Origin of the sequence: Thermoanaerobacterium butyriciformans (assembly GCF_017874545.1) — a bacterium.
Classification (GTDB): Bacteria; Bacillota; Thermoanaerobacteria; order Thermoanaerobacterales; family Thermoanaerobacteraceae; genus Thermoanaerobacterium; species Thermoanaerobacterium butyriciformans.
Genome location: NZ_JAGGLT010000020.1, coordinates 1 through 57,671 on the forward strand (window position 1 = coordinate 1; position 57,671 = coordinate 57,671).

General features: G+C 35.0%; 59 protein-coding genes, 2 pseudogenes and 2 riboswitches (1 of these 63 running past the window's edge). Of the genes and pseudogenes, 5 read left to right on the forward strand and 56 right to left on the reverse strand.

Features of this window, described 5'->3' with window-relative positions; genetic code table 11:
* Positions 1-113: 113 nt before the first annotated feature.
* The 46 genes and pseudogenes from J2Z80_RS09250 to nifH form a co-directional block, all read right to left on the reverse strand.
* Entirely contained in the window at positions 114-1,436 is a 1,323-nt protein-coding gene (locus J2Z80_RS09250; RefSeq protein WP_280953183.1) for an ammonium transporter, read from the reverse strand.
* 268 nt (positions 1,437-1,704) lie between these two features.
* Positions 1,705-2,811 (reverse strand): glycerol dehydrogenase, encoded by a 1,107-nt coding sequence (locus J2Z80_RS09255; protein WP_209454138.1) that lies wholly within the window; start codon positions 2,809-2,811, stop codon positions 1,705-1,707.
* Between the two features lie 340 nt (positions 2,812-3,151).
* Entirely contained in the window at positions 3,152-3,982 is an 831-nt protein-coding gene (locus J2Z80_RS09260) for an energy-coupling factor ABC transporter ATP-binding protein (RefSeq protein WP_209454139.1), read from the reverse strand.
* A 3-nt stretch (positions 3,983-3,985) separates the two neighbouring features.
* Positions 3,986-4,753: a cobalt ECF transporter T component CbiQ gene (gene cbiQ, locus J2Z80_RS09265; RefSeq protein ID WP_209454140.1), complete on the reverse strand. Its 768-nt coding sequence runs from the start codon at positions 4,751-4,753 to the stop codon at positions 3,986-3,988.
* Positions 4,740-5,033, reverse strand: coding sequence for an energy-coupling factor ABC transporter substrate-binding protein (locus tag J2Z80_RS09270; RefSeq protein ID WP_209454141.1), 294 nt, complete (start codon positions 5,031-5,033; stop codon positions 4,740-4,742). Before J2Z80_RS09270 ends, cbiQ begins: the two co-directional genes overlap by 14 nt.
* Positions 5,030-5,773 (reverse strand): energy-coupling factor ABC transporter permease, encoded by a 744-nt coding sequence (locus tag J2Z80_RS09275; RefSeq protein ID WP_432422714.1) that lies wholly within the window; start codon positions 5,771-5,773, stop codon positions 5,030-5,032. Before J2Z80_RS09275 ends, J2Z80_RS09270 begins: the two co-directional genes overlap by 4 nt.
* A 122-nt stretch (positions 5,774-5,895) precedes the next feature.
* A riboswitch (cobalamin riboswitch) is annotated at positions 5,896-6,107 on the reverse strand.
* A gap of 127 nt (positions 6,108-6,234) precedes the next feature.
* Positions 6,235-6,987: a precorrin-6A reductase gene (cobK, locus tag J2Z80_RS09280; protein ID WP_209454142.1), complete on the reverse strand. Its 753-nt coding sequence runs from the start codon at positions 6,985-6,987 to the stop codon at positions 6,235-6,237.
* On the reverse strand, positions 6,984-7,715 hold the full coding sequence (gene cobJ, locus J2Z80_RS09285; protein ID WP_209454143.1) for a precorrin-3B C(17)-methyltransferase: 732 nt from the start codon (positions 7,713-7,715) through the stop codon (positions 6,984-6,986). Before cobJ ends, cobK begins: the two co-directional genes overlap by 4 nt.
* The gene (gene cbiG, locus J2Z80_RS09290; RefSeq protein WP_209454144.1) at positions 7,702-8,742 is read right to left on the reverse strand and encodes a cobalt-precorrin 5A hydrolase; all 1,041 of its coding nucleotides are present in this window, start codon (positions 8,740-8,742) and stop codon (positions 7,702-7,704) included. Before cbiG ends, cobJ begins: the two co-directional genes overlap by 14 nt.
* Positions 8,739-9,494 (reverse strand): precorrin-4 C(11)-methyltransferase, encoded by a 756-nt coding sequence (cobM, locus tag J2Z80_RS09295; RefSeq protein ID WP_209454145.1) that lies wholly within the window; start codon positions 9,492-9,494, stop codon positions 8,739-8,741. The genes cbiG and cobM overlap by 4 nt, the downstream gene beginning before the upstream one ends.
* Positions 9,495-9,496: 2 nt before the next feature.
* Complete coding sequence (gene cobI / locus J2Z80_RS09300) at positions 9,497-10,171, reverse strand: precorrin-2 C(20)-methyltransferase (RefSeq protein WP_132776408.1); 675 nt, start codon at positions 10,169-10,171, stop codon at positions 9,497-9,499.
* A 1-nt stretch (position 10,172) separates the two neighbouring features.
* A complete protein-coding gene (gene cbiT / locus J2Z80_RS09305) occupies positions 10,173-10,745 on the reverse strand; it encodes a precorrin-6Y C5,15-methyltransferase (decarboxylating) subunit CbiT (RefSeq protein WP_132776426.1) in 573 nt (190 codons plus the stop codon).
* On the reverse strand, positions 10,742-11,353 hold the full coding sequence (gene cbiE / locus J2Z80_RS09310; RefSeq protein WP_132776406.1) for a precorrin-6y C5,15-methyltransferase (decarboxylating) subunit CbiE: 612 nt from the start codon (positions 11,351-11,353) through the stop codon (positions 10,742-10,744). The genes cbiT and cbiE overlap by 4 nt, the downstream gene beginning before the upstream one ends.
* The gene (gene cbiD / locus J2Z80_RS09315) at positions 11,347-12,447 is read right to left on the reverse strand and encodes a cobalt-precorrin-5B (C(1))-methyltransferase CbiD (RefSeq protein ID WP_209454146.1); all 1,101 of its coding nucleotides are present in this window, start codon (positions 12,445-12,447) and stop codon (positions 11,347-11,349) included. The genes cbiE and cbiD overlap by 7 nt, the downstream gene beginning before the upstream one ends.
* A gap of 10 nt (positions 12,448-12,457) precedes the next feature.
* Positions 12,458-13,081 carry a precorrin-8X methylmutase gene (locus tag J2Z80_RS09320; RefSeq protein WP_209454147.1) on the reverse strand — a complete coding sequence of 208 codons (624 nt, stop codon included), beginning with the start codon at positions 13,079-13,081 and terminating at the stop codon, positions 12,458-12,460.
* 21 nt (positions 13,082-13,102) lie between these two features.
* Complete coding sequence (locus tag J2Z80_RS09325; RefSeq protein ID WP_209454148.1) at positions 13,103-13,468, reverse strand: sirohydrochlorin chelatase; 366 nt, start codon at positions 13,466-13,468, stop codon at positions 13,103-13,105.
* A 71-nt stretch (positions 13,469-13,539) separates the two neighbouring features.
* The gene (locus J2Z80_RS09330) at positions 13,540-14,247 is read right to left on the reverse strand and encodes an arginase (protein WP_209454191.1); all 708 of its coding nucleotides are present in this window, start codon (positions 14,245-14,247) and stop codon (positions 13,540-13,542) included.
* Positions 14,248-14,316: 69 nt separating this feature from the next.
* The gene (locus J2Z80_RS09335; protein WP_209454149.1) at positions 14,317-14,847 is read right to left on the reverse strand and encodes a folate family ECF transporter S component; all 531 of its coding nucleotides are present in this window, start codon (positions 14,845-14,847) and stop codon (positions 14,317-14,319) included.
* 375 nt (positions 14,848-15,222) lie between these two features.
* Positions 15,223-16,452, reverse strand: a complete 1,230-nt coding sequence (locus J2Z80_RS09340; protein ID WP_209454150.1) for a Zn-dependent hydrolase — start codon at positions 16,450-16,452, stop codon at positions 15,223-15,225.
* A gap of 216 nt (positions 16,453-16,668) precedes the next feature.
* Positions 16,669-17,877: an NAD-dependent dihydropyrimidine dehydrogenase subunit PreA gene (gene preA / locus J2Z80_RS09345; protein ID WP_209454151.1), complete on the reverse strand. Its 1,209-nt coding sequence runs from the start codon at positions 17,875-17,877 to the stop codon at positions 16,669-16,671.
* Positions 17,878-18,035: 158 nt separating this feature from the next.
* A complete protein-coding gene (gene hydA / locus J2Z80_RS09350) occupies positions 18,036-19,424 on the reverse strand; it encodes a dihydropyrimidinase (protein ID WP_209454152.1) in 1,389 nt (462 codons plus the stop codon).
* 66 nt (positions 19,425-19,490) lie between these two features.
* A pseudogene (locus J2Z80_RS09355) lies at positions 19,491-20,264 on the reverse strand (cytosine permease); the annotation flags it as partial.
* Positions 20,265-20,353: 89 nt separating this feature from the next.
* Positions 20,354-21,628, reverse strand: coding sequence for a cytosine deaminase (locus J2Z80_RS09360; RefSeq protein WP_209454154.1), 1,275 nt, complete (start codon positions 21,626-21,628; stop codon positions 20,354-20,356).
* A gap of 18 nt (positions 21,629-21,646) precedes the next feature.
* On the reverse strand, positions 21,647-23,041 hold the full coding sequence (locus tag J2Z80_RS09365; protein WP_209454155.1) for a cytosine permease: 1,395 nt from the start codon (positions 23,039-23,041) through the stop codon (positions 21,647-21,649).
* Between the two features lie 247 nt (positions 23,042-23,288).
* Positions 23,289-23,462: pseudogene (locus J2Z80_RS09370) on the reverse strand (IS1380 family transposase); the annotation flags it as partial.
* Positions 23,463-23,666: 204 nt separating this feature from the next.
* Complete coding sequence (locus J2Z80_RS09375; protein ID WP_209454156.1) at positions 23,667-25,028, reverse strand: aminotransferase class III-fold pyridoxal phosphate-dependent enzyme; 1,362 nt, start codon at positions 25,026-25,028, stop codon at positions 23,667-23,669.
* A 219-nt stretch (positions 25,029-25,247) separates the two neighbouring features.
* The gene (locus J2Z80_RS09380; RefSeq protein ID WP_209454157.1) at positions 25,248-26,462 is read right to left on the reverse strand and encodes a PucR family transcriptional regulator; all 1,215 of its coding nucleotides are present in this window, start codon (positions 26,460-26,462) and stop codon (positions 25,248-25,250) included.
* A 63-nt stretch (positions 26,463-26,525) separates the two neighbouring features.
* A complete protein-coding gene (locus J2Z80_RS09385; RefSeq protein WP_209454158.1) occupies positions 26,526-27,644 on the reverse strand; it encodes an iron-containing alcohol dehydrogenase family protein in 1,119 nt (372 codons plus the stop codon).
* Positions 27,645-27,714: 70 nt separating this feature from the next.
* Complete coding sequence (locus J2Z80_RS09390) at positions 27,715-28,380, reverse strand: ATP-binding cassette domain-containing protein (protein ID WP_014759064.1); 666 nt, start codon at positions 28,378-28,380, stop codon at positions 27,715-27,717.
* Positions 28,381-28,420: 40 nt separating this feature from the next.
* Complete coding sequence (locus tag J2Z80_RS09395; protein ID WP_014759065.1) at positions 28,421-29,149, reverse strand: Rossmann-like domain-containing protein; 729 nt, start codon at positions 29,147-29,149, stop codon at positions 28,421-28,423.
* Between the two features lie 54 nt (positions 29,150-29,203).
* Positions 29,204-29,866: a molybdate ABC transporter permease subunit gene (gene modB / locus J2Z80_RS09400; RefSeq protein ID WP_245301255.1), complete on the reverse strand. Its 663-nt coding sequence runs from the start codon at positions 29,864-29,866 to the stop codon at positions 29,204-29,206.
* A gap of 45 nt (positions 29,867-29,911) precedes the next feature.
* On the reverse strand, positions 29,912-30,724 hold the full coding sequence (modA, locus tag J2Z80_RS09405) for a molybdate ABC transporter substrate-binding protein (protein ID WP_209454159.1): 813 nt from the start codon (positions 30,722-30,724) through the stop codon (positions 29,912-29,914).
* A gap of 265 nt (positions 30,725-30,989) precedes the next feature.
* The gene (locus J2Z80_RS09410; RefSeq protein ID WP_209454160.1) at positions 30,990-31,691 is read right to left on the reverse strand and encodes an ABC transporter ATP-binding protein; all 702 of its coding nucleotides are present in this window, start codon (positions 31,689-31,691) and stop codon (positions 30,990-30,992) included.
* A gap of 3 nt (positions 31,692-31,694) precedes the next feature.
* Complete coding sequence (locus J2Z80_RS09415) at positions 31,695-32,495, reverse strand: ABC transporter ATP-binding protein (protein WP_013298574.1); 801 nt, start codon at positions 32,493-32,495, stop codon at positions 31,695-31,697.
* Positions 32,476-33,432, reverse strand: coding sequence for a branched-chain amino acid ABC transporter permease (locus J2Z80_RS09420; RefSeq protein WP_013298573.1), 957 nt, complete (start codon positions 33,430-33,432; stop codon positions 32,476-32,478). The genes J2Z80_RS09415 and J2Z80_RS09420 overlap by 20 nt, the downstream gene beginning before the upstream one ends.
* Positions 33,433-33,441: 9 nt before the next feature.
* A complete protein-coding gene (locus J2Z80_RS09425; protein WP_209454161.1) occupies positions 33,442-34,326 on the reverse strand; it encodes a branched-chain amino acid ABC transporter permease in 885 nt (294 codons plus the stop codon).
* A gap of 155 nt (positions 34,327-34,481) precedes the next feature.
* Entirely contained in the window at positions 34,482-35,663 is a 1,182-nt protein-coding gene (locus J2Z80_RS09430; RefSeq protein ID WP_209454162.1) for an ABC transporter substrate-binding protein, read from the reverse strand.
* Positions 35,664-35,783: 120 nt separating this feature from the next.
* The gene (gene ald / locus J2Z80_RS09435; protein ID WP_209454163.1) at positions 35,784-36,902 is read right to left on the reverse strand and encodes an alanine dehydrogenase; all 1,119 of its coding nucleotides are present in this window, start codon (positions 36,900-36,902) and stop codon (positions 35,784-35,786) included.
* Positions 36,903-37,152: 250 nt separating this feature from the next.
* Positions 37,153-38,505, reverse strand: a complete 1,353-nt coding sequence (locus J2Z80_RS09440; RefSeq protein WP_209454164.1) for a nitrogenase component 1 — start codon at positions 38,503-38,505, stop codon at positions 37,153-37,155.
* Entirely contained in the window at positions 38,498-39,856 is a 1,359-nt protein-coding gene (gene nifE, locus J2Z80_RS09445) for a nitrogenase iron-molybdenum cofactor biosynthesis protein NifE (RefSeq protein WP_209454165.1), read from the reverse strand. The genes J2Z80_RS09440 and nifE overlap by 8 nt, the downstream gene beginning before the upstream one ends.
* Positions 39,857-39,911: 55 nt before the next feature.
* A complete protein-coding gene (locus J2Z80_RS09450) occupies positions 39,912-40,280 on the reverse strand; it encodes a P-II family nitrogen regulator (protein WP_015311971.1) in 369 nt (122 codons plus the stop codon).
* Positions 40,281-40,292: 12 nt separating this feature from the next.
* Entirely contained in the window at positions 40,293-40,610 is a 318-nt protein-coding gene (locus J2Z80_RS09455; RefSeq protein ID WP_015311972.1) for a P-II family nitrogen regulator, read from the reverse strand.
* Between the two features lie 14 nt (positions 40,611-40,624).
* A complete protein-coding gene (locus J2Z80_RS09460) occupies positions 40,625-40,963 on the reverse strand; it encodes a HesB/IscA family protein (protein WP_209454166.1) in 339 nt (112 codons plus the stop codon).
* Positions 40,964-40,982: 19 nt separating this feature from the next.
* Complete coding sequence (locus J2Z80_RS09465) at positions 40,983-42,329, reverse strand: nitrogenase component 1 (protein ID WP_245301256.1); 1,347 nt, start codon at positions 42,327-42,329, stop codon at positions 40,983-40,985.
* A 17-nt stretch (positions 42,330-42,346) separates the two neighbouring features.
* Positions 42,347-43,954: a nitrogenase molybdenum-iron protein alpha chain gene (nifD, locus tag J2Z80_RS09470; protein ID WP_209454168.1), complete on the reverse strand. Its 1,608-nt coding sequence runs from the start codon at positions 43,952-43,954 to the stop codon at positions 42,347-42,349.
* A gap of 19 nt (positions 43,955-43,973) precedes the next feature.
* On the reverse strand, positions 43,974-44,792 hold the full coding sequence (gene nifH / locus J2Z80_RS09475) for a nitrogenase iron protein (RefSeq protein WP_209454169.1): 819 nt from the start codon (positions 44,790-44,792) through the stop codon (positions 43,974-43,976).
* Positions 44,793-45,353: 561 nt separating this feature from the next.
* Between nifH and J2Z80_RS09480 the strand changes: the two genes are divergently transcribed.
* Genes J2Z80_RS09480 through J2Z80_RS09495 form a run of 4 tightly spaced genes read left to right on the forward strand, consistent with a single transcriptional unit; the run spans position 45,354 to position 48,092 of the window.
* A complete protein-coding gene (locus tag J2Z80_RS09480) occupies positions 45,354-46,175 on the forward strand; it encodes a radical SAM protein (RefSeq protein ID WP_209454170.1) in 822 nt (273 codons plus the stop codon).
* Positions 46,175-46,510 (forward strand): NifB/NifX family molybdenum-iron cluster-binding protein, encoded by a 336-nt coding sequence (locus J2Z80_RS09485; RefSeq protein WP_245301257.1) that lies wholly within the window; start codon positions 46,175-46,177, stop codon positions 46,508-46,510. Before J2Z80_RS09480 ends, J2Z80_RS09485 begins: the two co-directional genes overlap by 1 nt.
* Positions 46,510-47,298, forward strand: a complete 789-nt coding sequence (gene modA / locus J2Z80_RS09490; protein ID WP_209454172.1) for a molybdate ABC transporter substrate-binding protein — start codon at positions 46,510-46,512, stop codon at positions 47,296-47,298. The genes J2Z80_RS09485 and modA (J2Z80_RS09490) overlap by 1 nt, the downstream gene beginning before the upstream one ends.
* Positions 47,299-47,318: 20 nt before the next feature.
* Positions 47,319-48,092 carry an ABC transporter permease gene (locus J2Z80_RS09495; RefSeq protein ID WP_209454173.1) on the forward strand — a complete coding sequence of 258 codons (774 nt, stop codon included), beginning with the start codon at positions 47,319-47,321 and terminating at the stop codon, positions 48,090-48,092.
* A gap of 70 nt (positions 48,093-48,162) precedes the next feature.
* Here J2Z80_RS09495 and J2Z80_RS15005 read toward each other — a convergent pair whose 3' ends face one another.
* From J2Z80_RS15005 to J2Z80_RS09535, 8 genes are all read right to left on the reverse strand, one after another.
* The gene (locus tag J2Z80_RS15005; protein ID WP_192403231.1) at positions 48,163-48,420 is read right to left on the reverse strand and encodes a type II toxin-antitoxin system RelE/ParE family toxin; all 258 of its coding nucleotides are present in this window, start codon (positions 48,418-48,420) and stop codon (positions 48,163-48,165) included.
* Positions 48,398-48,640 carry a hypothetical protein gene (locus J2Z80_RS09505; RefSeq protein WP_209454174.1) on the reverse strand — a complete coding sequence of 81 codons (243 nt, stop codon included), beginning with the start codon at positions 48,638-48,640 and terminating at the stop codon, positions 48,398-48,400. The genes J2Z80_RS15005 and J2Z80_RS09505 overlap by 23 nt, the downstream gene beginning before the upstream one ends.
* Positions 48,641-48,754: 114 nt before the next feature.
* Entirely contained in the window at positions 48,755-49,384 is a 630-nt protein-coding gene (thiE, locus tag J2Z80_RS09510) for a thiamine phosphate synthase (RefSeq protein ID WP_209454175.1), read from the reverse strand.
* A gap of 2 nt (positions 49,385-49,386) precedes the next feature.
* Positions 49,387-50,187, reverse strand: coding sequence for a hydroxyethylthiazole kinase (gene thiM, locus J2Z80_RS09515; RefSeq protein ID WP_209454176.1), 801 nt, complete (start codon positions 50,185-50,187; stop codon positions 49,387-49,389).
* Positions 50,180-51,361: a putative hydroxymethylpyrimidine transporter CytX gene (cytX, locus tag J2Z80_RS09520; RefSeq protein WP_209454177.1), complete on the reverse strand. Its 1,182-nt coding sequence runs from the start codon at positions 51,359-51,361 to the stop codon at positions 50,180-50,182. The genes thiM and cytX overlap by 8 nt, the downstream gene beginning before the upstream one ends.
* Positions 51,351-52,160 (reverse strand): bifunctional hydroxymethylpyrimidine kinase/phosphomethylpyrimidine kinase, encoded by an 810-nt coding sequence (gene thiD, locus J2Z80_RS09525; protein ID WP_209454178.1) that lies wholly within the window; start codon positions 52,158-52,160, stop codon positions 51,351-51,353. Before thiD ends, cytX begins: the two co-directional genes overlap by 11 nt.
* A gap of 66 nt (positions 52,161-52,226) precedes the next feature.
* A riboswitch (TPP riboswitch) is annotated at positions 52,227-52,342 on the reverse strand.
* 49 nt (positions 52,343-52,391) lie between these two features.
* Entirely contained in the window at positions 52,392-54,125 is a 1,734-nt protein-coding gene (locus J2Z80_RS09530) for an ABC transporter ATP-binding protein (protein WP_209454179.1), read from the reverse strand.
* Between the two features lie 40 nt (positions 54,126-54,165).
* Entirely contained in the window at positions 54,166-54,717 is a 552-nt protein-coding gene (locus J2Z80_RS09535; protein WP_209454180.1) for a flavin reductase family protein, read from the reverse strand.
* 476 nt (positions 54,718-55,193) lie between these two features.
* Here J2Z80_RS09535 and J2Z80_RS09540 point away from each other — a divergent pair, with 476 nt between their 5' ends.
* Positions 55,194-56,090: an acetamidase/formamidase family protein gene (locus tag J2Z80_RS09540; protein ID WP_209454181.1), complete on the forward strand. Its 897-nt coding sequence runs from the start codon at positions 55,194-55,196 to the stop codon at positions 56,088-56,090.
* Positions 56,091-56,094: 4 nt separating this feature from the next.
* Here the strand turns inward: J2Z80_RS09540 and J2Z80_RS09545 are convergent, their stop codons facing one another.
* Both J2Z80_RS09545 and J2Z80_RS09550 read right to left on the reverse strand, forming a co-directional pair.
* Positions 56,095-57,006, reverse strand: coding sequence for a DMT family transporter (locus J2Z80_RS09545; RefSeq protein WP_349292593.1), 912 nt, complete (start codon positions 57,004-57,006; stop codon positions 56,095-56,097).
* Positions 57,007-57,071: 65 nt separating this feature from the next.
* Positions 57,072-57,671: the 3' end of a sensor histidine kinase gene (locus tag J2Z80_RS09550; RefSeq protein WP_209454183.1), read on the reverse strand. Its footprint extends 852 nt past the window's final position; the window shows 600 of its 1,452 coding nt (coding positions 853-1,452); its start codon lies off the right edge, out of view; the stop codon is at positions 57,072-57,074.

Consider the following 57,671-nt stretch of genomic DNA (forward strand, 5'->3'; position numbering starts at 1 on the left):
TATCGAAATCAAATTTATTCTTACAAAAACAGGTAAAATCCAAGCAGAGTTGTTATTAGTAGCTTAAAAAATGTCACTTATGACACTCAAATCAATATATTAAAGCTTTTGACTTATTGGTTAAAGTCAATCGCTTTAAACCCAAGATTATACGCTTCTTCGCCATGTTCTACTATATCAAGTCCTAATTCCTCTTCTTCTTTAGTCACTCTAAGCTCCATAAATATGCTTATTGCTTTAAGTATGATGAATGACATCACCCCTGCAAAGATATACGTTGCAGCAACGCTTAAAAATTGAATCAACAATTGATTTGGATTGCCGTAAAATAAGCCATTTGCACCTGCAGGATTTATAGCCTTAGTTGCAAATAGTCCTGTCGCCAGTGCACCCCATGTACCTCCAACACCGTGTATTCCAAATGCGTCAAGTGAATCATCATATCCAAACTTATGCTTAATGTAATTGACAGATATAAAGCATATTATACCTGATATAACACCTATTACAATTGCTGAAACGGCTGTAACATATCCTGACGCTGGTGTAATTGCAACAAGTCCTGCTACAGCACCGCTTACAGCACCTAGTAGTGTCGGCTTACCGCTTACTTTCCATTCAGTTAATACCCATCCTATGGATGCAGCAGCGGCAGCCGTATTTGTCACAACAAATGCATTAACTGCAATGCCATTTACAGATAAAGCACTTCCTGCATTAAATCCAAACCAACCAAACCACAAGAATGCTGCTCCCATCAAAACCATCGGCATGTGATGCGGTACCATCTTTGCATTCTTTCTCTTACCAAGAATTAAAGCTGCTACAAGACCTGATACGCCAGAACTTATGTGAACAACTGTACCGCCTGCAAAGTCCAATGCACCTAAATTTTTAAGCCATCCGCCATTTCCCCATACCCAATGTGCAAGTGGATCATATACTAACGTCGTCCAAAGTAGTGTAAATACTATAAATGCTGAAAACCTCATTCTTTCTGCAAATGCACCAGTTATCAAAGCAGGTGTTATTATGGCAAACATCAATTGATATACCATAAACGCTAGAAGTGGTATCGTAGATGAATAAGTGCCATCAGGTCCAAGACCGATGTTATTAAGTCCTGCCCAATGTAAATTGCCTATCAAGTGGTATGTATCACCACTGAATGATAATGAAAATCCAAATAATACCCATTGTACAGAAATAAGTGCAATAATAGTGAAACTTTGCATCATTATGCTTATCACATTTTTTCCATTAACCATGCCACCATAGAAAAATGCCAACCCTGGTGTCATAATCATGACTAAAGCTGCTGAAAATAATATAAACGCCGTATCGCCTGTATCAATCTTTCCTGTAGCAGCAAAAGCCATATTTGGTATCAACATTGATAGTACAATAATTGTTGGAATAAGTATTTTTTTTGTCATATAGTCTCCTCCTTAAAATAATAACAAAAGAAGGCGCTCTAATACATAGGTATCCCTATGAATTAGAGCGCCTTTGCTCTGTCGTTTTAAAGCAACAATATTTATTTAAATTATATTATACTATGATTTTTAGATATGTCAATATAAAATTTTTGTATTTAATCGGGCCTTAGAAAAAGCAAATTCCAAAATATATCTTAAATGAATGGCATCTTAAAAAATCATAATGTGATTAATAGCTGATCCAATTATTAGCACTTATAGATCTTTATTTAGAACTTTTATTTTTGTACATTTTTCCTATTGCATCAGCAGAAAGTATAGCAGCATAAACATCTGCAGCAACAACTTTAAATGGCATATTGTGAATAGTTTCATCAGGCCCACAGGAAGCTTCTGCAACTTTTTTAATCTTTTCATAATTTATTTCTTTAATTCCAATATCTTCTAACGTAACAGGGAGTCCAACACTCATGCAAAACTCTACTACTTCCTCAATCTCCTCTAAAGGACTATTTTCAAGCACCAACTGTACTAATGTTCCAAAAGCTACTTTTTCACCGTGATATAATTGGTGACACTCTTCAATAACAGTAAATCCATTGTGTATGGCATGAGCAGCAGCAAGTCCACCGCTTTCAAAACCTATTCCACTTAAATATGTATTAGCTTCTACTATGTTCTCAACAGCTTTTGTGACAGTTTTATTTTCAACAGCAAGTTTTGCCTTTAATCCATCTTCAAGTAAAGTATCATAGCAAAGTTTGGCTAGTGCCATTGCAGCTTTTGTAGATTTTGCTCCAGCCATCGTAGATGCGTTAGAACGCAAACATGCTCTTGCTTCAAAATAAGTAGCTAGAGCGTCACCCATTCCAGCAACAAGAAGTCTTGCAGGGGCACTAGCTATAATTTCAGTATCTACAAGCACTAAATCAGGATTTTTAGGAAGCAAAAGATACTTACTAAAGATTCCCTCACTTGTGTAAATTACAGATAATGCACTACAAGGGGCATCTGTTGAAGCTATAGTAGGAACTATAACTACCGGAATATTTTCATAATAAGCAACTGCTTTTACAGTATCAAATATTTTTCCACCGCCAATACCAACTATGACATCAGACTTTGTTTTCTTAACAAAATTTCTAAGTCTTTCGATTTCTTCTTCAGAGCATTCTCCGCCAAATGATTCAAAACAAAGCGAAATCTCTGTGTTTGAGAAGCTTTCTTCAATTATAGATTTTGTTCTGATAATACCATTACTACTAGCAATAACAAGAAAATTTTTCCCTAAAGATTTTGTATGTTCGCTAATTCTTCTAAGTTCTCCATTGCCTTGTACATATTTAGCAGGACCTATTATAGCTTTTGTCACCGTTAACAACTCCTTAAATTTAAATATGTTATATAAAATTTGTTAAATATATAACATATTATATACATAAAATTTACATGAGTCAATATAATTGGGAAATTTAGTCTAATAAATTTAGGAAAAGTTACAGTGCAAAATTTTTATTTTAGTTTTGCTTGTATTAAAAACTTTGTTATGATATGAAACTTAAATTTTACATGTCTAAAGAAGACTTTGTAACATACACAAGTTCATTTAATTCTTTACTAACATTTGTTCGAACTAATTGTAAATTTTGGGCTATTTCCTCTGTACTCAACCTTTTTGAACTTAGCAAATACTGTCAAAACTTCAGCAGCTTTTATTTTATGTATTTCTTTAATTCTTCTATATTTTTTGGTATACTATTTTCATCTATGATTCCCTTTTCTTTTAAAATTTCATATATTTCCAGAAGCATAGGCTTTCTCAAATCCCTCCAATCGAGTTCTTTTACGTTAGTAAAAATAACTTCAGGTTCGCCTTTTGCAACAACTTTTCCATTCTTCATGACATATATATAGTCAGCCCATGAATAAGCAAAATCCACATCATGAGTTGATAAAATGATCGTCTTCCCCTCTTCAATCAATTTGTCAAACACACTCATAATCTCCTGTACATGATTAGGGTCTAAATAAACCGTTGGCTCATCAAGTATTATAACTTCAGGTTCCATAACTATGATATCAGCTATTGAGACACTTTTTTTCTGCCCATAGCTTAAAAAATGGGTGGGCTTGTCTTTCACATCAATAATTTTCATTTGTTTCATGACTTTTTCCACTTTTTCTTTTACTACATTTTCTGGAATATCTAAATTCATGGGACCGAAAGAAATCTCTTGGTACACACTGGCAGAAAAAAGCTGTATATCAGGATTTTGAAAAACAATACCCACATTCTTCCTGAGTTTTGTAAGTTCAGTACGATTGTATTTTATTTCTTCCCTGTTATACAATATTTTCCCTGATTTAGGTTTTAAAATTCCATTGAAGTGCAAAAACAATGTTGTTTTACCTGCACCGTTTGGTCCCAAAACTGCTGTCTTTTTACCCTTCTCTATCAACATATTTACGCCATCTAAAGCTTTTGTACCATCGCTGTATTCAAAAGTAACTTCTAACGCTTCTAATATAAATTGATCTTTCATAGTTCACCTTCTTAAAAGTATTGATGTGCTTATTAAAACTAGTTCTATCAAAACAATAAATATTAAATTTCTATAACAAAATCTGTAATCTTTACTGATGACTTTTAATTCCCCATTATAACACCTTGCTTCTAAAGCCACATATAAATCCTGAGAATCTTTGTAAGACTTAATAAAAAGAGAAGATATTAAAAGTCCTAAAGACCTGTAGCTATTTTCTAATGTAGCATATCCTAATCTTGAATTCTGAGATGTATAAACTTCCCCAGCGGCATCAAATAAAACAAATATCAGTCTGTAGGTTAGCTGAAGTAATTCCAAAAATAATGAAGGAATTTTTAATTTCTTTAAGATATCTATAATATCAACTACAGGAGTAGTGAGTACGAGAAAATATAAACAAGATACTACTGCCAAAGTTCTAAAAAACAAAGTAACAGCAGTACTAATGCCTTTCGGAGTAATTCCTAAAGTTACCTCAAAAATATCAAGACTTATTAATGCAGCACTTTTATCACCTATAACATTGATGATAATTGTTAGTACACTTATCATCAAAAAAGAAAATGGAATTAACATAAGTTTTATGTACACTTTTCCTGGAATTTTTGCTTTTAACACAGTTATCATAAACATCAAAATAATTACTGCAATGTTTGTATATATATCAAATACAAAGCACAAAATCATTGTTAAAAAGGCAAATAAAAGTTTTTCAACAGGATGTACGTTGTACATCCTGTTTGTATAAGAATAATTATCTATTAACATTTTTTCTCCCCTTCGCAAGACCTATATAATATCCTAAAAATCCTGCGCCTATTGCCGCTTGACACGCAAACAGAAGGCTCTCAATTTCTCCACTTGGTGGCTCCCAAACTGGTTTCAACCATGGTTTGTAATTTTTGTCTACCTGAGTGATAGCCTCTGTCGCCCTGTCATCTGCCCCAGCAAACTCAGCATTTTTAATTGTAACAAGAGGAAACACTATTAGCGAAATAACCAGCAACCCTAATATCAAATTTATCATTAAAAACTTTTTATCCCTCATACTAGCTTACCTTCTTTCTCTAAAACATTAAGCTCAATTAGTTCTTCTTTACTATAGGCAATTAGCAAATTGATTACGAGTACAGTTAAAAGGCCCTCACTTATCGCCAAAGGTACCTGAGTCACTGCAAAGATCCCCATGAATTTTAAGAATGAGGCTGTAAATCCTCCTACTTCAGCCGGAAAAGCAATAGCAAGTTGGAAGGAAGTCGTCACATATGTAAGTAAATCCCCAATTGAGGCAGCTAGAAATACTGCAAGCCAATTTGGACCACCTGCCTTTTTTACTCCTTTAAATATATAATATGAGACAATTGGTCCTACTATTGCCATAGAAAATGTATTGGCACCCAAAGTTGTTATGCCACCATGAGCCAAAAGTAACGCCTGAAACAAAAGCACTATAAGTCCTAAAACGCTCATAGCAAAAGGTCCAAAGAGTATAGCTCCAAGTCCTACACCAGTTGGATGCGAACAACTTCCTGTAACAGAAGGAATTTTAAGTGCTGAAAGCACAAAAGCAAAAGCACCTGCAAAACCCAAAAGCATTTTAAGTTTTGGATTTTTCTTTACACTTTTGCTTATCGTCATAAATCCCACAACTACAAAAGGCAAAGAAGCTATATCCCATATTATGCACCATTTAAGAGGAAGAAAACCTTCCATTATGTGCATTGAATATGCAATTTGCGGTGCTATCAAAAGCAATGTAAATACTGTTAACAACATCCATTTTTTCACATTAAACACCTCTTTTTATAAAATTTAAGCAAAATAAAACCTCTTAACTTACCAATGGCGTTAAGAGGTTAAAAAACACATGAATATCCTGTTATAACACCTCCTCTATCGACCGTAGAGTAAGTTTGACACAAATACAGGCAGGTCTCCTGACTTAGGTTCATCGCTCTTTACGCCTTCCCACCCGGCACTCATCAACTTCCGCTGAGAGACTAAGCAGTGGCACAATGTAAAGAACTCACCATCACAGTGGCGGGACCGTGCAGGATTTTCACCTGCTTCCCTTTTAACCCAATTTGATTACAAATTGGGCACCTGTATTCGCCTGTTATCAAATTTTATTCTTAAATAAAGTATATCATTTTATAAATATGTTATCAATAAAAATTGAAAATGCTTTCAGTTCCAAAATTTTATGAGTTCATTCGGTTGACATTGTATGGACTGATATGCTTTTATCCTTATTGCTGACTTGTAATTTTCGTCACATCTTTCATAAGACTGTCAACATCTGTTATCACAACAGGATAATTTACATCAGGCCTTTTTATTAAAATTACAGGAATTCCTAGCATTTCAGCAGCTTCAAATTTTTCTAATATTCCTCCCACAACGCCACTTTCTTTTGTCACGATCACTTCTGCCTTTCTCTCTTTAAACATTTGATAATTTAGTTCGCTGCTGAAAGGACCTTCCATTGCTATTATGTCCTTTGGTGTTAGCCCTAAATCTTCACATTTTTTTAGGACATTGCTTAAAGGAAGTACTCTTGCCGTTACCTTTTTCCCCATTACCCAGAGGAACTTAAATTTTTCGAGATTTTTACTGCCTACAGTCAAAAAAATATTGTGATATTCTTTACATTTCTCAGCTGCCTCCTCAAAACCTTCAGCCACGATGGCATTGTCATAATAAATGCTTTTCCTTTCATACCTTATATACCTAATACCAGTTTTGTTACAGGCATTTATAGCATTTACGCTTACATCTTTTGCAAAAGGATGAGTCGCATCAATTATAATATCTATGTTATTTTTATAAATAAATTCAATGAGAGTCAATTCATCCAGTGGGCCTTTGTGGACTTTTATTCCCTCACTAAAAAGGCTTGCACCATAATCTGTCACTGTACTTGCTATAACCTCAATCCCTTTAAGCTTTAATTGCTCCGTAATCTCCCTTCCGTCTTTTGTACCTGACAAAACCAGTATCATAAAATATATCCCCTCGGCGTTATCATTTTGCCTTTTTTTACAAAAGTGCTTTCGTTACCTATTATTACAATTGTCCTCATATCAATTTCATAATTTGCCATTTCTTTTAAAGTGGTGATTATCACTTGTTGTCCCTCTCTTGAAGCATTTTTTACTATTCCAACAGGGATATCCTCTCTTTTGTATTTCATAATAATTTTCTGAGCTTTTATAAGATTTTCCGGTCTTTCTTTGCTTTTAGGGTTGTAAAGGACAATTACAAAGTCAGCCTGTGATGAAAGTTCCAGCCTTTTTTCTATCACCTGCCAAGATATCAAATGGTCTGAAAGGCTTATAACTGCAAAATCCTGCATTACAGGTGCCCCCAGTATAGCAGCCGCAGCATTTAGAGCAGTTACTCCTGGTATTACTTCTATTTTTAAATCTATGTTTTCTTTGTGGACAACCTCATACATAAGCCCTGCCATACCATATATGCCTGCATCACCACTTGACACAATGCACACATTTTTGCCTTGCAAAGCTAATTCAACAGCTTTTTTAGCCCTGTCAATTTCTTTTCTCATCCCTAATGAAATTACCTCTTTGTCCTCAATTAAAGATTTAATAAGGTTTATATAAGTAGTATATCCTATGACTACATCACATTCTTTCAAGGAAGTGTATGCTTTAAAAGTCATGTCATTTATATCCCCAGGACCTACTCCTACGACTTTAATCCATCCCATGCCAATCCTTCTTTCTAAATTTATACACAGCTAGCGTTATCCCATTCTTTTTAAGATATGCTATCTCTTCTCCAGCGTTGCTGGCCAAATAAGCAGAGGGTCTTGCAACACTTCCAACCCCTACTGTATGAAACACAAAATCTGAAATAGGAAATTTGTTTTCTATTTTTCTCAGCTCTTCTTTTGTATAAAAAACAAGAGGAATTTTCAAAAATTCTGCCAACTGAAGCATCCCTTTTTCTTCTTTTTTTATATCTATAGTAGCAATTGACTCGATGCTTTTTAATCTCAAATTTAGATTTTCAAAAGTTTCCCTTATAAAAGTAAGCAAATCCTCAAAAGCTATTCCTCTTTTGCATCCTAAGCCAATAACTACATTTTTAGGTCTTAATATGACATAAGGTTTTTCTGTCGGTTTTTTTATTTCCTTGTCAGTTATGTAAACAAAGGCATCAACTTTACTGTGAACATCGTTTTTTATGTAATCTTTTAATAACGGTATTTTTTCTACATCTTCATCAAGAATAAAACGTACATTTTCTCCATTTACAAAGGCTGCACTGACTTTTTTTAAATCTTCTATATTTTCAAGATAGTAACCATAATCTTTCGCAATCACATCTAAAGATATGACGCCCTCTACATCTGTTGCAGTTGTTATAACAGGCTGTGCTCCAATCGCAGAAGCAACCTTTAAGGCAAGTCTATTTGCACCACCTGCATGGCCTGATAAAAGGCTTATGGCAAATTTCCCTTTTTCGTCTACTACCACAACAGCAGGGTCAGTAAATTTATCCTTCATCACTCCTGCAATTGTTCTTACCACAATCCCTGTAGCCATTACGAAGACCAATCCTTGGTATTTGGTAAATATTTCATGGACAAAGTCTACAAAATTTCCTTTTATTGCGTAGTCTTCAGGGGTTGTGAATTTTTCTTTTACATACACATCTCCTTTTAACTTTTGGCCAATCTCATTTGCCAACCTCGATGCATTTTTTGTGAGAGCAATTATCGCTATTCTCATAAATCTTCCTTCTTCCTGAAGCTATGAGAAAATTCTTTATCATAAAGCTTTGAATAGGTTTTTATATCTTTTAAAAAATCTCCTACAAGTATCATAGCAGTTTTATTTATTCCCTTTGATTTGACCTTTTGTGAAATGTCGTTAAGGGTACCTTTAACAATCAGTTGATCTTCCCAAGTAGCTTTATAGACAACTGCAACAGGTGTATTCTCTTGGTAACCTTTTTTCAACTCTGAGACAACTCTGTCAATTTCCTGAACACTCAGAAATATCGCCATAGTAGCTCCATGACGCGATAAATCTTTTAGTTCCTGCTCTTTAGGCACTTCTGTCCTTCCACCTATTCGTGTTATAATCACTGTCTGGGTTATTTCAGGAATTGTCAATTCTTTTTTTAAGACTGATGCTGCTGCCAAAAAAGAACTAACACCGGGAATTATTTCATAATCTATATTTTCTTTTTCTAGCCTTACAATTTGTTCATGTATGGCACCGTAAATAGCAGGATCTCCTGTATGTATTCTTGCTACATCTTTTCCATCCTTATGAGATTTTACGATAAGCCCAATTATTTCATCAAGATTCATTGTAGCACTATCGTAAACTTCGGCCTTTGGCTTTGCGTATTTCAATATCTCTTTATTGACAAGTGACCCTGCGTATATGACAACATCACAAGCCTGTATTATTTTCATACCTTTTAATGTTATAAGTTCAGGATCTCCTGGTCCTGCACCAATAAAATAAACCACAGCTACTTCACCTTCTTTGCAATAATCAAAGACAAATAGTCTATCTTTTTTCCTATGTATTTATCAAGATCGTAAGATATTTCTTCATCTTGATGGCCGCACTTTATTACAAGATATCCTTTGAAGTTTTTTTCTTTTAGAAGATTTACTATTTCCTCGTATCTTCTCGAAATTTTCATCAATACCACGTTATCAAACATATCAAGTGCTTTTGAAATTTCTAATATATCTCCTGATGGAACAACTGCAAAAGTTTCATTTCCCTCTGCAATTGGAATATTTAATCTTGAAGCAGCTGCGCTATATGAGCTAATTCCAGGGATGGTCTCTGCCTCATAACCTTCAATTCTCTTTAGAATGTATATGTAAGTGCTATAAATCATGGGGTCTCCTATTGTTATAAAAGCTACATCTTTCCCATCATCAAGAAATGTTTTGATTTTTTTAACATTTTCCTCCCATTTTGCTTTAAGATCTTCTTTTGAGTATGTCATTGGAAATTCTATAAATACTACATCACATTTTATATAAGGCTTTACAATTTCATAAGCAATACTTCCTTCTCCTTTGCTTGAAGGAGCTACCACCACATCTACTTTTTGGAGTATTTTTACAGCTTTCAAAGTAATGAAGCTTTCTTCCCCCGGTCCCACTCCTATACCGTATAATTTCGCCATTCTATCCCTCTCTTTTCACTGTTATAATGTAGACAGGATTTTGCGATATCATCATCGTCTTATTTCCCGCTTCTTTTGACACCGAAACATTGACACATATTGTTTGGACCGTAAACAATCTTTGTTTAAAATAATGATGAGCAGAATACGCGGTATCAAGTGTAATCCCGTTTACTACAACTACCCCATCCTCCTTTAATTTAGTTGTGACAATGTCAAATATTTGATACATTTTATCCCCTGTTCCCCCAATGAATACCCTGTCAGGTGAAGGCAAATCTAAAAGGGCATCAGGAGCCAAACCGCCCACAACAACAACATTTTCTACGTTAAATTTCTTAATGTTTTCGTTTATAAGTCTTACACCTTCTTCCTCTTTTTCAATAGAATAAACAACGCCTTTTTTCGATATTAATGCAGCCTCAACGGACACAGAGCCTGTACCAGCGCCAATATCCCATACTACACTGTCTTCTTTAAGCCTCAGTTTAGATATTGACAAAACTCGTATTTCTTCCTTTGTCATTGGAACATTGCCTCTTACAAAATATTCATCAGGAATTCCAGGTGTCATATATTGCCACATGTTATCACCACTACATTTAAATCAAATTTTTTATTGCAGTTTAAAAGTTCTTCTACTGTAAAAGAGTAAATCCTCTCCGTATCATAAGACAGATTTTCACCAACGTGTATTTTCCTGTCTTGCAAATTTTCTTCTTTCAACATAGCTGCAACAAATTGCGGCGTATGCGTATCATCAGTAAAAATAGCGACTTTTTTATTCTCTTTTACTTTTTTTACCAAATCTTCAGTACGACCATGTAAGCTTACAACCGCCAAGTCATTCATTGTTATTTTAAGTTTTGCACACATATACTGTATTGAGCTTATGCCTGGAATTATTTCTAATTGCTTTTTGTCCACATATTTTAAAATCACTTCCGCTATGCCATACAAAGAAGGTTCTCCTGATGCTAAAATAACAATATTGCCTTCTTTGTTGAGTATACTATGATAATCTGTTGAAGCGTTTATCATAATCTTTTCGCAATCAATATCTTTAAATTCTTCAAGATGACGCCGGCCTCCCACCAGTACATCTGCCTCTTTTATTCTTTCAAGTGCATAAGTGGTAATGAATTTTTTGTTTCCCGGACCTATCCCTACAATTGTCACCATTCTACTTTATCACCTGCTTTTGCAATAATGCCTCTTTTCAATGAAATGAGATGTACTTCGATATTTAATTTATCGTAAACATACTGCTTACATTTCATGTAGACCCTGTCTGCTATAAACTGACTAAAGTCTTTTATATTGATTCCCGCCTTTTCAATTATATCAAGGGCTTCCTCCGTTGTATTTGAATCCAGAACTTTGTCAACAGTCTCTTTATCTGCACCAAAATGGGCTACATAGGCCGCCATTATTTCTGCCCTCGCATCTGCAACATGGCTGTGGGTATTAAATATTCCTGCTGCTACTTTTACGAGTTTCCCTATGTGCCCTGCCAATACCGCACGTGTAAAACCGTACTCTACTGCCTTTTCCAACATAAATCCCAAAAAATTACCATAAGATATGATGAGTCTTTCTCCCACACCTTCTTTTAAAGCATATTCTTTGCCATAATTTCCTGGAGCAAAAACTACCTTTTTGTATCCTTCAGCAGAAAGGATAGAAAGTTCTAACTCAAGAGAAGATTTTAAAGCTTCCTCCGACATAGGCTCTACAATCCCTGTAGTACCAAGTATTGATATACCGCCTACAATTCCAAGCCTTGGGTTGAAGGTCTTTAAAGCCACCCTTTCACCACCTGGTACACTTATGGTAATTTTTACACCTTTCCCTTCCGGCAGTACTTTTTTGACTTCATTTAAAATCATTGACATTGGAACAGGATTAATAGCGGATTTCCCAGGGCTTACGGGAAGTCCCGGTTTTGTGACTACTCCAACTCCTTCGCCTCCATAGACATCTATCCCTTCTCCTTCTTTTACCTCAGCCTTCGAATAAATTATAAGACCGTGAGTAGCATCCGGGTCATCCCCTCCGTCTTTTCTTATACCGCACTTTACCCAGCCTTCTCCTGAAGTTATATCCAAAACCTCCAGCTTAAGCCGCCATCCCTTTGGAGTATCTATCTCTACAGTATCTAGTTTCCCACCTGTAAAAAGCATGTAAGTAGAAGCCTTCGATGCAGCGGCTGCACAAGATCCTGTAGTATAGCCATACCTTAATTTTTTTCCTCTCTTTACAGCGTAGTTCTCCATAAGCACCACTCTATCTTTCTATCATGTAAAGAAGGGCATTAACTATCGCTGCTGCTACTGTGCTTCCTCCTTTTTTCCCTTCTGTTATGATGTAAGGAATATCAAGCTTTTTTACCTCTTCCTTCGCCTCTTCAGCTCCCACAAAGCCAACAGGAACACCTATTATAAGGGAAGGCTTTGCTTTTCCTTCTCGCACAAGCTCTATGAGTCTAAATAAAGCTGTGGGGGCATTTCCAATAGCAAAGATTTTATTGCTTTCGTCTTTTGCCGCTATTTCCATAGCTGCCATTGATCTTGTAATGCCACACTTCTTTGAAATTTCTTTAGCTTCAGGAAGATTAATGTAACTTTTTACTTTTGAACCTATCTTCTCTAATACCTTTTTATTTATTCCTGCTTCCGCCATCTTTGTATCACTAACAATATTAAATCCTTCCTTTAGTACCTTTAAACCGTCTTCTATCGCTCCTTTTGAGATTTTAAGTATATTGGCAAATTCAAAATCTGCTGTTGCGTGAATCACCCTTTTTACTATTAAAAGCTCCTTTTTATCGAATTTAGACTCATCTATGTTTTTGCCTATTATTTCAAAACTCTTTTTTTCAATTTCCCACGGATCTTTTATGTAATTCATAAATTATCTCTCCAATAAACTTTATTTTACTTCCTCTGTCCTTTCCAAAATTATATCCACGATTCTGTCGTCATAGCCAATTGGCCTTCCAAATTTTATAGAAAGACCGGGATACTTCTTTCTCTCCTCTTCAAAAACCACCGGTATATCCTCTTTTATATGTATTCCTTCGAATAAAAATAGTGGCACAGCAACGATATCATAAATACCTTCTTTTACAAACTCTTTAATAGAAGTAGGGATGTCAGGAGTGTCAAATTCCATAAATCCTGCCTTCACATCCTTATATTTATCTAAGCTCTTTATTCTATCTACCACCTTGATTACAACTTTTTTTGTCTCCTTAACGCGGCTCCCATGAGCTATGACTAACAACCCTTTCTCCATTTTATCTCTCCTCTTTCTACTACAAGCGTTAAAGCTCAAGCTTTTTTCTAGGTATTCACTTGGCTACTTTTTTATGCAAAATTAAGATAAAAAATTTGGTCTGAAAGTGAAAGTTTCTTAATATCCCAGTCTCTCCTATAAAGTTTAATCACCCTATAAGGCAAATTGAGATTTTTTATGAATTTCTCAAACTTGTTGTCAAGCCACGGTGGTGTCCATGCCCCCGATCTACAAATATGTACAGCTACCGTGTATATACCTTCAGGTAATACATCTATATCCCTGTAATATCGAATTGAAAAAAGTTTATTAAAATCTTTAAAGTCCTCAGGCTTTTCAAAAGTATGAGGACTATATATTATGTGAGCCTTTTTTATCTTACCTTCATTTAACAGCTTCCCCAGCCAGTTAGCACAGTTTAACTCAAAATTAACCGAGCTCATTCCTGCATAGCCCAAATCAGCGTGTGTATCAAAAGAATATACTTCTTCACATTCATTAGCTCTGGCGATGTAATATGATAGCATATGAGATTCAGACACAAATACTTTGATATTTCTTATAAAATCAAAGTGTTCTTTTATTTTGACCCAAAAATCTTCCAATATCGAAGTTGTATCTACTGACTTTTCCAGATCCTCACCTTCTAAAACACTTTTTATGTACCTCTTATACCATATCGCCTCTATGTTTTTTTGGTTTTCAACATAAGAACCTAGCCACTCTCTTTTCAAAGGTATGAAGTAATCCCAATCTATGCTTAAAAGGCTGTGAACCATATTCACCACCTATTAACCTCTAAAATACCGCCTTTATTTAAAATAATCTAAAAATTGGATTTGATTTTATTAGTGGGCTTTAAAATAAACCACATTTATTCTTTTTAGCAGTATTTGCGTAAATAAAGCATATATTGGCACATTGATAAGTTCTCCTATAACTTTTGGAGGTAAAGTAGTTACTAAAGGTATTTTAAATAACAATTGAAGAAAATAAGGCACGAGTATTACTGATGAAATGAACTGACCTACCCCAATCGCTATCATTAATTGCCATAGAGAAGGAATTGTAGCTTTTACCGGCTTCAAAATCAAAGGAGGAATAATACCTGTGAGAGCTGCTGTCATTGTAAAATGTGGCATATATGGTCCTAAAGGATTAATGTAATATCCAACTATATCACCTACAGCACCTACTATTCCTCCTGCTGTAGGTCCAAACATTATTCCTGCAAGAATTACCGGTAATGCGCCAAAGCCAATTCTTATACTTTCAATGCCGCCAATAGCTATTTTAATGCTAGCTATTCTACTTAAAACTATGTTTAGGCTAATCAACAATGCTAGAAAAACCAGTTCTCGCACATGTATTTTTTTCATTAAACAAGCCTCCCTACATATTATGATAGGCTATAATGAAACTACTACACAATTAGAAAAAGACTACTACAATAGTACCATAAAGTCTATACATCATCAATACTCCCAAATCAAGTTTTAATACTTTAATATTATAATATCAGATTAATTGCTTTTTATTTTTTTATATAGTAGAAAAAGGCACGATAGTTTTTCCCCATCATGCCTAATTTTTATCATATACATTTGTTTTGCAATATTAGTTGTTTTTTGATAATTTTTTCTAAAAACAAAAAACTGAAGGAATTATGCTGTGCAATGTGTTCTTTACTTGACATTCTTTGTTGTGGCAATATTACCGATGTACGGCGTTTGCAAAACTCGATATATTACTTTCTATTTTTTATCAATATCCAATATCGTTTGTAGTAATACATTAGCGCCCTTCCAGCAATCGTCGAGAGATGTTTTTTCTATTTCGCAATGGCTGTGTCCGCCAATACTTGGAACAAATATCATAGTCGTAGGCAGGATATCAGCAACAAACTGAGCATCATGTCCAGGACCACTATACATTCTCATGCAGGAATAGCCATATTCTTTTGCATTCTTCTCTACTAAATCGACCAACTCTTTATTGAAGGCAACAGTCTTACGTGACCACAATTTCCGGTAGCTAACCTTGCACTTTGCAAGTTCTTTAGGAATGTTTTCAATAACATCGACAACCTGCTGTACTATTTTCGGATCTTGATGTCTTGCATCCAAAGTAAACTTAACATCATCCGGTATAATTGTGTGTACATTTGGCGAGCAAATAATTCTACCCGTGGTATAAACCAACTTACTGTCAAGCTTATCAAGCTCTCTGTGCAGATACTGAATAGCCTCAGAAGCTGCATAGAGAGCATCTTTTCTCATTCTCTGCGGAACAGTTCCTGCATGACCAGCCTGGCCGATAAATTCAAACTCATAATTAACCATTCCAACAACACCTTCAACAACTCCGATATCCATTTTTGCAGCTTCAAGCACTGGACCTTGCTCAATGTGCAGTTCCACAAAAGCCATATATTCCTTAGGATTCATTCTATTTTTCTCGTCACCCTTGTATCCGCTTGCATCCAAAGCTTCACCAAATGTTATTCCATCCTTATCCTTTGAGGCCAGCATCTTGTTCTTATCAAATTTACCAGTAATAACACCTGATGACATCATAGCAGGGTCAAAACGAGCCCCTTCTTCATTGGTCCAAATCATAACCGTAATTGGATGACGGTGTGGAATCTTCTTTGTAACAATCGTTTCAGCTACTTCCATTGCACTTATTACACCTAAAATACCATCATAGTTTCCACCTTGTACTACCGAATCGCAATGTGATCCCACTGCAATACGTGGAAGATCTTCTGATCCTTTAAAGGTCGCATATATATTTGCCATATCATCTGTTACAATGTCTGCACCCAGTGCTTTCATTCTCTTGCAGAATTCTGCTCTTGCCTGCAGATCCGGTTCTGATAAAGACAATCGTGTTATTCCACCATTTCCAGTATCACCAAATTTACTAAATGTATGAATCTTATCTGCCAATCTTTCTTTGTCACAAGCTACCATGTTTTTCATTTTACACACACTCCTATATAAATTTTTCTTCTACAATAGTTCATAATAACTTATAAATGTTTAAGTATAATTATAAGCCTTTATGTTTATCAACAATCAAATAACTAGCTTTTATTTATTCAAACAACTTATTCTAAATTTAAAATATCAATGTCCTCAAGAATTCTTTCCTTAGAGTATTATTAAATTTCGATTAAAGCAAATTTTAGAATAATTTCAAAGCGTTAATGCTCTTTTAGGACAAATAATTGTACATAGTGAACATCCATCACATTTTTCGGCATCCACAACTAACTGTCCATTTTTAAATTTTAATGCATCATAACCGGCATCGCCACATACCTTTACACACTTTCCACATTGAATACACAATTTATTATTGATTTGAACCACTTTTTTAACTATACTTAACGCAGAATGATCTTTTATACGATTCAATGACTTCCCTTTAATTTCAGTAATTTTTTTAATATTTTTGTTGCGCATATATCTTTCTAATCCTTCTATAAAATTTATAATAATGTCATATCCTTCTATCATAACAGCAGTACAAACTTGAACAGCGGATGCACCTAAAAGCATATACTCAACAGCGTGTTCCCAAGAAGATATACCTCCTATACCAAATATCGGTAGATTAATGCTTTTAGCTATTTGCGATACAGCTCTTAATCCTATAGGTTTAACTGCCAGTCCTGAATATCCACCATATGTTGAATAACCGTCTACCGAAGGAAGTGGCTCCATCGTATCTAAATTTATACCTATAAGACATTGCACCGTATTTATAGCTGAAATGCCATCTGCACCACCATTTTGAGCAGCTTTTGCTATAGATATGATGTCCGTAACATTAGGAGTAAGTTTCACAATCACTGGAATATTCACAACTTGCTTAACCCATTCAGTTAATTCGGAAGTCATTTTTGCATTTTGGCCTATAGCAGCACCAACACCCATTTCTGGCATACCATGTGGGCATGAAAAATTTAATTCCAACGCATCAACACCTGAATCTGCTACCTTTTTGGCTAACTCCTGCCACTCTTTTTTGTCGGCTTCTGCCATAATACTACCAATTAGAATGCGATTTGGGTACTGTATTTTTATTTCTTCTATTTCTTTTAACCAGATAGTTAGAGGACGTTTGCTCACAAGTTCAATATTTTGAAAACCTACTATTTCACCATGATTTCCTCTAATAACGTTAAAACGTGGTTTTACGTCAACAATATTCATATTGTCGGGTTTTAATGTCTTTAATACGGCACCACCCCACCCCATATCAAATGCTCTTTTAATCATAGTACCATATGCAGTTGGTGGTCCAGATGCCAGTACAAAAGGATTGGGAAATTTTATACCACAAAATTCTGTTGAAATATCTATACATTTACTATTTTTTTCATATAATATAGGCTCCATCTGCATCACCTTTATTCCTTCCTTAAAATTTGAATTGAGTGATATTCGACACCCATTAAAAGTATAATTTATAGGTAACGATAACTGTTAATCATATCAACCAAATATTTTATAATATCGCTATTCCTCTAATCTGTAATTTCGTTAAAAACTGTATTCTATACCAAAATTGGTGCCTGTCGTTTTAAGAACTTTCCAAAACCTTTTCTCCCGATAAAGTTTCCATTCTCAACAATTATATTGCCTCTTAAAATGGTAATTACAGGATACCCTGTTACTTCAAACCCTTCATATGGCGTGTAATCCACATTTTCATGGAGTTTACTTTTAGTTATTACTTTTTTTACATTAGGATCAAATATTACAATATCCGCATCACTGCCAACAGCTATGGTCCCTTTTGAAGGATACAATCCAAAAATTTTAGCCGGATTAGTAGCCGTTACCTCAACAAAACGCTGAAGACTTAATTTTCCCATATCAGCTCCATAGCTATACATTAGCGCCATCCTTGTCTCTATACCTGGAGCACCATTTGGAATTTTACCAAAAAATTCTAAACCTAAATCCTTCTGACCCTTTAAAAAGAATGGACAGTGGTCTGTTGATACTGCTTGTATTTCTCCTTTAGCAAGTCCATCCCAAAGAGAATTTAAATTCTCTTTCGGCCTTAGAGGAGGTGACATAACATATTTTGCCCCCATAAAATTTGGCTCTTCATATTTCTCTTCAGATAGCAATAGATATTGCGGGCAAGTCTCCGCCATAACCGGCAATCTCTGTTCTCTTGCCCTCGCAAGCTCTATCAAAGACTCTTTACAGCTTAAATGCACTATATAAAGCGGAGCATTAGCAAAACTCGCTATCTTTATAGCACGACTTACAGCTTCTGCTTCTGCCACCGTCGGACGGCTCATTGCATGGTACTTAGGCTCTATTTTACCTTCCTTATAAAATTTTTTTATTAAATAGTCAATTATATAATAATTTTCAGCGTGTACACATATCAATCCACCATTCTCTTTTGCCATAATCAATGCCTTTAACAGTACATCATCATTTACCTTCAAACCATCATAGGTCATAAAAAGCTTGAAACTGGAATAACCATTTTTTATAGCTCTTGGCATTTCGTTTAATATATCTTCATTCATATCAGTTATAGCTATATGAAATCCATAATCAATAACCGCTTTGCCATCAGCCTTTTTATGCCACGTTTCTGCAGCTTGCTGTAAAGACTGCCCTTTTGCTTGTATTGCAAAATCAACTATAGTCGTAGTTCCACCACATGCAGCTGCAATTGTACCTGTTTCAAAATCATCGCTAGAGACAGTACCACCAAAAGGCATTTCCAAATGAGTATGAACATCAATTCCTCCTGGAAATACATATTTACCTTCCGCGTCGATAATATTAGCTCCATCTCCTGTTATGTCTTGTCCTAAAGCAACTATAATACCATCCTTTACCGCCACATCTGATTTAAACGCATCAGATGCTGTTACAACAGTCCCTCGCTTTATAATAAGGTCATATTTCCTCATTATTAACACCTCCAAGAATATTTAATAGCCAATTTACATCATAAATGTTATTTTTATGAGAAATTTTTATTCATTTGAATGTCTACTGATTTCTGTTTTATAAAATTGAATACTCGGATTATACATCAACAGAAAATATAAGATACCAGAAACGAATAGTCCTACGAACCATGCATAATCTGATAGAACACTTAACATCGGAACTATCTTGCCAATTAGTGCAAAAAGTACTCCAGCAATTAATGCAATAATTGCTTTTATATTAAAACCTTTGGAGTAAAAATACTCTCCTTCTTCAGTGTAAAGATCCCTAAGATTAAGCTTTGTCCTTCTACAAATCCAATAATCGCATATCATTATACCAGCAATTGGTCCAAGAACACCTGAATATGTGCCCAACCAGTTATAGATATATCCACTTGGATCTGCTAGAAGCCTCCATGGCATTATTAATATTCCAATAATACCCGTAATCAATCCTCCACTTTTAAAACTGATATATTTCGGTAATAGATTAGAAAAATCATATGCTGGAGAAACTGTATTTGCAGCAATATTAACAGATAAAGAAGCAACAATAACGCCAAAAAAACCAATTAATATAGCAAGAGGATTAGAGAATTTTGATATTATTTGTACAGGATCACATATAGCTTTGCCATATATTATTTCTGATGCTGATGTGATTATTATACCCATTCCAGAAAATACGGCCATGGTTGTAGGCAAACCTAAAATTTGTCCCTTAATTTGTTGTTTTTGCGACTTAGCAAATCTTGTAAAATCAGGTATATTCAAAGATAATGTTGCCCAAAATCCTATCATACCCGTAAGCGATGGAAAAAAGACCTTTAACCATCTCTATTAATAAAAAGTCCAGATTAAAACTCAACTAAATATAATACTAGAACTATATATTCTTTGTCATGCTACTTTTTAAAATCGATCTTCTCTTCATTTTCACTAATTTTTAACGTAGTTTTACTTGGGATAGTTTCAGCAATTATTCTTCCATTTCTGATTGAGTATCTGACAGGTACCTGTCTGCGTATGGCATCATACTCATCTTCTGCTGAAAGTATGATTAAATTTGCAGGTTTGCCTTCCTCTATACCGTATTTATCTTCTATATGCAAAGTCTTGGCACTGTTTGTTGTTATCAAATCTATAGAGTTTACAATCTGCTCATAACCCATAAGCTGGCACACATGTATTCCCATTTGCAAAACCTGAAGCATGTTTCCTGTTCCCAGCGGGTACCATGGATCAAATATATCATCGTGGCCAAAACATACATTGATTTCAGATTCCAAAAGTTCTTTTACTCTTGTAATACCACGTCTCTTCGGATAAGTATCAAATCTACCCTGCAGATGAATATTAACCAATGGGTTAGCTACAAAATTTATATTAGACATTTTTAAAAGCCTGAATAATTTGTAGGCATAAGCGTTATTATATGAGTGCATTGCAGTTGTATGGCTTACAGTAACCTTTTCTCCCATACCATAGGCAATGGCTTCCGCTGCTACTACTTCTACAAATCTTGACTGTTCATCATCAATTTCATCACAATGTACATCTATAAGTCTGTCATATTTATCAGCCAATTTAAATATTTTTCTTATAGAATCCACGCCATACTCTCTGGTAAATTCAAAATGCGGTATTCCTCCAACTACATCAGCGCCCAATCTGAGAGACTCTTCCATTAAATCTACTCCATTGTGGAATGAATTGATTCCTTCCTGAGGAAAGGCAACTATCTGCAAATCCATCCATGAAGCTACCTGTTCCTTTACTTCTAATATGGCTTTTAATGCAGTAAGGTTAGGATCTGTTACGTCTACATGTGTTCTAACACTCTGTATTCCCTGAGCAGACTGCCATCTTAATACTTTATTAACTCTTTGCTTCACATCTTCACTGGACAACAGTGCTTTTCTCTCAGACCAACGCTCAATTCCTTCGAATAATGTCCCGCTTATATTCCATTTTGGTTCACCTGCGGTTAAAGCTGTATCAAGATGAATGTGCGGCTCAATAAATGGAGGAAGCACAAGCTGTCCCTCTGCATCAAGAATTTCTTCGTTTTCTATATTTAAATCTTCCTCAGATTTTGTAATTTTTATTATTGATTTGTTATCTATAAGTAACTGCCAAAGACCTTCCTTATCTCTGAGTCTTGCATTTTTAATAATCATATCTAGACCCCCTTAAAATTAATCCAATTTTCTATTTTTACATATCAAATAGTATATAACTCCTGCTATCACAATTACAGGATAGGTAACTCCGATACTTTGATTTAAAATGCCTATTTTTTTGATTATAAGATATATTATTACGGAGGCTACCCATACTGCTATGGCATACAAGTTATAACCATTGCTATACCAATACTTTCCTCCTTTTTCATCAAAATATTTCGTATCATACTTTTGTTTATGTATGAAATAGAAATCTACAACTATTATTGCGAAAATCGGTCCAAACACCATACCTATATAATCCAGAAAACCTATGAAAGTATTGAGAAAACTGTTTAAATAAAGAGGTATTAAAGTAATTACGGCTGTTGCTATTGTAACTATCCATAATGCTGTTATAGATTTTACTTTTTTCGTTATATTGGTTAGAGATATACCTGCAGCCATTAAATTTACTGCATTTGCTGTAGTACTGGTTATTATAATTATCAGAAGTGCTACAGCTCCAAGTCCGAGCTTACTTACAATTGTACTTGGATCTGAATTGTTTGGATCATATACTCCTGTTGTAATTGCAGTACCTATAGCTCCAATAATTCCCACAAAAGCAAACCAGAATAATCCAACATTTGCGCCAATCATAGGTGCTACCGTAGCAGTATTTTTATTTCTTCCATATCGAGTAAATTCCGCAATAGCTGGTACCCAGCCTAAACTGAAAGCTGCCATTGCATCCATCGCTGCTCCTATTGGCATTGATTTATCAACAGGTGGTCTCCAATTCATAATTGCTGTCAATGAAACATGATTTAAAACTACTACTGTTTCCCAAACACCTAAAATCAATATAAATACTACACCAATTCTTTCAACCAGCTTTATTGATTTACGTCCTGTAGCTATAGACAAAAGGTGAAGTATACTCATTATTCCAATTCCTACAAGCATAGTTTTTTGGCCTCCCGCTTCTCCAAAAGCAGGCCATCCAAGTAAATCCTTTATAAGAAAGCTTGCAGATATTGCTGCTATAAATGTATTTACCGCAGTCCATCCAATAAATTGAGTAATATTTAAAATTGAGGGAAGATAACTGCCGCGAATTCCAAAGGAAGGCCTTGTAAGTGCCATAGTTGAAGTTCCTACTTTATAACCTATGTAACCTATCAATGCCATGATAAAATATGCTACTGGATTGGCAACTAAAGTAACTATTAATGCTCCTGTAAAAGCACTTCCTGCAACCACTCCGCCTACATACCAAGAACCATTATTTGCATTAGCACCTATCCATGTAGCAAGCATATCTGTAAAGCTTATGTTTCTTGCGTACTCTGGTACAGGTTCTATTGCTGAGTATTCTTTATGTACAATCTCAACTTCAACTGCTTTTCTTTCATTTATTTCCATAGCTCTTATGAAACCTCCTTATAGTTTTATAAATTATTATATCCTAAATTTCACGTACATTTTTAATCAGCTTCAAATAACACTATTTTAAGAAGAATTTAACCTGTTTCTTGAAAATTTTAACATGTATATCGCCACCTTTCAATCATTTTGGATAAATTATTATTTTCAACTTTTTGATGAGAATATTTATTATGCTCTTCAAGTTATTCACAGAGCAATGCTCAATTTTTAGGTAGTATTCTTGTTATGTCATGCATTTTTCATACACGTCTTTGTACGGATAATTTTCTGACAACTTCATGATCACATACCTAGCAGTTTTGATTATTTTAGCGGCAAGAAATACATACTCCAAACGAAATGTCTTTATTTGCTGTGTGTATTTTGAAACGCTTAAAGAATCAAATTTAAATAGCATCGGAATACAATGCGCCATTCCAATCCATAAAGCTGTGTAATTGTAAGTATTCCATGTCCTTTCATTAATCGTAGTCGGAGCAAGATCGTTGTTAAATAATCTACTTTTAGTAATTTCTTCTTTAAGTTCATACATTTCTTCTTTCATAAATAATCTCCCCCTTTTTTTCACATTAACTTATCTTGATATATGAATTAAATTATTTTATGTTTTTTCAATATACTCATCTACAAAATCTAAAACCTCATCAAGAATTGATAATGCTTCCTTTAATTCCTCCTCCTTTATAATCAAAGGTGGAGCCACTAATATGCAGTTTTCATGAGAGTAGGTAGAAAATCCTCTCTCTCTTAACTTATCTATAATTCTGGGCATTATTTTTTCAGGGTCTTTTCCATATGGAACTAAAGGTTCCTTTGTACCTTTATGTTTAACAAGTTCTACCGCCGAAAAAAGTCCTATATATCTTACATCACCAACACATGCATGCTTTTCTTTTAACTTTTCTAATTCGGCACCCAAAACTTTCCCCATCTTCTTTGAATTTTCTATTAATCCTTCTTTTTCATATACATCTATAGTTGCACAACCTGCTGCACAACCTATTGGATGTGCATTATATGTTAAGCCACACATTAAAACATTATCATCAAAATATTCTGCTATCTTTTTGTCTACAATAACGCCACCCAAAGGCTCATACCCACAAGTAATTCCTTTTGCAAATGTTATAATATCTGGTTTTACATTCCAATTATCACATGCAAACCACTCTCCCGTTCTTCCCCATCCTGTCATGACCTCATCACACACCATAAGTATCCCAAATTCATCACATATATCCCTTATTCCTTGTAAATATCCTTTAGGTGGAATAATTACTCCGTTACTTCCAGTCACTGTTTCAAGAAAAATCGCCGCTACATTATCCGCACCTTCATAAATAATTTGCTCCTTAAGCTTATTCAAATAATACCTGCTTGCCTCCTCTTCACTCTTAAATTCTATTTTTTCACGATAAATATATGGATCAAAGAATTTAATAAACCCAGTCAATCCCGGCTCACAAGTATATCTTCTTGGTTCTCCGCTTAGATTTGCAGCTCCGAAGCTAGCTCCATGGTATGATCGATATCTTGAAAATATTTTTTGCCTTCCTGTAAACATCCTTGCTATTTTTATCGCATTTTCGTTGGCATCCGCTCCACCTAATGTAAAAAATACCTTACCCATATTATCTGGAGCCTTTTCTATTACTTTTGCAGCCAACCTTGATCTAACATCAACAGCATAGCTTGGTCCGATAAAAGGAAGCCTTTCCGCTTGCTCTTTTATTGCTTTTATAATCTCTTTATTTCCATGTCCTACATTTACATTTACTAGCTGAGAAGACATATCAAAATACCTTTTTCCATTAATATCCCAAAAATAAATTCCTTCTGCTTTTGTAATAACCAATGGATTAAGATTTTTCTGAGCGCTCCAAGAATGTAAATTGTATCTCTTGTCATATTCCCTTATATTGTCTTCATCCATAACAATTTCATTATCTTCTTTAGTTAACATTTTAGCCCTCCTCACTTAAAATATTAATTTAACACCGTAAAATAGAAATGGTGCTAATCATAAGGCATTTTCTGTACCTTTAATTAGCACCATTGCTATTTTAGTATATTAATTGTTTTTAGTCTTATCTTTAAAGCTTAAATAAATTTTACATAATAATTAATAAAATGTCATCCTACATTATGTAGCATTATTTTCATAAATTTTAATACAATAGATTCAATATTTGAGAAATTTTCCAATAGCCAATGCTACTTGTAAATTAAATTTGGTTTCCCAATCAGATAAATCCACATTAAGGATTTCCTCAATTTTTTTTATTCTATAGTTCAAAGTACTGCGATGTATAAAGAGATCTTTAGCGGTTTTTACAAAATTACCATTGTTTTGTAAAAATACCTCCAATGTATTAATGAGATCAGCTCTTGAGCTTTCATCATATTTCATCATTGGTTCCATCAATTCATTGAAAAAAGAAATCATTTCACTCTTATCCTTCATTTCAAATAAAAGTCGAAAAATTCCCGCTTCACTATAACTATAAACTGAATTGCCTCCCATTATTTTATAAGCCAGCTTTAAAGCTCTTTCAGCCTCTTTTAAACTATTTTTTATATCTTTTAAATTAGAATAATATCGTCCTATTCCAATGCTAACTTTTAATGGAGATAGCTGCTCGATAACACTTTTTCTTATTTCCTCTGCAATTCCTACTACTGAGCTTTCATCTTCTGCTTCCTTTTTAGATATGAGAGATATAACAGAATCACCACGAATTAAAGAAAGCGGTCTCTTGCCGTTTTTTTCTAATGTATTGTTTACAATCTGCTGCAAACAAAATTTTATATCCATTATCTTCTTTTCGTCTTTTATGTTGCTCTTATTTATATATTGCCCAAATTTATCTATATCTGTAATCATAACACAGTTTTGATGACTGATGTTAAAGCCATGATATTCTGCCCTGCTTACAAAAACCTCTTCAGATTTAAAATCTGTAAAAAGTATGTTTTCTAAAAATTCTCCTATTGACTTTTCCTCAATTGACTTTTTTATAATAAAATTACATATTATCTCTGTAACATCAACAAGTTTAACCTCCCAAGGAAGCTCAAAAAGCGGGAAATCAAGCCTATCGGCTAATAAAATAGCTTCTTTCGGAATATTCTTGATATAAGGTCCCACATTTATCACAAGTCCTGCCAGATTCTTCGAATTTATTTCTTCAATAATTTTCATCAGAATATCAACATTATCTTTTATGCTTATACCTGTTGTAAAGAGCAACTCACCTCCATGAACCCATTTAGAAACATCAGGAATATCTACAACATGCACCCAGCTTAAATTCCTGTCAAGACCGTTTTTTCCACCAACTAATCTAAACTTTTTCAAAGATGGAAGCACTAGTATATCTCTGCACTTTATACTCATACATAACCATTCCCTTTTTTAAAAGGTAAAAAACAATGGTATAATACCATTACCAGATATGTCTTAGAATATGCTCTTCGTATAAATGTCTAAAAGATCATCTTGTGTTACTGATTTTTTGTTATTAGCTATATTACTAGCTTTTATGGCTATAGACGAATATTTATTCAACTCATCTCTTGATATTTCAGGTATTTTGCCTTCTTTACGTATCAGTTCATTTATAATCTTTTCAAATTCATAAATATCTTTAATTCCTAATAACTTTAATACCATATTAATTTTATATTCTTCACTGTCATAATTAAATTTCAAATAATTTGCAAGCAATATCCCATTTGCCCTGCCGTGTGGAATCTCTTTATAATATGTGAGAGAATAACCCATAGCGTGAACAACAGATGTCCCTGTATGTGCTATTAACATACCACCTAATGTTGAGGAATAAAGTAATAATTCTCTTGTTTCAAAATCAAGTTTTTTAATATCAGTACTTGCATCTAATACATTTTTATAACATGTCTTCAAACTGTTTAATCCATTAACAACAATATATTCATAAAAATTATTATACTTTACTGATAGAAATCCTTCTATCAAATGTGACAACGCATCCAGCATAGTATCCACAGTAACATTATATGATAAACTCATGGTATATTTAGCATCTAAAAAAGCTATTTTAGGAAATATCAATGGGCTAAAAAAGCTCTTTTTACTTCCAATTTTGTCATACGTCAAAATTGAATATGGTGTAACCTCGCTTCCTGTCCCTGCTGTTGTCGGAATAGCTATTATAGGCAAAGGTCTTTTTTTAATCATGTTAGAAAAAAGCTCTTCCGGTTCAATTAAATTTGTGGCCAGGGTTGCAATGGATTTTGATGCATCAAGTGGAGAACCACCACCAATGCCGATTATAAAATCAGCTTCGACTTTTCTTGCAACATCAGCACCATCTAATACATTTTCTATGTCCGGATTGGATTTAACACGATTAAAAATCTCGTATTTTACGCCATTATCTGTAAGTACCGATAACACATCATCAAGTGAACCATTTTTTTTAGAACTTTTACCTGTAACTATCAATGCTTTTTTACCTATACACATCAAATTGCTGTTTTCTTTAATGCAATTTTCACCAAAAATAATCCTTGTTGGTATAAAAAAGTTAAATTTCATATGTTATCTCCACCTCTATTATCATTAATTTTATCCATAATTTTTTAATATACTTCAATAGCATTGTCCGTCAAGCACTTTGACAAAACCACATTATAGTTTCTCCTTTATTTTCATCTTTTTCTGCCTTAAAGACCTTATCACCAAGTTCTGCCTCACATCGGCAGTGTGTAACCAAAACAAAGGGTATATTCCACTGTTTATGAAGTTCTTTTATTTCCTTTCGCAATCTTTCTCTTAATTTCCTATCCATAGCTGAAAGCGGTTCATCTAACAATAACAAATGAGGCTTTGTTATAAGTGTCCTTGCCATAGCTACTCGTTGTCTTTCACCACCTGAAAGCTGAACTGGATATCTTTCAGCCAGATGAGATATATTAAATTGTTTAAGTATCTCATTGAGCTGCTTTTCTTTTTCTTCTTTTAATAAATTTTTTGCCCCATAAAGAATGTTATCTTTTACTGTTAAGTGATTAAAAAGTGCATATTCTTGAAATATATACCCAATACCACGTTTGTATGAAGGAAGATTGATTCGCCTCGATGAGGAAAAAAGAACTTTCTCTCCCAATATTATCTCCCCCGAATCCGGCTTTTGAAGTCCTGAAATACATTCTAAAACAGTTGTTTTACCAGATCCTGAAGGTCCAATAAGAACCAAAATTTCTTTATCAACAAATAAGTCTACTTTAAGAACAAAATCAGGAAGCTTTTTTACAAATTTTGCTTTAAGCATCTTTCATCACCTTTTTGTCTATATTGTGGGTTCTATATCCTCAATAAGAACAAGGGCAAAATCTTTCCCATCCCATTAACTTAGCAGTCCCGGCGGCAGTTGTTCCAAAAAAGATCAATGGTTTTTGAACTTTTAAAATATTTTCAATCGTTCCATTAACAATAACACTCCCTGTCACTAATGCTATATCACACCATTCTATTGCATCATTATAATCTTTCTCTCCATCCAGTATCAAAACACCACTTTTTTCTTTGCCTATGTTGTCTTTATCCAGGTCAAGCACTTTAACGGAAAATTTGGAGGCACATGTTTCTACTAAAGCAGGTTGTAGCCCTACAAAACATATACGCGGTTGTCCATATTTTTCAACAATGAAATAGGCTATTTTTTGAGCACAGTTTTCTAAATCATTGTTTTTGCAGTGTACGGTGTGATCAGCCAAACGCAGATGTCGCATAATTGCATTTAAGGAGGAAATAAAAATAGCTCTTTCATAATTGTTTTTAAGTGGAAGTTCCAGTATCTCCCCAATAGAACCATGAAAATCATTTAATGAATCAGTAAATGCCTGTCCATAGGACCCTTTAAATTCTGCCTGCATAAGTCTTTCTTTGCCTTTCAGAAGCACATAGTCTGTACGTTTCGTCGCACCAAGAGCATCCTTAGGAGAAAGTATAGAGGCTTTAACTTCTATACTTTCTTTTAATAGCCCATTTTCGTCAACGATTTTTCTAAACACAGACTTTAAATTATCATAAAAACTCATAACTGATTCCTCCTGTATCTATTAAATAATGTATACCTAACGATTTAGCACCTTTTATTGCCTTTGTTTTTTTGTATACTTCAAAACTTTTTTCCTTGATAACCAATTTAGCCAAAAAATCATTCCAAAAGAAAATAGTATAATCACAACAACTAAGTAGATAGCAGTTTTGTAATCCCCACTTTCCACCGCAAAATAAATTACCATAGGAATTGTTTGTGTCTTTCCTGGGATATTACCCGCAGTCATCAATGTTGCTCCAAACTCACCAATAGCTCTTGCAAAGGAAAGAACAACACCCGATAAAATACCAGGCCAAGCAAGAGGCATCGTAATAGTACAAAAAACCCGCAACTCGTTTGCACCTAAAATACGAGCAGCCCGCTCCTGCTTTATATCAACGCTTTCAAAAGCTGCTTTGGCACTTTGATACATCAAAGGAAATGCGACCACAGAAGAAGCAATTACAGCAGCCCACCATGTAAACAATAATTGACTGTTAAATATTTTTCTAATGAGAAAACCTAAAGGTCCATGTTTACCAAAAAGAATCAGGAGAATAAAACCCGTAACTGTTGGTGGTAAAACCATTGGTAGAAAAAAAATGGCTTCAATAGCTTCTTTCCCAGGAAAGTTTTTTACAAAAAACAGGCGAGCAAAAAAGATACCAACTACAAATGATATAAGAGTAGCTATAATAGCTACTTTTATTGACAAGAATATAGGATATATCATTTATCTCACACCTTTTTAACCTTGAATTTATTGTTTCTGGTCTAAAGGTACATATCCATATTTTTTAAAAACCTGTGATGCTTCCTGACTTTTAAGGTAGTTTAAAAAATCAAGAGCCGTTTCTTTTTCTTGGCTGCTATTTATAACTGCTCCTCTAAAGAAAATTGGAGGGCAAGAATTTTCGGGTGCATCTGCAACAATCCTAATCTTATTATTATTTGTAGTATTTGATTTCCAAAGCAAACCAGCGTCTACATTTCCTGTTTCTATATAGCCTCTGATTTCCTGAACATCTTTTGCCAGAATAATTTTAGAACTTACTTTGTCCCAAAGTCCTAAATTTGTTAATACATCTTTAGCCCACTCACCTCCGGGAACAAGAGCAGGATCTCCAATAGCAATTTTATTTACATCAGGTAAAGTAAGGTCCTGAAAGCTTTTAACCTTTTGGCTCTCTTTTGGCGTAATAAGAACCATTTTGTCAGATAAAATCTTTTTTTCTGTTGATTTATCAATTAAATTTTCACTTCTTAAAGTATTCCATTGCTTTTCTCCGGGACCTAAAAGTATATCGCAAGGGGCTCCTTGTTCAATTTGTTGCTGGAGCACACCAAGTCCTGCAAAATTAAAAGAAATTTTTACATCTGGATGAAGTTGGTTGTATTTTTTTGCTACTTCTGGAAGTGCATCTTTAAGTCCTGCTCCTGCAAATACCATAATGTTTTTTGTATTTTCCGTTTTATTAGAGGGTATATTTTCCCTTTCCTGTCTACAACCTCCAAAAAGTAATAGAATTAATAATATAAATATCAACATAGGAAACTGTTTAATATTTCTCATTCTATTTTTCCTCCCAATACAATACTAATGCATTTCATTAAGGTATTTCTAAGATATGCCATTTTACTAAGGTTAATACTAAGTTTAATAGTTTTAAGTCTTTCTAAAAATAAATTCTCTAAAGATAATTATCCTAAGTTTGATAAATTAAAAGATGATTTTCTGTACTCATGCTATCATACTAAATACTTCAATTGGTAAAAAAGATTATTTTATTTCAGTCTTTAAAATTCTTTTTTAAGATTTAAGATAGTGTATTTTCGTACTATCCACCTAAATACGACTTTTTAACCCTTTCATCGTCTTTTAAGACAGATGCAGCACCTTCAAGAGAAATATTGCCTGTTTCAAGGACGTATGCCCTATCTGCAATAGATAGTGCCATTTTAGCGTTTTGCTCTACTAAAAGGATGGTTGTGCCGTCCTCATTTATATTTTTTATGGTCTTAAATATATCTTGCACTACTATCGGTGCAAGACCCATCGATGGTTCGTCTAATAAAAGCACCTTTGGCTTTGACATCAATGCTCTTCCTATGGCCAGCATTTGCTGCTCTCCTCCGCTTAAAGTACCGGCAATCTGCTTATGCCTTTCTTTTAGGCGGGGGAATAAGTTAAACACTTTTTCCATGTCGCTTTTTACCATTTTGTCTTTCCTGAGATATGCTCCCATCTCAAGGTTTTCCATCACAGTCATGTTGGCAAATATTCTTCTTCCTTCTGGCACTTGGCAGATGCCCATATCGACTATATTTTGGGCAGGTTTTTTCGTTATGTCTACATCGTCGAATTTGATGTAGCCTTTTTTTGGCTTCAATATGCCTGATATTGTCATTAAAGTAGTGCTTTTACCTGCGCCGTTTGCACCAATTATAGTCACGATCTCACCATCATTGACTTTTAGGTTTATGCCTTTTAAAGCATTAACCATACCATATGATACATTTAGATTTTTTATCTCTAACATATTTTAAGCACCTCCTTCTATTGATAAAATTTCTTTTTCATCAATGTCTTCTTCTCCAAGGTACGCTGCTATTACTTCTGGGTTTCTCTTGATTTCGTCTGGTGTGCCATGTGCGATTATTTTCCCATAGTTCATGACGTATATGTCTTCACAAAGATCCATCACCAGCGACATATCGTGCTCAATTAAGAGTATTGTTATGTCAAATTTGTCTCTTATGAATCTGATTGTGTCTGTAAGCTCTTTTGTTTCTTGAGGATTCATTCCTGCTGCAGGTTCATCGAGAAGTAAAAGCTTTGGCTTTGTTGCCAGTGCTCTTGCTATTTCAAGTCTTCTCTGCTCACCGTATGGCAGATTTTTAGCAAGATTGTAGGCGTGTTTATCAAGATTGAAGATTTTAAGTAAATTCATTGCCTCTATATTCTGCGATTTTTCTCCATCTAAGTATTTTTTGTACTGCAGAAAGGAGCTAAAAAGTCCGTATTGTACATGAATGTGCTGGGCTATTTTGACATTGTCAAGCACAGTTAAGTTCTTAAATAATCGTATGTTTTGAAATGTCCTTGCTATGCCAAGCTTCGTGTTGTTGTACGGCTTTTGAGATATGCTTTTTCCATCAAATATCACTTTCCCTGATGTTGGTTTGTATATTCCTGTTATTATATTGAATACTGTTGATTTTCCTGCACCATTAGGTCCTATAAGACCTGTAAGAGAGCCTTTTTCCAGTTCTATATTGACATCTATCAGGGCTTTTATGCCGCCGAAATCTATAGAAAGATCTTTAATTGAGAGTAAACTCATTGCTTTTCTCTCCTTTCTTAAATAATTTTTTGAGAGAAAATTCTTTTGTACCCATCAATCCTTCCGGTCTGAATAACATTACAACAATTAAGAGGAGTGAGTATATTACCATTCTTAAGGCAGCATAATCCTGCAAGAGTGCGTATACGAATGTGAGGAAAATTGCTGATAGAATAGATCCTGTTATGCTTCCAAGTCCTCCTAATACAACCATTGTCAAGATATCGAATGACTTCATGAAGTTGAATGTTTCTGGCTGTATGATGTAAAAGTTGTGAGCGTAAAGTGCACCGCCTATTCCTGCAAAGAATGCACCTATTGTAAATGCCAATGTCTTATAGAAAGTTGTGTTTATGCCCATTGATTCGGCTGCTGTCTCGTCTTCTCTAATTGCAACACAGCATCTGCCGTAGCTGGAATTTATGAAGTTTCTGATTAATACAATAGTTATGACTGCCATCCAGAATACCCATGTCCAGTTTGTGTACTTTGGAATACCGGAAAGGCCGCTCGCTCCACCGACGTATTCGGTGTTTAGAAAGATTACCCTGATTATTTCTCCGAATCCAAGAGTTGTTATAGCAAGATAGTCACCTTTTAATCTCAATGATGGGATACCTATCAATATTCCAGCTATACCTGCTGCTATGCCACCTACTAATATAGCCAGAGGAAACGGCAATCCTAGCTTGTAAGTTATGATGGCAGATGTATATGCACCGATTGACATAAATCCTGCATGACCAAGTGAAAATTGTCCTGTAAAGCCATTGATAAGGTTAAGGCTTACAGCAAGTATTATATTTATGCCCATAAGAACTATGTTTATTTCGTAATAATCGTTCAATATACTTGTTGACAGCAAGATTTGTATTATACCGTAAATGGCGAATAGTCCTATAAAAATCAGCAATCTGTTTTTCAATATTTGCTTCAACTGTACCACCTACACTTTCTCTCTTACATTTTTGCCAAATAGTCCTGTTGGTTTAATTAGCAATATGATTATGAGTATTGCAAATGAAACACCGTCCCTGTATAATGAGCTGCCATAACCTGAGACAAGTGCTTCTATGACGCCCATCAAAAGGCCTCCTACCATAGCACCTGGGATTATTCCTATTCCGCCTAAGACTGCTGCGATGAACGCTTTTAAGCCTGGCATTATACCCATTAGGGGATCTATTGAGTTGTAGTATATTCCGACTAATACGCCTGCAACAGCAGCAAGGGCAGAGCCTATTGCAAATGTAAATGAAACGGTCCTATCTACATTTACTCCCATAAGTTTTGCCGCATCTGCGTCAGTTGAGACAGCCCTCATGGCTTTTCCCATCTTTGTCTTGTAGATTATTATCTGCAGTCCAACCATCATGATTATGGATACGACAAATATGACGATCTGCTGGTTTGATATGGTGATTATTCCGTTGAAAAATGAGTACATGTGCTGCTTGAAAATTTGTGGATATGTCCTGACTTGTGGCGATAGAATGATTATACCTCCGTTTTCCAGTAAAAGGGAGACGCCGATGGCTGTAATCAATATAGAGATTTTTGACTTATTCCTTAATGGCCTGTATGCGACTCTTTCAATTGTCACACCAAGCAAAAGGCTTACCAGCATTGCCAAAAGGAGAGATGGTATAAATCCAAGGTGAAAGTATGTGGATGCGAAGAATCCTGTAAATGCACCTACCATGTATATATCACCATGAGCGAAATTTATTAATTTCATTATGCCGTAAACCATGGTATATCCAAGGGCAATGAGTGCGTATATGCTGCCTAAAGATAGACCATTTATAAGCTGTTCAATAAATGTCTTCATCAACATCACCTCAAGTTTAAATATATTAAAATATATGCGGCCACAAGGTGACCGCATTGCCATGTTTTTCTAAAGATATCTTATGATTTTTATTCAGCACTTACTTTTTTCTTAAGTGTCTGTTTACTTCATAAGCAACAATTTACAATTTTACTTTACTGTGCTGCTACTTTTTCAACCAAGTTCTGCTTACCGTCTTTTAATTCTATGATAACAGCAGATTTGACCGCATTATGCTCACTATTTATTGTTATTGTACCTGTAACACCTTTAAAATCTTTAAGCTTTGATAAAGCATCAATAATCTTTGCAGGTTCTGTTGAGTTGGCATCCTTTATTGCCTGCACCAACATGCCTGCTGCATCATATACAAGTGCTGCCGACGCATCGGGTTCTGTGCCGTAAGCATCTTTATACTTCTTTATGAAGTCTTGAACAGTTGGATCGGGATCTGTCGATATAAAGTGGTTGCTGTAATAAACGTTGTTTAATGCAGATGCTCCTGCTATCTTTAATAGATCTGGAGAATCCCAACCGTCACCACCAAGTAAAGGCGTATTTATACCCATATCCCTTGCCTGTTTAGCTATTTTCCCTGTTTCTTGATAGTATCCCGGTATAAATATGACATCAGGATTTAAACCCTTTATCTTTGTAAGAGTTGCTTTAAAATCTTGATCACCTGCTACATACGCTTCTGTATCAATAACTTTCCCACCAAGCTTCTCAAACTGATCTTTGAAGCTTTGTGCAAGACCTTTGCTATAGTCACTCTTATCATCCATATACACAACTGCTGTTTTCGCATTCAGCTTTTCTGATGCAAATTGTGCCATAACACTGCCTTGGTATGGATCTATAAAGCAAGCTCTGAATATTTCGTTTTTGACCTTGTTTGTGTTAGGATCGACTGTAACACTTACAGCAGTAGCAAAACCTGTTATCAATGGTATATGGTTTTGCACTGCGACAGATGATGCTGCTATTGTGTTAGTCGATGTGCTAGGTCCTAAAATAGCTATAACTTTGTCTTGTTGTATAAGTTTTGTAGCTTGATTTATTGATTCATCACTTTGCGATTTATTGTCTGCTTTCAATAAAACTATTTTTTTACCAAGCACACCACCATTTTTATTCACTTCATCAATGTACAATTTGGCTCCATTAAGCGCCGATGTTCCATATGTTGCAACACTACCTGTCAGCTCAAAAAGCGCTCCAACTTTTATGGTATCTGATGATGTAGATGTTGAATTGCTTTTTGAACAACCTGAAAATATCACAGCTATCATTAATACAGCAATGATAAATGATGTAAATTTAAATGACTTTGACATAATTTACCTCCTTTTATAAAATATTTTATTAACCTTATTTTGGAATTTTTATTAATGTCAATAATAATAAAATTAATTGATGCGCATCAATTTGATAACAAGAATTTGATAAAATTTAAGCTATTTCAATACTTCATAAGGATCGACATATTTAAATCCATGTGCATCTGCCACTGCCTTATATGTCACGTTATCATAATATATATTCAAACCATGTAAAAGTGATTTGTTTTCTAATAATGCTTTCTTATAACCTTTATTCGCAATATCAATCGCATACGGAATTGTAACATTTGTTAATGCAAATGTAGAAGTCCTAGGAACTGCTCCTGGTATATTCGCTACAGAATAATGTACAACACCATACTTAATAAAATATGGATTTTCATGTGTAGTTATCCTATCAATTGTCTCAACAGATCCTCCTTGATCTATTGCTACATCAACTATAACAGAACCTTTCTTCATACTTTTTACCATATTTTCTGTAACAAGCTTTGGTGTTTTTGAACCTGGAATCAATACAGCACCTATTAAAAGATCTGCTTTTTTCACACTCTCTGCAATATTATAACTATTTGACATCAATGTTGTTATCTTGCCACCAAATATGTCATCAAGATATGCAAGCCTTTGAGCATTGAGGTCAAGTATTGTCACATGTGCTCCCATGCCTGAAGCTATTTTTGCAGCATTTGTGCCTACAGTTCCACCGCCTATTATTACAACTTCTGCCTGTTCAACACCAGGTACTCCGCTTAATAAAACGCCTCTCCCTTTATTTATATTTTCTAATAAGTATGCTCCAATTATTACAGACATTCTCCCTGCCACTTCACTCATGGGGACCAATAATGGAAGTGATCCATCTTCATTTTGTACAGTCTCATATGCAATACCGATAATCTTTTTCTTTAGAAGTGCTTTTGTTAATTCAATATTTGGTGCTAAATGTAGATAAGTAAATAGTATTTGACCTTCTTTAAAATAATCATATTCAGATGGTTGTGGCTCTTTTACCTTTATTATCATATCCGATTTTTGAAATACTTCGTAAGGAGTCTCAACAATTTCAGCACCTGCCTTTATATATTCTTCATCCTCAATACCGCTTCCAATGCCTGCATTTTTCTCAATATATACGGTATGACCATTAGAACAAAATGCCTCGACTCCCGCTGGTGTTATAGCTACTCTTTCTTCACCTACTTTTATTTCCTTTGGTACACCAATCTTCATTTATGTCACCCTTTCTAAAAATATATAGGGTGCCCAATTCATAATAGAACGGACACCCTTGCCTACCTAAATAAATATTTAATTTCAATTAATAAAAGCTTATAAATGCATAACACACTTATAAGCTTCATCGCCTTATTTCTAAATATATAATTTACTCTTTTAACTTATTAAAATTATACATCTATTTATTGATTAAGTCAATATATAGATGTACTCTTTTTAAGTGATATAGAATTAATACTGCTCCTTACATTGCCTTATAATATTTTTCATACATATCCTTCCTGTACGTCTTATATTTATTTTCCAACAATGTGTTTGTAATCATATCAAGAAAATTTAATGTTCCAGTGTAACCTACAGATAATATTCTCTGTCCCCCGACTCTATCTAGTATAGGAAATCCTATGCGTACAAGCGGTATACCACCTTTTTCGGTTAGATATTTTCCGTCAGATGGACCTATGGCGATATTTACTTCCTTTTCTTCTGATAATTTTAATATGTGACTAAAATCAGTTTCATCAACAATTGTAATGTCATCATTTAGGGGATTATCTTCACTGGCAATTAATTCTTTTAATTTTTGTGTCTTACTTCCGGTCGCAATTAAAAGAGGATGTATCCCATTTTCCATACATGTAGTAAATACAGAATACACCATTTCAGGATCTCCAAAGATAGTGCATCTTCCTACAAAATTGTATTTGTGCGAATCTATCATTCCGTCAATAAGTCTACCTCTTTCCATTTCTATAGATTTTGGTATTGGATTACCTGTAATTTCCTTTAACAATTTCAAAAACGCATCTGTGTTTCTTAATCCTATTGGTATCGGCACTTTATAAAGCGGTACATCAAATCTATCTTGAAGATATTTACCCGGTGTTTCTTCATAATTTATACCTATTTCAATTGTTGCAATAGATCCTCCCATAGACATTATGTCAGATATTTTTGTGCCACCATCAGGGATTTTTTTGTAAGGGAAATTAAAAGGACTATCCAACGTATCAGAATAATCAGGAAATAGAATGTACGGTATTTTCATAAGTTCAAGAAGTCTCTTTATTTCTCTTAAATCTGCTGTGCTTATATTTGGTACAATTACGTTTATTCTGTCATGTCTTTCTTTGTCTGTCGAAAGCTCTTCAACTATTCTGTATGATGTTTTTACAAATCCTTCACTGTGTGTTCCACCATATCCAGGCGTTGGTGCCGTTATTATTGGTATACTTATATTTCTCGATGTTTTATACTCTGACTTTATTCTGTCTATATCTTCACCTATTGTTTCTGCAAGGCATGTCGTAAGTATCCCAATGCAGTTCGGATTGTACACTCTAATCACATTATCGAGAGCTTTAATAAGGTTTTTCTCGCCACCGTACACCGTTCCCTTCTCGTTCAGCGATGATGATGCAACGTCAATTGGCTCATGGTAGTGTTCGGCGATGTGTCTTCTCATGTATGTTGCACAGCCCTGTGAACCGTGCAACAACACCATAGATTTTTCGATTCCCCTAAATGCAATTATACCGCCTAAAGGCATACACATATTACATGGATTTTCATTTACGCTTTTATACGTTTCATACACATTTGTTCACCCCATCTTTCACATATTTCCATACCGGCGAACATGCTGTTGTATAGACTTCTTCAGCAAAATTGATTGCGCCTTCATAGCCGCTTAAGGGGTGTTTTCTGTCGTGATTGTGATCGATAAATGCGATACCCATCTTGTATGATAGAAATCTCTCCTTAACACCGCCGGCTAGAATGTCTGCTCCCTTTTCAACCATAAATTTTTCAAGTTCTGATGGGTTTGCATCATCCAGTATGACAGTGCCATAATCTGCTATTTCTTCAATCTTTTCGTATTCATCCTTTTGTCCATTTTGTGTACCAATTACTACTACATCTATCCCCAGTTCTCTAAACTGCTTAATAAGCGATATTGCCTTGAATCCGCCCCCAACAAAAATAGCAGCCTTCTTGCCCTTTAAATATCTTTTATATTTTTCTATTATAGGTTTTGCCATTTTAGTTTTCTCTTCTATTAGTTTTTCTGTTTTTAACATAACATCCTTATCATTAAAAAATGCTGCAATTTTCCTTAGAGAATTTGAAGTATCTTCAATACCTAAAAATGATACTTTCATATACGGTATATCGAAAGTTTCTTCAAACTTCTTTGCAAGATACGTCATAGAGCCTGCGCATTGAACGATATTTAAACTGGAAGCTGTTGCTTTTTTCAATGATTCAAAATTTGAATCACCAGTAAATATTGTATTCACTTTTAGACCCATTTGATTAAGGTATCCTTTTATTATCCATGCTTCACCTGCAAGATTAAAATCACCCATGTAGTTTATACTTAAAGGTTCCTTTTTTAATACAGGAAATTCTTTAATTAGGTCTAAAAGCGAATTGCAGGCAGCTTTATAACCTGCAGCTTTATTTCCGACGAAACCGCTGGATTCTACAGGCACAACATATATATTGTATTTCTTTGATGATTCTTTGCACACAGCTTTTATGTCATCGCCAATTACGCCGGCAATACATGTTGAATATACGAAAATAAGCTTTGGCTTATATTTTTCGTATATTTCATCTATGCACTTAGATAGCTTTTCTTCTCCTCCAAAAATTACATCACTTTCTTTTAAATCAGATGAAAAGCTATTTCTGAAAAGCTCTGAGCCGCTTGACAGACTTCCCCTTATGTCCCACGTATAACTGGCACAGCCGATAGGACCGTGGACTAGATGTACAGCATCTTCTATAGGATTTAATACGACTCTCGCACCACTGTATACACATGCTCTCTGACTTACACTGCCTGCAACACTATCAGTATTACATATAAATTCTTTCTTATGATGTTTTCCCTTCATCTTTATAAATTTCTCTCTTTCAGGTATGTCAAGTCTGAGTTCCATAATACCACCACCTTTTTAAAATAGAGAAGCCTTTAAAAAGGCTTCTCTATAAATTTTATTTTATTGCACTTAAACCAATTTCAGATGTCCTTATGCGAATTGCATCAGTAATTGGCAAAACGAAAATTTTTCCATCCCCTGGATAGCCTGTATTATTTGTCTTTATTATAGTTTCAACAATTTTAGGAACATCAGCATCATCTGCAACAATCGAAATCAATCTTTTTGGAATAAACCTTACATCTACGTCTGCCTCATCCAACATAAATTCATCCATCACTGGATCAACTTCACCAATGAATCCTTTCTGCTTGCCTCTGCCACTTACACTCAGTATTGACATAGGTGAAAAGCCAAGTCCATCCAGAGCCGTTTTTGTTTCATGAAGTTTCTGTCTCCTGATGATTGCTACAATCTCCTTCATAAGTAATCCTCCTCATAACTCTTTATTGCCAGTTCTAATTGTGTATGCTTCATCTACTTCACTTATAAATATCTTGCCATCACCTATGTTTCCTGTTCGAGCATTACTTTCTATTAGATTAACTATCTTTGATACATCTTCATCTTTTGCTACAATCATAAGCAAAATTTTTGGTAATTCATCATATACAATAGGACCTACTTGTATTCCCTTTTGTTTACCACGCCCAAATATGTGCATTTTCGTCATGGAGCTGTATCCATTTTTATCAAGAGCCTCAACAACTTGCTTCTCTTTTTCTGGCCTTATTATGGCACGTACCATTTTCATATGATTATCCCCTTTCAATTAATATAATCACAATCGCTATATCTAGCACAAGTTGAACACAAAGCATTAAAATTATGTGGCATATTTATGAAAAATCTATTGTACTTGTTATCATACTCAATTACGCTGTATTTTAGGTAATTAAGATCTGATTTATCAATATAGATATACACATCATCATACTCTAAGATTTCATCATTTTCATTAAAATTATCAGCAACCGCAAAACCAGCTAGAAATCCTTCCTCTGTTGGAACTGTATATATTCTCAAACCTGTAGCTTCATTTTTATTAGGTAAATTATTTAAAATTTTCCTGATCTGTGATAATGCCTCATCTGACAGCTTAACCATAATATTCACCTCTTGATATCTACATTATAAGCTCCAGAAGATGTTCTGGCGATTTAGCATCCTTGTAATCAAGAAGAGTGTTTCCTGTTCTTTCAACAAGCCATGCTGTCCCTCTATATCCTACAATTGGGAAATGTTGAAGATTTGCTCTGTCTAGAATTGGGAAGCCAACTCTTAAAAGGGGCAGATCGTACTCTTTTGCAAGATATTTTCCATGGCTATTGCCAAATAGCATATCAACAGGTTTTTTATCAAGTTGCTCTTTTAGATACCATAAATCGCTATCTGATGAAACATATGCATCTGGAACCATAGATTTTACTGTTTTTTCCCATTCACTGCTGTAAGTCCCTGTTAAAGCATACAAAACATTTATCCCTAAATCATTTGCATATCCAACTATAGCTTCAACAATATCAGGATCTCCAAATACTGCAGCTTTCTTATTGTACCAATGGGCGTGTGCATCCAGCATCATATCAACAAGCCTTCCTCGTTCTTCTTCAAGTTCGTAAGGTATAGGCTTACCTGTTATTTCACTTAACTTCATGATAAATTTGTCTACATTACTTATGCCAATAGGCAGTGGAAGTACCTCATACGGTACATCGTACATTTCTTTTAAAGATTCTGCAGGTTCAATTCCTGCTTCTCTGCCTAGAACTATAGTAGATATCGAATTTCCCATGTCTTCTATTTCGGATATGGTGGTGCCTCCCTTTTGATACAGGTGTATCTCGCCTGTCATAGGTGCATCTAACACATCAGAGATATCTGGTAGAATGATTGCATCAATCCCCATTATTTTCAATATTCTCTTTATTTCCCGCAAATCACCAGGGCTTAATAATCCAGGAATAATGTTTATTTTCCCATTTGGTGAGCTTTTTTGGGCAAAAGTCTCTACGGCTGATTTAACCATGTTAGAAAAACCTGTCACATGGGAGCCTACGTAGCTTGGTGTACTGGCTGTAAATACTTTGACATCTTCTGGTATATCGCCGCTTGCTCGCATCTCATTTATTGTGCCAGGAACATCATCACCGATAGTTTCCGCTGAACATGTTGTGGATATTCCGATTACTTTTGGTTTGTAAATGCTTAATATATTTCGTATCGCCTGCTTTAGGTTTCCTACACCCCCAAAAACAACTTGTGCTTCTGAAAAAGAGCTTGTTGTTGTCGGTATAAATTCTCTGAAGTGGCGAGTAAGCTGCATCCTTAAATACGATGTACAACCCTGTGAACCGTGGCTATGTGGCATGCATTGGTGTATACCAAGGCACGCCCAAACAGCTCCAAGTGGCTGACACGTTTTTAGAGGATTTACCGTAAGGTATTTGCGTTCAGTAGTATTGCATTCCATTTTTGATTCTCCTTTCGCTATTTTTTCCACGGTGGAGTCACCTCTTTCCAAATAGGATTATTTATAGCCATATCCATATCCCTTGCAAAATTTACAGCACCTTCAAATGAACTGTAAGGCCCACTGTAGTCATATGAATGTATCTGTCTTGAAGGAACCCCCATCTTTTGAAATACATATCTGTCTTTAATACCTGATAAAAATATATCAGGCTTCAAAGCTTTTATAAGCTCTTCAGTCTCGTGATGATTAAAATCATCAATGACGATGGAGCCTTCATCCATGTGAACCATCATTCCTTCATAATTCATAAAATGATCCGGCATCTTATTCTTCATTTCTTCTATTTTCTCCTGAGGATATGCTGGTTCTGTCACTCTTTCAAAATGATATGTGTCAAGTATCTTGTGATGTGGTGCTTCTTTTATCTCAGGTATTATCTTACGTCCTTCGTAATCATCCCGATGGGCAAATTCATAGCCTGCAACAATTGTCTCCATGCCGATGTCTTTCAGCAAGTCTTGATAATGGTGTGCACGAGAACCTCCCACAAAAAGTATTGCTCTCTTGCCTTTAAGCCTTTCCTTATAATAGTCAAGCCTAGGCTTTATTTTCATAAGCTCTTCTTCAATAACTTTTTCAGTGTTTTCGTATATCATTGGATCGTCAAAGAATTTAGCCATTTCCCTTAATGATTCTATCGTGGAAGTTATGCCTATATAATTTACTTTAAGCCATGGAACTCCAAATTTTTCTTCCATCATGCGGTTTGTGTAGTTTATAGATCTGTGGCACATCAATATTGAAAGTTTTGCCCTATGAGCCTTTGCAAGATCATCGTATTTTGAGTCGCCTGTAAATACACTTACAACGCGATATCCTATCTTTTGAAGCAGATCTTTTACTAACCACACATCACCACCAATATTGTATTCGCCGAATATGTTGATATCATACGGCGTCGGGTCTTCAAGTTCCTCTGTCCCAACTATATCCATTATAAGGGTATTGCTGGCAAGATGATGACCGGCAGATTGGCTGACACCTTTATAACCTTCGCAGCTTACAGTAATTACTTTTATGCCCAGCTCTTCTTCGGCCCTTTTGGCGACAGCTTTTATGTCATCACCAATAAGTCCCACAGGACATGTAGCGTATATGCCTACAACTTTTGGTTTAAAGATTTCATACGCTTCTTTTATGGCGCCATAAAGCTTTTTCTCACCGCCGAAAACTACATCTTTTTCCTGCATATTAGTAGAAAAGCAATTTTTTATGAAATAGTTATAGCCTTCTTCTGGCTCTGCAAGATTTCTCCTTGTATTCCATGTGTAGTATCCACATCCAATTGGTCCATGTGTCAAATGAAGAATGTCCTTTACAGGTCCAAAAACGACACCCTTTGCGCCTGCATAACTACATCCCCTGTTTGTCATAATTCCTGGGATCGTAGCAAGATCTGCCATTATATGTTGCTCCTCGCTTGGATCTATCACTACAAGGTGCGTTTTTCTCTCTTTTTTAACCTTCTTAGGATAAGATTCTGTAATATCTTCAATCAATTTTTTGTTTTTTTCAACTAGACTTTCCATCATATCATCTTGAGCATGATTTCTTTCGATCATTTATAGACCTCCTTTCAAATTAATCCATAAGTCCATATTCTATGAGGAGTTTTTCAAGTTCATCTGTTGGCATTGGATTTGGTACCACAAACATGTCATTTTCATCAATTCTTTTCGCAAGCTCTCTATACACATCTGCCTGTGGTGCCTGTGGATCATAATCAATGACAGTCTTTTTATTTATCTCAGCCCTCTGGACGATATTGTCCCTTGGGACAAAGTATACAAGCTGTGTCCCTAGTTTTTTACAAAATGCCTTTAGTAGTTCTTCTTCGTTGTCAACTTTTCTAGAATTGCAAATAATACCGCCTAACCTCACTCCTCCTTGATTTGCATATTTTCTAATTCCCTTGCAGATGTTGTTTGCAGCATACATCGCCATCATCTCACCACTAGCCACTATATATATTTCTTTTGCTTTGCCTTCACGAATAGGCATTGCAAAACCACCACAAACGACATCACCAAGGACGTCATAAAAGACATAATCAAGGTCGTCTTCATAAGCTCCTAAGTTTTCCAGCATATTTATCGATGTGATGATACCACGCCCTGCACAGCCAACGCCTGGCTCAGGGCCGCCTGATTCTACGCATTTTGTATTGCCATAGCCAGAACGCATAATATCGTCAAGTTCTATGTCTTCACCTTCATCCCTTATAGTGTCAAGAACTGTTTTCTGATTTAATCCATGAAGCAAAAGCCTTGTTGAATCTGCTTTTGGGTCGCATCCAACTACCATGACTTTTTTACCCATTTCTGACAATGCTGCAACAGTGTTTTGTGTCGTTGTTGATTTTCCAATACCACCTTTACCATAAATAGCTACTTGTCTCATCGTTAAAAACCTCCTTAAATTTTTCAATATCTTTATATTTTTTATTAGTATCTAGATAAAAATTACAATAACGCCAAAATCATCACCCCCTAACAAAATAACGCCATGCATATATACAGTGAAAATATATATACATGGCTCCATTGCCAAAACAAAAAGCACTTTTCATTTTTAGAAAAGCGCCTTTGCTTATTACAATATTATAAATTTAATATTCATTTTTATTTAAGTCATGAACTAAATTATAGCTGTCTTTTGGGATAAAGCAAAATAGATATGTCAAATAAAATTATGTAGTAAGAAAGTTTAGCAAAAATTTATTGTTGTTAACAATGATATCAGTATTTTTATTAAATGTCAAGCAAAAAATTTTAATACTTTACAAAAATAAAGTATTGACATTAAAAATATACTATGCTATTATATTTTCAATAATTTTCATAAATAAAAAAATAAAAGACGAAGAAGTCTTTAGCCATTTGGTTAAAGACTTTTTTAGGCACTGGAGCCTTTAATCAGTCGGTTAAAGGCTCCAAAATTTTTTATAAGGAGAGGATGAAAATGAATAAAGAATTTAATACGGTAGGTTTTGGACACCCATGTTTTAATCCTGATGCGACTTTATATCACGGCAGGGTGCATCTGCCTGTAGCACCTAAGTGCAATATAAAGTGCAAATACTGCGACAGAAAGACAGGGTGCGTAAATGAAAACAGACCCGGCGTAACAACTAAAGTTATGGATCCGTATGAAGCAATATTATATGCTAAAAAGATGTTAAAAAGAGAGCCTCGCATTTCTGTCATAGGAATAGCAGGCCCCGGCGACCCACTTTACAACGATGAGACATTCTTAACTTTTAAATTGATTTCCTTAGAATTTAAAGACATGATCAAATGCTTAAGCACAAATGGACTGCTTTTAAGCGATAAGCTACCTCTTCTAATAAACTGCGGTGTAAGTACAATCACAGTGACAATAAATGCTATAGATCCTAACATAGGTAAAGAAATATACGATTATGCAATTTATAAAGATAATACGTACAGAGGAATAGATGCAGCAAAATTGCTTATAGAAAAACAGCTAGAAGGCATAGAAGCTGCTTGTGATAACGGATTACTTGTGAAGGTCAATACTGTCTTGATACCTGGCATAAACGATAAGCACATAGATGATATAGCAAAAAAAATAAAGGAACTTGGTGTGTACATCATGAACATAATGCCGCTTATTCCACAAGCTGAATTTTCACATTTAAAAGCTCCCAAGTGCAATGAACTTGAAAAAGTGAGGCTTCAAAATTCAAAAATTATAAGTCAGATGTACCACTGCAGGCAGTGCAGAGCTGATGCGGCAGGACTTTTAGGTGATGACATATGATGCATAGAATTGCTATCGCATCAAGAGATGGCAAAATGGTTAACGAACATTTTGGACATGCAAGAAGATTTATCATCGTCGATTTATATGATGATGGAAATTACATTGTCCGTGAAGTCAGAGAATGTATAAATGCATGTGGAGGCGATGATTTTAACGACAGAATGAATATTGTAATAGAAAAAATCAAAGATTGCGAGGCAGTCTTCGTATGCATGATAGGAAATGCAGCCATAATGCGGCTCAAAGAAAGAGGAATCAAAGCATACGTAAACCCCAGCTTTATAGAAGATGTGCTTAAAGATTATTTGATAAATTTTGAGGGTGATAAATAATGAAGGATCAAAAAATAATTTGGCTTCTAATGTCTATCTTTTTAATCATTATAATGATAACAGGATGCGATATAAACGCCAGTGAAAGCAGCAATAAATCCTTGACAGTTTTTGTTGCTGCAAGCTTAAAAGATTCTATGAATACAGTTGTCAAGCAGTTTGAAAGATTAAATCCAGGTGTAAAAATAATCTTAAATTCTGCTGGAAGCCAGACATTGAGGACGCAAATAGAACAAGGAGCATACGCTGACATATTTATTTCTGCTGATGAAAGAAACATGACGCCACTTTACAGCGAAAAACTTGTTGAGAAACCTAAAACATTATTATATAACAAGCTTACTGTCATTGCATATAAAGACAGCAGTGTAAATAGCTTTATGGATATAAAAAACTCCGGCGTGAAATTAGCTCTTGCAGATGAATCTGTCCCTGCAGGTAAATATGCGCTTGATATGCTGTCAAAAATCGATGCTGACTATAAAGGGTTCAAGGAAGCAACACTTAAAAATGTCGTCACAAAAGAAGTAACTGTCACAGATGTTGCACAAAAGGTTGCAATGGGTGAAGCAGACGCTGGCATTGTTTATGTAACTGATGCAAAGCCCTTTTTGGATAAAATAAAAATTATTAACATACCTGATAAATACAATGTCATTGCAACATATCCTGCTGCTATCGTTAAAAATACTAAATACAAGACTTTATCTTCAAAATTTTTAGATTTTCTATTAAATGGAGATGGAAAGAAAATACTAAAGGATTACGGATTTATAATGAAAGGATAATTATTAAAGAGGTGTTTCAAATGGCGTATATTTATTTAACTACATCAATTTTAATTTTTTTCTTATTAATACCTTTTATTTCGCTAATAATTAAAACTCCTTTAAATATAATAGTAGCTGAAATCACATCTTGTCCTGCAATCAATGCACTACTCCTTAGTATCATATCATCCAGTGTGACCGTCGTCATTACATTTTTATTTGGAACACCTCTTGCATACTGTATTGCATTTAAAAAAGGAAAAATATCTACATTTGCCGAATACCTTGTAGACATACCTGCAGTTTTACCTCCTGCAGTTGCAGGAATTGCCCTTTTGATGGCATTTGGTAGAGAAGGCATCATAGGAAAATTCTTAAGTTCAATAGGCATACAAATATCATTTACAGTAATAGCCGTAATATTAGCACAGATTTTCATATCATCCACATACTACATCAAAGCAGCTTATTCTTCGTTTATGGCTGTTGATAGAACAATTTGGGAAGAATCACAATTAATTGGTGTTAACGATTTTAAATTGATGACAGCCATATACATACCGATAACAAAGAGATTTCTCATAACTGGATTGATAAGCACATGGGCAAGAGCTATTGGCGAATTCGGAGCAACTATCATCTTCGCAGGCAATCTAGAGGGAAAGACGAGAACAATGCCACTAGCCATATACACTGCAATGCAAAGTGACTTAAATTACGCTTTAAGCCTTTCTGTTATAATGGTTTTATGCTCTTTTATCATAATCTACCTTTGCAGGTTTTTGATAAAAAAAGATGTTGACAGAAGCTGAAAGATTTTAATAAATATCTACTGGTATAACCGATGGTTTTCTTTCCACATATACCTTACATTTTTAGCTATTATATTTTCTTATATATATCACCACGATTACCAATTGCAAGTACACGAATTAGCGATTGGTTTTCATCAATTTCAAATATAATTCTATAATCTCCAACTCTTATTCTTTGCATTGGTTCGTATCCCTTAAGTGGTAATATCTCACCCTCAGGTAATTTATATATTGCTTTTAATAATCTTTCCTTTTGATTCTTTGGTTGACTTAATATGAATTTTGATGCCTTTTTAGATACTTCAATCTTGTAAGTCTTTTTCACTCAATCCAGCCTCCTTTAAAATTTCTTCAAAGGAGACATATTCACCTTTTTTTTGTTCTTGTTCAGCTTCTTTAATTAATTGCATATCGTAATCGTCTATTTCTTTTTCAGAATCCTCTAAAATCTCTTTTATGTTAATCAGTATATTTATTACTTTTGCCATTTTATTATCGGGCAACTGGTCAATTATTCTATGAGCTTTTTCTTTTAATGCACTCATTTTTACCACCACCATTTTAGTATTCTTTCTTTTAATTATTATAACACTTTTCTAGTTCAAAAAAAGGTATATACAAAAAAGCACATCCTATTTGCAAGAATGTGCTTTTCGTACCTACTTTGATATAGCCTCTTTTAAGCGCCTTGTGGCAAAACCTACATCATCTGACGCCATTATCTCTGATACGACGGATATTCCATCGACGCCTGTCCTCATTACATCTGGTGCATTGCTGTATTTTATGCCTCCAATGGCGACAACAGGAATCTTTACTGCCTCTTTTATTTTTTTTAAATTCAAAAGCCCTATTGCTTCGCCTATGTCTTTCTTTGTACCTGTGTAGAATACAGCACCTGCTCCTATGTAGTCAGCACCATCTCTTTCTGCCTCTACGGCTTCATCTACGCATCCAGCAGATATGCCAATTATCTTATTATCGCCCATGATCTTTCTTGCAATGCTGCATGGCAAATCTTCTTGACCTAGATGAACTCCATCTGCATCAACAGACAGTGCTATATCGATTCTGTCATTTATTATAAATGGAACGTTGTATTTTGCTGCAATATCTTTTAATCTTACAGCAATCTCATAAAATTCCTTCGATGAAATATCCTTTTCCCTAAGCTGCAGCATAGTAACGCCGTTTTTTAATGATTCTTCTACGGCATCGTAAAAATCTCTACCAGCCTTCAAAAGGTTTCTGTCAGTAACCAAATAAAGAGATACATCAAAATCTTTCATTCTTATGCCTCCAATACTTCAATATCAGCGTATTTCCTTATCATGTCAGAGTCTATAAGGTACAGATAATCTATGAATTTTGCCCTGAATGTTCCAGGTAAATTGCACTCTTTCTCAGCCAACTCACCAGATATATTCATAGCAAGAAGAGCTGCCAATGACGATATCACTTTGTCATCGCTGCAAGCTGATGTGGCCGCTATTATTGCGCCTAAAGTACATCCCGCACCTGTTATCTTTGTAAATAAATGCGTACCATTTTTAACTTTTACTACTCTTTTTCCATCGCTTATATAGTCTTCTTTTCCTGTCGACACGACAACCGTATTTGTTAACTTTGCAAGTTTTACACAAGAGTCAACATTTCCGCTATCATCAAGGGAGTCTACACCTTTCACATTTGCACTTTCACCTGATAGAGCCTTTATTTCTCCGCCGTTTCCCTTAATAATGCTTATTTCTCCTATTTTCAAAAGCATATTTACAAAGTCAACCCTGCTTTTTATGGCAGCACATCCTACAGGATCTAAGACAACTGGTTTTTTGTGGTCTTTTGCTGATATTACAGAATTGATTATTGTCTCTTTAGTCTCATTATTTATAGTGCCTATATTTACATACAAAGCATTTGAAATTGCTGTAAAATCATACGCTTCATCAGGCGACATCACCATTGCAGGAGATGCCCCAATACTGAGTAAAGCATTGGCATTGTCGTTAATGACAACGTAGTTTGTTATAGCGTGGACAAGCGGCACTTCTTTTTTTAATCTTTCTAAAACCTTTATTGCTTCTTCAACCATAAATTTTCTCCTCTCTTCTATGCACAGATTTCATCAATGGATAAATTACAGCAGTCAAAATAATCGTTCCTATAGTTGGCGTTATAAACCATTTCGATAAATTTGTACCAAAATACGTAAGATAATTGTAGAATATCGTACCTACTGCAAAAGAAATCGTGGCAGGCACATTTAAGAAGCTATCGCTTTTGCTTCTCATCAAAAAGAAATCTTCAAATACAACCGTATATGCGGGAATAAATACACTTCCTATGGCGTACAAAAAGTTTTGGTAATTATCCATTGGGAACAAATATGCAGCAATAAGCCCCACAATGGAATATATAATAAGCAGACTTTTTCTGCTTAATTTAGCTTTTACAATAGAAAGTGTTGAAACGGCGGCGGAATACACATCCATAAAAGTCGTTGTAACCGTCGACAAAAGTATAATAAGAAGCGGTACAATTCCCGTTTTTATTGATGCAAAATATGAGATTATGTCTTTTCCGCCTGTTTTCAAAGCCACATAAAGTCCTATAAAATACATGAAGCAGCTTGCTATGAAATATCCCGCAAATGTATATATAAAGCTGGACTTTCCATCCTTAGCATTTATGGTGTAATCTCCTACCAATGGAAGCCATGATACAGGCATGGCAACGGCAAGCTCTACTGCACCACTGAAGCTCATGTCTCCCGTTACTGTCGCTATTTTCCCTCCTTTTAAAAACACAACTACGAAAATAGTCAGGATAAACAGAAGCATAACAGCAATATTGTTTATCCAGTAAGCTTCACTATCAAAGAATAATGTCCATACCAAAACAGATACGCCTACAATAAAAATCCCTAAAGAAGTAGACATACCAATAGCACCATTGAATGCCTTTGAAGATTGTATTATCATGACAGCCGTCCAGCCAACTAATTGAAGCACGTTTAAAAAACCTATAAATACCATGCCTTTTTCGCCTAAAACACCTTTCGTGGACTCTATTGCAGGCTCTTTAACCTTATAAGACATGAGCCCTCCTAAAGCAAAAAACAAAGTGCCGATTATGTGACCCAATAATATGCTTAGAATACCTTTAGTTAAGCCTAATGGTGCAAAATAAGAACCTGTATAAACCTCTGCAATCGATATGGCCGCACCTGCCCATATCAAAAATAACGTCGAGTTCTTAATCTTCATAGTCTATACCTGCCTTCTTATAAAGATCTACTAAATGTCCTACAGGTCCTACTCCTTTACCTATCTCAAGAGAATTTTTAATAGCCTCTGTTATATAGCTTTTTGCGCCTATAACGGCATCTTTCAAGCTTAATCCTCTTCCAAGATATGAAGCTATTGCAGAAGAGTATGTACATCCTGTCCCATGTGTATTTTTGGTGTCAATCCTCTCCTGTGGTAAACTTAAAAATTCATTTCCATCGAAAAACACATCAGTAGCATTTTCTACTGAATGACCGCCTTTTACGACGACGGCTTTTACACCCATATCGATGATTTTCTTGGCAGCCTCCTTCATGTCTTCAATTCCCTCAATATTCATACCAGTAAGTTCACATGCCTCTGGTATATTTGGCGTTATTATGTCTGCCATAGGCAAAAGCTTTGTCTTCAATGCGTCTATGGCGTCTTCTTTTAGAAGGTAGTATCCGCTTTTTGATATCATTACAGGATCTAATACGACGTTTTTTGGATTCCATCTTCTAAGTGATGATGAAATAGCGTCAATGATTTCTTGGCTGGATACCATACCTATTTTCACAGCATCTACTTCTGTATCTTCAAATACGCAATCAATCTGCTTTTTGATGATATCTGCATCCATCTCCCTTACATCAAAAACTCCTACAGTATTCTGTGCCGTAACTGCCGTTATGACGCACATGCCGTATACACCAAGGGCGCAAAACGTTTTTAAATCTGCCTCTATGCCAGCTCCACCAATGCTGTCAGAGCCTGCAATTGTAAGTAACTTTCTCACATCGATTCCTCCTTTTTTATTTGCCATGAGGAAATACAAAATGAAAAAAGTGTGCCGGATAAGCACACTTAAAGTCCACTGTACTCCCTACGCCGGCATTATCCAGATCAGGTTATGGGTCATAGCAGAAATAGCTGCTAACTCTCAGCCGGGCTATCACCCCAGCTCCCCAGACAAAATATTAACTTTTATTTAATTTTAACACAAATTATCTGACTTGTACAGGATATTTCACTCTATCGTCCAATTTTCCTGCTGGTAGTTGTACAAATTATAATACACGCCCTTTCTCTTCATAAGCTCCTCATGTGTACCTTCTTCTTCTATTCCATTCTCAGTAAGTACGATTATACGCTTAGCATTTCTTATAGTTCCTAACCTGTGGGCGATTATGAGGGTAGTCCTGTTTTTCGATAGATTTTCAATAGACTGCTGGATAATCGATTCGCTTTTGTTATCAAGTGATGATGTTGCTTCATCAAGTATAAGTATCGGAGGATTTTTTAAAAACATCCTTGCAATAGATATTCTCTGCTTTTGTCCACCAGATAATTTAACGCCTCTTTCGCCAATGTACGTGTCATATCCATCTTTTAGCTCCATTATGAAGTCATGGGCGTTTGCAGCTTTGGCCGCATTGATTATTTCTTCGTCACTGGCATCTAATTTACCGTATGCGATGTTTTCTTTTATTGTGCCCGAAAACAAAAATACATCCTGCTGGACAATGCCTATATTTTCTCTAAGCGATGATAGCTTCACATCTCTTATATCTATACCGTCAATTTTTATGGAGCCTGCATCTATCTCGTAAAACCTCGGTATAAGGCTTAGAAGTGTGGTCTTACCTGCACCTGACGGCCCTACTATTGCCACCGTCTCTCCATGTTTTATCTTAAGATTGATTCCTGATAAGACTTCTCTTTTATTGTCGTAGCTGAATGTGACATTGTCAAACTCAATATCGCCTTTCACATTTTTTAACTCTATCGCACCTTTTTTATCTGCTATCTCTGGCTCTGTATCCATAAGCTCCACAAATCGCCTAAAACCAGCCATTCCCTGCTGGTACTGCTCTATAAACCGCAAAAGAACAGTCAAAGGCTGCAAAAACTGGCTTATGTATATTATGTATGCCACCAAGTCACCTGTATTTATAAGTCCTTTTGATATGAAGTAACCACCTGCTGCAAGAGTTATCACAACTGATATATTAGAAAGAAAATTTACACTAGAATCGAATATGCCAATATGCTTAACTGCTTTTGACCTTGCGCTTTTGTACATAGAGCTTTTATTGTCAAATTTTAATTTTTCGAATTTTTCCCTTACAAATGATTTGACGACCCTTATTCCCGTAATGCTTTCTTCCAATGTGGCATTCATCTGTGCCTGCGTTTCACGGACATTCTTCCATATAACTTCAAATTTATTGTTGTAAATATACATGTATATAAACATAAAAGGTATTATGGTAAATACAACCAGTGTCAGCCTCACATCAATTGTAAGCAAAAGTATGAATGTGCCTATTATCCTTATGATAGACAAAAAAAGGTCCTCTGGACCATGATGTGCTACTTCTGCTATCTCATTTAAGTCATTGACAACCCTTGACATTATATAACCTGTCTTTGTATTGTCATAATAGTTCATAGAAAGTTTCTGAAGATGTGAAAAAGCATCTTTTCTCATATCGTACTCTATGCTTACTCCCAACACGTGCCCGTAGTATCCAACTATGTATTCAAGTATCATCCTTCCAAAGTACATAATAGCCAATAGTATTGCAAACCTGTATATAAGGCTAAAATCTTTATTTGGTATAACATTGTTTATCACATTTCTTGTCACCATCGGAAATACCAGATCCGACGCTGATATGAAAAATGCACATACCATGTCAAGAATAAAAAGCCATATATGTGGCTTGTAATACGATGCAAACCTCTTTATAAGCCTCAAAAAAATCCCCCCGTTTATTTTAAACCCGATTGTTGCTTTTTCACACACCCTCAGGAATCCATTTTTCCATCATACTCCTGTAATTAAGCACCTTATCACTATCTACTGTAAAAGTACCATCGCCATTGGCATGAAATGTAGGTTTCCCTTTTTTATCTTGATCTAACCACAGGCGAATTCCTTCCAGTACAACAATCCCATGTTTCTCAATATAATCCTCAACCTTACACTCTATACAAGCAATACATTCATCTATAAGAGGTGCCTTTACACTTTTTGCAGGCAACGGTGTCAGTCCAAATTCCTTAAACTTATCAACTTCCGTACCTGATACCGTACCGATTCTTATGACTTTCTCAATCATATCAGCATCAGGTATTGCTATCACACATTCCTTCGTCTTCATCATCGTTGTAAATGAATGATTCCACGCTCCTGTTGATATTGCAATGTGTGGGGCAAAATCCATAACCATATGCCATGATATAGTCATTATATTGTTTTTGTCACCTTCCTTTGTCGTAACAAGTATAACCGGTCCCGGCTCAAGAAATGTAAATGCTTTTTTGATTGATATTTCTGTAAATGCCAATTTTATCATCTCCTGATAATGAGAGTATTGTAGAAAATTCTTGTTTTACTATATTATAGCATAATAAATATGCTAAATAAAAAATAGTACTACTACAATTAGTTTTACAAGAAACTTAGCAGAAAGCCTCGTTACTTGTAACAAGGATGAATGCTTATGTGTTCTTTTGACAACACTTGAAGTACTATTGCTGCAATAGTATAATGATTTTAAGGGATGTAGACTCCATGCCTTAAGCTATCGCTAATATCTCATAAGAGATATAGATAGTAAAGTCTGTTGAAAGAGGTCAGTACTTGTATGATGTAGAAGACACAATATGCAGATTAATCGTACAACGCATCTTGAGAGTACAAGAGAGGCCTTCAAGTAAACAGAACCTCCCTCACTTGTGGGAGAGAACAGTCAGTTGAATATTATAACTTTAAAATCTATAATGTGTTTGAATAGTTTACATAAAAAGGAGATGTTGGAATATGTATGAATTGGCAAACGAGAAGTGCATCTTTAGCTTTTCAAGACACAATGATCCTGTACTTTATGTAAACGATGGAGAGGAGGTGAAGATAGAAACTTTAGATTGTTTTTCATGCCAAATTAAAACAAATGATGACAAGTTAGAGACAATGGATTGGGATAAAGTAAATCCTGCAACAGGTCCAATCTATGTAAATGGTGCAGAAGAAGGCGACACACTTGAAGTGACAATCAAGAAAATCGAAATTGATGACAAAGGCGTCGTTGCAACAGGGAAAGATTTGGGAGTTTTAGGTCATATGATGAATGATCTATATTCAAAAGTAGTTGAAATAAATGATGGAAAAGTCATTTTTAATGAAAAGCTCTCACTCCCTGTAAAGCCCATGATAGGTGTAATAGGCGTCGCTCCAAAGGAAAGTGAGATAAACTGCGGCACGCCTGGTTCTCATGGAGGGAACATGGATACAACACTTATAGGAGAAGGCTCTAAGCTTTATTTGCCTGTATTTGTAGATGGTGCACTTTTCGCATTAGGAGATTTACATGCTGTAATGGGGGATGGAGAAATAGGCGTATCAGGCGTAGAAGTACGCGGCACCGTTACAGTTGGGCTTAGAGTTTTAAAAAACTTAAAGCTCAATAATCCACTTGTAAAGACAAATGAAGTAACAGCTACAATCGCATCGAACGAATCAATATCAAAAGCTATAGAAACAGCAGTAAAGGATATGGCAGAACTTTTTCAAAAAAACACTGACCTATCAATAGAAGAAATATCAACCCTTTTCAGTATATCTGGCAATGTCCAAATATCTCAAGTTGTTGACCCACTTAAGACAGCACGATTCTCAATGCCAAACTGGGTCTTGGAGACGTATGGGATAATATTTTAATTTGCTATATCTCTTCATCAGCATTTTTACTGCTAAATAAAGCTATATTGTCTTTCTGCACAATTAAAATTCCTATAAGTATTACGATTGTTCCGATTACAAGCTGGATAGTAATTTTTTCTGATAAAAATATTGCTGCAATTATGCTGGCTAGTATCGGCTTTGCAAAGAAAACCATAGATCCTACACCAGTATTTACACTCGATAAACCTAAGAAATAAGTGTAATATGCAATGCCTGTAACAAATACAGTTAAATACAGCATCTGCGGAATAGCCTTTAGCGGCAAACTAAAAACAGGATATTTGTTGTACAAAAGCAAAGGAATAAGAAGCAAACTTCCTATTATGAAGGAAAGTGAATTCATTACAACGCTGTCGTACTTAACAGTGAATTTCTTTCCCAATACTGTGTATACACCGTACATGATCGATGATAGAATGAGGAGTCCGATTCCAATAATATGGTTTCCACCTGAAACCATCTGTTTATAAAACACTATGATTAAACCTATTACACCCAGTATCAAACCATAAATTTTAGTGCGATTTAATTCTTCCTTTAACAAAATTGAAGCAGTGATCATTACAAAAAGAGGATTTGAGCTAAATATTACAGCAGAAAGACTGGCGGATGTCATGTTTATCCCTATCTGCAAAAATGACATGCTGAATACCACATTAGTAAGTCCTATTAACACTAATAGCATAAAATCTTGAAACGTTATGTGAAGATTTTTGCTTTTAATATTTTTTATGGCAATAGGCAGTAATATAAGTCCGCCTATAAAAAACCTGATGAAATTTATCTGAAGTGGATTTACAATGCCCGTCAGTGTTCTTCCTACAACCTCGTAAGTGCTGAAGAAAAGCACAGTTATAATAAGATAGATATAACCTCTATTCAATTTTGACACCTTCTTATGTAAATTTTACAATACACTTTTATTATATACCCCGTGTCAAGATTGTCGTTAAGGTTTTACACACTCTTTTCATATTTTAAATCAAACTTAATACAAGCACCACCGCCATCTCTATTATAAGCTTCTATTTTGCCGCCATGAGCCTCTACCAACTTCTTTGCAATGTAAAGTCCCAGACCGACGTGTCCATCTTCTGATGATCTTGACATATCTCCTCTGTAAAACCTTTCAAAAACATGTGTTAAGTCTTTCTTGCTGAATCCGCTGCCCGAATCACAAACTGTTATACTTATTTTATATTCATCGATATTACATTTTATCTTTATCATTCGTGATTTAGGCGTATATCTCACGCTGTTAATAACGATGTTATCCATTATCCTCTCAAACTTTTGAACATCAATATATACCATCGCTTTATCATGCCTTAGGTCTAAAATATCTAAATCGAAATTTAAACTTTTGTCTTTTGAAATTTGTTTATATTCATCTATTTTATGTGTCAAGAAATCTTTTATATTTATTTGACTAAAATTAAGATTGGCTGATGAATCATCTAATTCAGACATAAAAAGCATCATCTTCACAATCTTTATACATTTATCAGCGTTCTCAACAATCACATCTAAATACTTTTTAAATTTTAATTTGTCGTC

Bases quoted from the DNA above. Each gene is read 5' to 3' on its own strand.
- J2Z80_RS09425 (WP_209454161.1), bottom strand. From the start codon at position 34,326: ATGAAGACATTTATTGAACAGCTTATAAATGGTCTATCTTTAGGCAGC.
- ald (WP_209454163.1), bottom strand. From the start codon at position 36,902: ATGAAGATTGGTGTACCAAAGGAAATAAAAGTAGGTGAAGAAAGAGTA.
- cbiQ (WP_209454140.1), bottom strand. From the start codon at position 4,753: ATGTTAATAGATAATTATTCTTATACAAACAGGATGTACAACGTACAT.
- cbiD (WP_209454146.1), bottom strand. From the start codon at position 12,447: ATGGAGAACTACGCTGTAAAGAGAGGAAAAAAATTAAGGTATGGCTAT.
- preA (WP_209454151.1), bottom strand. From the start codon at position 17,877: ATGGAGCCTATATTATATGAAAAAAATAGTAAATGTATAGATATTTCA.
- J2Z80_RS09270 (WP_209454141.1), bottom strand. From the start codon at position 5,033: ATGAGGGATAAAAAGTTTTTAATGATAAATTTGATATTAGGGTTGCTG.
- J2Z80_RS09450 (WP_015311971.1), bottom strand. From the start codon at position 40,280: ATGAAGGAGATTGTAGCAATCATCAGGAGACAGAAACTTCATGAAACA.
- J2Z80_RS09320 (WP_209454147.1), bottom strand. From the start codon at position 13,081: ATGAATTACATAAAAGATCCGTGGGAAATTGAAAAAAAGAGTTTTGAA.
- J2Z80_RS09365 (WP_209454155.1), bottom strand. From the start codon at position 23,041: ATGGAAATAAATGAAAGAAAAGCAGTTGAAGTTGAGATTGTACATAAA.
- J2Z80_RS09260 (WP_209454139.1), bottom strand. From the start codon at position 3,982: ATGAAAGATCAATTTATATTAGAAGCGTTAGAAGTTACTTTTGAATAC.
- J2Z80_RS09390 (WP_014759064.1), bottom strand. From the start codon at position 28,380: ATGCTTAAAGCAAAATTTGTAAAAAAGCTTCCTGATTTTGTTCTTAAA.
- nifH (WP_209454169.1), bottom strand. From the start codon at position 44,792: ATGAGACAAGTAGCTATTTATGGTAAAGGTGGTATTGGAAAATCAACA.
- J2Z80_RS09330 (WP_209454191.1), bottom strand. From the start codon at position 14,247: ATGGTTCACAGCCTTTTAAGCATAGATTGGGATTACTTCATACCTTTG.
- J2Z80_RS09335 (WP_209454149.1), bottom strand. From the start codon at position 14,847: ATGAAAAAAATACATGTGCGAGAACTGGTTTTTCTAGCATTGTTGATT.
- modA (WP_209454159.1), bottom strand. From the start codon at position 30,724: ATGAGAAATATTAAACAGTTTCCTATGTTGATATTTATATTATTAATT.
- cobK (WP_209454142.1), bottom strand. From the start codon at position 6,987: ATGATACTGGTTTTGTCAGGTACAAAAGACGGAAGGGAGATTACGGAG.
- J2Z80_RS09460 (WP_209454166.1), bottom strand. From the start codon at position 40,963: ATGGTTAAGCTGTCAGATGAGGCATTATCACAGATCAGGAAAATTTTA.
- cobJ (WP_209454143.1), bottom strand. From the start codon at position 7,715: ATGGGATGGATTAAAGTCGTAGGAGTAGGTCCTGGGGATATAAATGAC.
- cobI (WP_132776408.1), bottom strand. From the start codon at position 10,171: ATGGCGAAATTATACGGTATAGGAGTGGGACCGGGGGAAGAAAGCTTC.
- nifE (WP_209454165.1), bottom strand. From the start codon at position 39,856: ATGGAACTCAGACTTGACATACCTGAAAGAGAGAAATTTATAAAGATG.
- J2Z80_RS09385 (WP_209454158.1), bottom strand. From the start codon at position 27,644: ATGAAATTTAACTTTTTTATACCAACAAGGATTATTTTTGGTGAAAAT.
- J2Z80_RS09430 (WP_209454162.1), bottom strand. From the start codon at position 35,663: ATGTCAAAGTCATTTAAATTTACATCATTTATCATTGCTGTATTAATG.
- modA (WP_209454172.1), top strand. From the start codon at position 46,510: ATGAAGGATCAAAAAATAATTTGGCTTCTAATGTCTATCTTTTTAATC.
- J2Z80_RS09395 (WP_014759065.1), bottom strand. From the start codon at position 29,149: ATGAGTTTTTATGATAATTTAAAGTCTGTGTTTAGAAAAATCGTTGAC.
- J2Z80_RS09410 (WP_209454160.1), bottom strand. From the start codon at position 31,691: ATGTTAGAGATAAAAAATCTAAATGTATCATATGGTATGGTTAATGCT.
- J2Z80_RS09340 (WP_209454150.1), bottom strand. From the start codon at position 16,452: ATGAAAAACATGGTAGCTTGTGACAAAGAAAGATTGGCAGATAAGATT.
- J2Z80_RS09465 (WP_245301256.1), bottom strand. From the start codon at position 42,329: ATGGAATGCAATACTACTGAACGCAAATACCTTACGGTAAATCCTCTA.
- J2Z80_RS09325 (WP_209454148.1), bottom strand. From the start codon at position 13,468: ATGGAGAAAGGGTTGTTAGTCATAGCTCATGGGAGCCGCGTTAAGGAG.
- hydA (WP_209454152.1), bottom strand. From the start codon at position 19,424: ATGAGGAAATATGACCTTATTATAAAGCGAGGGACTGTTGTAACAGCA.
- J2Z80_RS09380 (WP_209454157.1), bottom strand. From the start codon at position 26,462: ATGAGTATAAAGTGCAGAGATATACTAGTGCTTCCATCTTTGAAAAAG.
- J2Z80_RS09495 (WP_209454173.1), top strand. From the start codon at position 47,319: ATGGCGTATATTTATTTAACTACATCAATTTTAATTTTTTTCTTATTA.
- J2Z80_RS09250 (WP_280953183.1), bottom strand. From the start codon at position 1,436: ATGACAAAAAAAATACTTATTCCAACAATTATTGTACTATCAATGTTG.
- J2Z80_RS09415 (WP_013298574.1), bottom strand. From the start codon at position 32,495: ATGAGTTTACTCTCAATTAAAGATCTTTCTATAGATTTCGGCGGCATA.
- J2Z80_RS09360 (WP_209454154.1), bottom strand. From the start codon at position 21,628: ATGATTATTAAAAATGCAAGACTCAGAGATAAGGAAGGTCTTTGGCAG.
- cytX (WP_209454177.1), bottom strand. From the start codon at position 51,361: ATGAAGATTAAGAACTCGACGTTATTTTTGATATGGGCAGGTGCGGCC.
- nifD (WP_209454168.1), bottom strand. From the start codon at position 43,954: ATGATCGAAAGAAATCATGCTCAAGATGATATGATGGAAAGTCTAGTT.
- J2Z80_RS09505 (WP_209454174.1), bottom strand. From the start codon at position 48,640: ATGAGTGCATTAAAAGAAAAAGCTCATAGAATAATTGACCAGTTGCCC.
- J2Z80_RS09480 (WP_209454170.1), top strand. From the start codon at position 45,354: ATGAATAAAGAATTTAATACGGTAGGTTTTGGACACCCATGTTTTAAT.
- cbiT (WP_132776426.1), bottom strand. From the start codon at position 10,745: ATGACACCTGGAATTCCTGATGAATATTTTGTAAGAGGCAATGTTCCA.
- J2Z80_RS09485 (WP_245301257.1), top strand. From the start codon at position 46,175: ATGCATAGAATTGCTATCGCATCAAGAGATGGCAAAATGGTTAACGAA.
- thiM (WP_209454176.1), bottom strand. From the start codon at position 50,187: ATGGTTGAAGAAGCAATAAAGGTTTTAGAAAGATTAAAAAAAGAAGTG.
- J2Z80_RS09540 (WP_209454181.1), top strand. From the start codon at position 55,194: ATGTATGAATTGGCAAACGAGAAGTGCATCTTTAGCTTTTCAAGACAC.
- thiE (WP_209454175.1), bottom strand. From the start codon at position 49,384: ATGAAAGATTTTGATGTATCTCTTTATTTGGTTACTGACAGAAACCTT.
- cbiE (WP_132776406.1), bottom strand. From the start codon at position 11,353: ATGGTGACAATTGTAGGGATAGGTCCGGGAAACAAAAAATTCATTACC.
- J2Z80_RS09375 (WP_209454156.1), bottom strand. From the start codon at position 25,028: ATGTTAACTAAAGAAGATAATGAAATTGTTATGGATGAAGACAATATA.
- cbiG (WP_209454144.1), bottom strand. From the start codon at position 8,742: ATGAGAATAGCGATAATTGCTCTCACAAAAAATGCATCGAGGTTGGCA.
- J2Z80_RS09455 (WP_015311972.1), bottom strand. From the start codon at position 40,610: ATGAAAATGGTACGTGCCATAATAAGGCCAGAAAAAGAGAAGCAAGTT.